36 protein-coding genes (2 of these 36 cut by a window edge) are annotated in these 57,671 nt (G+C 61.5%); 20 read left to right on the forward strand and 16 right to left on the reverse strand.

The window, feature by feature from the left end; genetic code table 11:
* The 3 genes in view from hutU to hutI are tightly spaced (at most 27 nt apart) and all read right to left on the reverse strand, a layout consistent with a single transcriptional unit that may run on beyond the window.
* On the reverse strand, positions 1-117 hold the beginning of the coding sequence (gene hutU / locus AC0JZ4_RS06540; protein ID WP_471885596.1) for a urocanate hydratase. The gene continues 1,569 nt to the left of window position 1, outside the view; 117 of the gene's 1,686 nt are visible here — the first part of the coding sequence; its start codon is at positions 115-117; its stop codon lies beyond the left edge, outside the window.
* Between the two features lie 27 nt (positions 118-144).
* On the reverse strand, positions 145-1,680 hold the full coding sequence (gene hutH, locus AC0JZ4_RS06545; RefSeq protein ID WP_471885597.1) for a histidine ammonia-lyase: 1,536 nt from the start codon (positions 1,678-1,680) through the stop codon (positions 145-147).
* Positions 1,677-2,903: an imidazolonepropionase gene (gene hutI / locus AC0JZ4_RS06550; RefSeq protein ID WP_471885598.1), complete on the reverse strand. Its 1,227-nt coding sequence runs from the start codon at positions 2,901-2,903 to the stop codon at positions 1,677-1,679. The genes hutH and hutI overlap by 4 nt, the downstream gene beginning before the upstream one ends.
* A gap of 103 nt (positions 2,904-3,006) precedes the next feature.
* Between hutI and AC0JZ4_RS06555 the strand changes: the two genes are divergently transcribed.
* Complete coding sequence (locus AC0JZ4_RS06555) at positions 3,007-4,350, forward strand: formimidoylglutamate deiminase (RefSeq protein WP_471885599.1); 1,344 nt, start codon at positions 3,007-3,009, stop codon at positions 4,348-4,350.
* 3 nt (positions 4,351-4,353) lie between these two features.
* On the opposite strand, the gene AC0JZ4_RS06560 is transcribed toward AC0JZ4_RS06555, so the two are convergent.
* The 5 genes from AC0JZ4_RS06560 to ytfQ all read right to left on the reverse strand — a co-directional run bounded on the left by AC0JZ4_RS06560 (position 4,354) and on the right by ytfQ (position 9,746).
* Positions 4,354-5,142 carry a FadR/GntR family transcriptional regulator gene (locus tag AC0JZ4_RS06560; protein ID WP_471885600.1) on the reverse strand — a complete coding sequence of 263 codons (789 nt, stop codon included), beginning with the start codon at positions 5,140-5,142 and terminating at the stop codon, positions 4,354-4,356.
* Between the two features lie 2 nt (positions 5,143-5,144).
* Entirely contained in the window at positions 5,145-6,131 is a 987-nt protein-coding gene (gene yjfF, locus AC0JZ4_RS06565) for a galactofuranose ABC transporter, permease protein YjfF (RefSeq protein WP_471885601.1), read from the reverse strand.
* The gene (locus AC0JZ4_RS06570) at positions 6,128-7,159 is read right to left on the reverse strand and encodes an ABC transporter permease (RefSeq protein WP_471885602.1); all 1,032 of its coding nucleotides are present in this window, start codon (positions 7,157-7,159) and stop codon (positions 6,128-6,130) included. Before AC0JZ4_RS06570 ends, yjfF begins: the two co-directional genes overlap by 4 nt.
* Positions 7,159-8,685 carry a sugar ABC transporter ATP-binding protein gene (locus AC0JZ4_RS06575; RefSeq protein WP_471885603.1) on the reverse strand — a complete coding sequence of 509 codons (1,527 nt, stop codon included), beginning with the start codon at positions 8,683-8,685 and terminating at the stop codon, positions 7,159-7,161. The genes AC0JZ4_RS06570 and AC0JZ4_RS06575 overlap by 1 nt, the downstream gene beginning before the upstream one ends.
* A gap of 92 nt (positions 8,686-8,777) precedes the next feature.
* Positions 8,778-9,746 (reverse strand): galactofuranose ABC transporter, galactofuranose-binding protein YtfQ, encoded by a 969-nt coding sequence (ytfQ, locus tag AC0JZ4_RS06580; protein ID WP_471887816.1) that lies wholly within the window; start codon positions 9,744-9,746, stop codon positions 8,778-8,780.
* 318 nt (positions 9,747-10,064) lie between these two features.
* On the opposite strand from ytfQ, the gene araD1 reads away from it, so the two are divergent.
* The 9 genes from araD1 (at position 10,065) to AC0JZ4_RS06625 (ending at position 23,045) form a co-directional block, all read left to right on the forward strand.
* Positions 10,065-11,057: an AraD1 family protein gene (gene araD1, locus AC0JZ4_RS06585; protein WP_471885604.1), complete on the forward strand. Its 993-nt coding sequence runs from the start codon at positions 10,065-10,067 to the stop codon at positions 11,055-11,057.
* A 7-nt stretch (positions 11,058-11,064) separates the two neighbouring features.
* Positions 11,065-11,991 (forward strand): Gfo/Idh/MocA family protein, encoded by a 927-nt coding sequence (locus tag AC0JZ4_RS06590; protein ID WP_471885605.1) that lies wholly within the window; start codon positions 11,065-11,067, stop codon positions 11,989-11,991.
* Position 11,992: 1 nt separating this feature from the next.
* Positions 11,993-13,816 carry an IlvD/Edd family dehydratase gene (locus AC0JZ4_RS06595; RefSeq protein ID WP_471885606.1) on the forward strand — a complete coding sequence of 608 codons (1,824 nt, stop codon included), beginning with the start codon at positions 11,993-11,995 and terminating at the stop codon, positions 13,814-13,816.
* Between the two features lie 107 nt (positions 13,817-13,923).
* Positions 13,924-14,985: a multiple monosaccharide ABC transporter substrate-binding protein gene (chvE, locus tag AC0JZ4_RS06600; protein WP_471885607.1), complete on the forward strand. Its 1,062-nt coding sequence runs from the start codon at positions 13,924-13,926 to the stop codon at positions 14,983-14,985.
* 60 nt (positions 14,986-15,045) lie between these two features.
* The gene (gene mmsA / locus AC0JZ4_RS06605) at positions 15,046-16,608 is read left to right on the forward strand and encodes a multiple monosaccharide ABC transporter ATP-binding protein (protein WP_471885608.1); all 1,563 of its coding nucleotides are present in this window, start codon (positions 15,046-15,048) and stop codon (positions 16,606-16,608) included.
* Complete coding sequence (gene mmsB, locus AC0JZ4_RS06610; protein WP_471885609.1) at positions 16,608-17,798, forward strand: multiple monosaccharide ABC transporter permease; 1,191 nt, start codon at positions 16,608-16,610, stop codon at positions 17,796-17,798. The genes mmsA and mmsB overlap by 1 nt, the downstream gene beginning before the upstream one ends.
* A 221-nt stretch (positions 17,799-18,019) precedes the next feature.
* The gene (gene mprF / locus AC0JZ4_RS06615; RefSeq protein WP_471885610.1) at positions 18,020-20,596 is read left to right on the forward strand and encodes a bifunctional lysylphosphatidylglycerol flippase/synthetase MprF; all 2,577 of its coding nucleotides are present in this window, start codon (positions 18,020-18,022) and stop codon (positions 20,594-20,596) included.
* Entirely contained in the window at positions 20,593-22,017 is a 1,425-nt protein-coding gene (locus tag AC0JZ4_RS06620) for a virulence factor family protein (RefSeq protein WP_471885611.1), read from the forward strand. The genes mprF and AC0JZ4_RS06620 overlap by 4 nt, the downstream gene beginning before the upstream one ends.
* A gap of 266 nt (positions 22,018-22,283) precedes the next feature.
* A complete protein-coding gene (locus AC0JZ4_RS06625; RefSeq protein WP_471885612.1) occupies positions 22,284-23,045 on the forward strand; it encodes a TerC family protein in 762 nt (253 codons plus the stop codon).
* A 91-nt stretch (positions 23,046-23,136) separates the two neighbouring features.
* On the opposite strand, the gene AC0JZ4_RS06630 is transcribed toward AC0JZ4_RS06625, so the two are convergent.
* Positions 23,137-24,060 carry a methylenetetrahydrofolate reductase gene (locus AC0JZ4_RS06630; protein WP_471885613.1) on the reverse strand — a complete coding sequence of 308 codons (924 nt, stop codon included), beginning with the start codon at positions 24,058-24,060 and terminating at the stop codon, positions 23,137-23,139.
* Positions 24,061-24,274: 214 nt separating this feature from the next.
* Between AC0JZ4_RS06630 and AC0JZ4_RS06635 the strand changes: the two genes are divergently transcribed.
* On the forward strand, positions 24,275-29,740 hold the full coding sequence (locus AC0JZ4_RS06635) for an alpha-2-macroglobulin family protein (protein ID WP_471885614.1): 5,466 nt from the start codon (positions 24,275-24,277) through the stop codon (positions 29,738-29,740).
* A gap of 218 nt (positions 29,741-29,958) precedes the next feature.
* Positions 29,959-32,040 carry a penicillin-binding protein 1C gene (gene pbpC, locus AC0JZ4_RS06640; protein WP_471885615.1) on the forward strand — a complete coding sequence of 694 codons (2,082 nt, stop codon included), beginning with the start codon at positions 29,959-29,961 and terminating at the stop codon, positions 32,038-32,040.
* A gap of 57 nt (positions 32,041-32,097) precedes the next feature.
* Here the strand turns inward: pbpC and AC0JZ4_RS06645 are convergent, their stop codons facing one another.
* The 5 genes from AC0JZ4_RS06645 to AC0JZ4_RS06665 form a co-directional block, all read right to left on the reverse strand.
* Positions 32,098-32,952 carry a dipeptide ABC transporter ATP-binding protein gene (locus AC0JZ4_RS06645; protein WP_471885616.1) on the reverse strand — a complete coding sequence of 285 codons (855 nt, stop codon included), beginning with the start codon at positions 32,950-32,952 and terminating at the stop codon, positions 32,098-32,100.
* A complete protein-coding gene (locus tag AC0JZ4_RS06650) occupies positions 32,949-33,812 on the reverse strand; it encodes an ABC transporter ATP-binding protein (protein ID WP_471885617.1) in 864 nt (287 codons plus the stop codon). Before AC0JZ4_RS06650 ends, AC0JZ4_RS06645 begins: the two co-directional genes overlap by 4 nt.
* A gap of 2 nt (positions 33,813-33,814) precedes the next feature.
* On the reverse strand, positions 33,815-34,732 hold the full coding sequence (locus tag AC0JZ4_RS06655) for an ABC transporter permease subunit (protein ID WP_471885618.1): 918 nt from the start codon (positions 34,730-34,732) through the stop codon (positions 33,815-33,817).
* Positions 34,733-34,759: 27 nt separating this feature from the next.
* On the reverse strand, positions 34,760-35,764 hold the full coding sequence (locus AC0JZ4_RS06660; RefSeq protein WP_471885619.1) for an ABC transporter permease subunit: 1,005 nt from the start codon (positions 35,762-35,764) through the stop codon (positions 34,760-34,762).
* Positions 35,765-35,925: 161 nt separating this feature from the next.
* A complete protein-coding gene (locus tag AC0JZ4_RS06665; protein ID WP_471885620.1) occupies positions 35,926-37,524 on the reverse strand; it encodes an ABC transporter substrate-binding protein in 1,599 nt (532 codons plus the stop codon).
* 484 nt (positions 37,525-38,008) lie between these two features.
* Between AC0JZ4_RS06665 and AC0JZ4_RS06670 the strand changes: the two genes are divergently transcribed.
* The 6 genes from AC0JZ4_RS06670 (at position 38,009) to AC0JZ4_RS06695 (ending at position 44,687) form a co-directional block, all read left to right on the forward strand.
* The gene (locus AC0JZ4_RS06670; RefSeq protein WP_471885621.1) at positions 38,009-39,442 is read left to right on the forward strand and encodes a M20 family metallopeptidase; all 1,434 of its coding nucleotides are present in this window, start codon (positions 38,009-38,011) and stop codon (positions 39,440-39,442) included.
* Positions 39,443-39,576: 134 nt separating this feature from the next.
* On the forward strand, positions 39,577-40,932 hold the full coding sequence (locus AC0JZ4_RS06675; protein WP_471885622.1) for an aspartate aminotransferase family protein: 1,356 nt from the start codon (positions 39,577-39,579) through the stop codon (positions 40,930-40,932).
* Positions 40,933-40,984: 52 nt separating this feature from the next.
* Entirely contained in the window at positions 40,985-42,445 is a 1,461-nt protein-coding gene (locus AC0JZ4_RS06680; protein ID WP_471887817.1) for a phospholipase D-like domain-containing protein, read from the forward strand.
* A gap of 27 nt (positions 42,446-42,472) precedes the next feature.
* Positions 42,473-43,285, forward strand: a complete 813-nt coding sequence (locus AC0JZ4_RS06685; protein WP_471885623.1) for an endonuclease/exonuclease/phosphatase family protein — start codon at positions 42,473-42,475, stop codon at positions 43,283-43,285.
* Between the two features lie 111 nt (positions 43,286-43,396).
* On the forward strand, positions 43,397-44,371 hold the full coding sequence (locus tag AC0JZ4_RS06690) for a threonine ammonia-lyase (RefSeq protein WP_471887818.1): 975 nt from the start codon (positions 43,397-43,399) through the stop codon (positions 44,369-44,371).
* Between the two features lie 178 nt (positions 44,372-44,549).
* The gene (locus tag AC0JZ4_RS06695; protein WP_471885624.1) at positions 44,550-44,687 is read left to right on the forward strand and encodes a hypothetical protein; all 138 of its coding nucleotides are present in this window, start codon (positions 44,550-44,552) and stop codon (positions 44,685-44,687) included.
* Between the two features lie 123 nt (positions 44,688-44,810).
* Here AC0JZ4_RS06695 and AC0JZ4_RS06700 read toward each other — a convergent pair whose 3' ends face one another.
* Positions 44,811-45,989: a M20 aminoacylase family protein gene (locus AC0JZ4_RS06700; protein WP_471885625.1), complete on the reverse strand. Its 1,179-nt coding sequence runs from the start codon at positions 45,987-45,989 to the stop codon at positions 44,811-44,813.
* A gap of 360 nt (positions 45,990-46,349) precedes the next feature.
* On the opposite strand from AC0JZ4_RS06700, the gene AC0JZ4_RS06705 reads away from it, so the two are divergent.
* Complete coding sequence (locus AC0JZ4_RS06705) at positions 46,350-54,812, forward strand: glycoside hydrolase family 94 protein (protein WP_471885626.1); 8,463 nt, start codon at positions 46,350-46,352, stop codon at positions 54,810-54,812.
* Positions 54,813-55,496: 684 nt separating this feature from the next.
* Here the strand turns inward: AC0JZ4_RS06705 and AC0JZ4_RS06710 are convergent.
* A complete protein-coding gene (locus AC0JZ4_RS06710) occupies positions 55,497-57,272 on the reverse strand; it encodes a glucan ABC transporter ATP-binding protein/ permease (protein ID WP_471885627.1) in 1,776 nt (591 codons plus the stop codon).
* Positions 57,273-57,555: 283 nt separating this feature from the next.
* On the opposite strand from AC0JZ4_RS06710, the gene AC0JZ4_RS06715 reads away from it, so the two are divergent.
* Positions 57,556-57,671: the 5' end (the start) of a helix-turn-helix transcriptional regulator gene (locus AC0JZ4_RS06715; RefSeq protein ID WP_471885628.1), read on the forward strand. It continues 625 nt past the right edge of the window; 116 of the gene's 741 nt are visible here — the first part of the coding sequence; its start codon is at positions 57,556-57,558; the stop codon falls past the right edge of the window.

Raw genomic sequence — 57,671 nt, forward strand, 5'->3', positions numbered from 1 at the left:
GGGATCGAGATTGTTCATCAGCATGCGCAGCGGCGCTTCGGTCATCCAGCTCTTGGCATTCAGCTCATTGCCCCGCGGGGAGCGGACGTCGCGAATATTGTGGCGCGGATTGGTCATGGCCTGTGTTCCCGTTGTTCTTTGCAATCAGATTTCCAGAACCGGCAGGATGCCGGGCGAAATGGCGGCGGCGAGCGCGCCGGTGGCGACGAGGTGGGCTGCTGCGGCGAGATCCGGCGCCATGTAGCGGTCGTCCTCGAGTGGGGGTACGGATGCACGCAGCACGGCGGCCGCCTTTTCCAGTTCGGGGCTGGTCTTCAGCGGACCTCGCAGCTCGACGCCCTGGACCGCGGCGAGCGCCTCGATGCCGAGAATGCCGAACAGGTTTTCCGTCATGACCAGCAGGCGGCGCGCGCCGTGGCAAGCCATGGAAACGTGATCTTCCTGATTGGCCGATGTCGGGGTCGAGTCCACCGAGGCAGGGTGCGACATCTGCTTGTTTTCGCTCATCAGCGCAGCAGAGGTGACTTCGGCGATCATCAGGCCGGAATTCAGACCGGGTCTCCTGGAAAGGAATGCGGGGAGGCCGTAGGAGAGTGCCGGATCGACCAGAAGTGCCACGCGGCGCTGGGCGATTGCACCGATCTCGCAGATGGCAAGCGCCGTCTGGTCGGCTGCGAAGGCGACCGGCTCGGCGTGGAAATTGCCACCCGAGACGACTTCGTCGTCTGACAGAACCAGCGGGTTGTCGGTCACCGCGTTGGCTTCGATTTCCAGCGTGCGCGCGACTTGACGGAGCAGGTCCAGGCAAGCGCCGTCGACCTGCGGCTGGCAGCGGATGCAATAGGGGTCCTGCACGCGCTCGTCGCCTTCGATGTGGCTGGCGCGGATTTCAGACCCTTCCAGCAGGGTACGAAGCGCCGAACCCGCGTCGATCTGGCCCTTGTGGCCGCGCAGCGTGTGGATGTCCGGGTGAAATGGCGCGGACGAGCCCATGGCGGCATCGGTTGACAATGCGCCGGTCACCAGAGCGGTCTGGGCGGCGCGGTGGGCGCGGAACAGGCCGGCAAGTGCAAGTGCGGTGGATGCCTGGGTGCCATTGATCAGCGCCAGACCTTCCTTTGCGGCCAATACGATGGGGGTCAGTCCGACCTTCCTCAAGGCGTCGCTCGATGTCATCCGTTCGCCGGCTAGGAATGCCTCTCCTTCGCCCATCATGGTGGCAGCCATATGGGCGAGCGGGGCGAGATCGCCCGATGCGCCGACAGAGCCCTTTTCCGGGATTGCAGGGATGACACCCTTTTCCAGCATGGCCTCGATCAGCCGGATCAGTTCCAGTCGAACGCCGGAGGCGCCGCGGCCGAGCGAGATCAGTTTGAGCGCCATGATCAGGCGCACGACGTTCTCCGGCAGGGGCGCGCCAAGGCCGCAGCAATGCGACAGGATGAGGTTGCGCTGCAATGTGGCAAGGTCGGCGCTGTCGATCTTGATCGAGGCGAGCTTTCCGAAGCCGGTATTGATGCCGTAGACCGGCGCATTGCCGGCAGCAATTTCGGCGATGCGACGGGTGCCTTTCTCGATGCCGGCATCAAAGGAGCGGTCGAGCACCGCCGCGCCATTATGCCAGTAGATCGCGGCCAGATCTCGAAGGGGAACGCTGCCGGGATGAAGGGTGATCGTCATGCGGTTACCTGCTGCCCTTTGAAGATGCGGGAATGAAGAGGATTGAAACCTATCCGGTAGACAAGTTCGGCGGGTCGTTGGATATTCCAGAGGGCGAAGTCTGCCGATTTGCCGACTTCCAGTGTGCCGGTTTCGCCAAGGAGACCGAGTGCGCGGGCCGCCTCGCGGGTGGCGCCGGCAATGCACTCGTCGACTGTGAGGCGGAAAAGCGTTGCAGACATGTTCATCGTCAGCAGCAGGGATGTGAGGGGCGATGTGCCGGGATTGCAGTCGGTGGCGATCGCCATCCGCACGCCGGCGTCGCGCATCGCCTGGATCGGCGGCTTCTGCGTTTCGTTGATGGCGTAGAAGGCTCCCGGCAGTATGACGGCGACCGTTCCGGCCTCGGCCATCGCCGCCGCCCCTTCCGCATCGAGATATTCCAGGTGGTCCGCCGACAGCGCACCGTAGGATGCCGCCATTTTCGCGCCGCCGAGATTGGACAATTGTTCGGCATGCAGCTTCACCGGAAGACCGAGTGCCGTCGCATGGTCGAAGACGCGGCGCATCTCGTCGGTCGAAAATGCAATGCCCTCGCAAAACCCGTCGACAGCGTCGATCAGGCCTTCCGCATATGCCTTGTCCATGCCGGGCAAGACGACATCGGTTATGTAATCGCCGTTGCGTCCCTTGTATTCCACCGGCGTCGCATGGGCGGCAAGATAGGATGTGACGATCCGTACCGGACGGAGCTTTTCCAATGCCCGGGCGGCGCGCAGCATGTTCAGTTCGCCGTCTATGTTCAGGCCGTAGCCGGACTTGATCTCGAGCGTCGAAATTCCCTCGGCCAGCAGCGTATCGAGCCTTGGCAGGGCGGCTTGCGCCAGCCCCTCGACGGAAAGCGCATTGGTGGACTTGACCGAGGAGACGATGCCACCGCCGGCACGGGCAACTTCTTCATAGGTCGCACCTTCCAGCCGCATCTCGAATTCCATCGCCCGGTCACCGCCGAAGACGATGTGCGTATGGCAATCGATCAGCCCCGGCGTGATGACCCGGCCCTCGCAGTCGATGATTTCAGCATTGCCCGAAAGCGCAAGCGGCATGTCCTGCCAGCGGCCGACAAAAGCGATGCGCCCGTCATGCACGGCCATCGCCGCATCCTCGATCAGGCCGAGGCCGGCCCGTTTTTCGTCAAGCGTCGCTATCCTGGCATTGCGCCAGATCCGCACTGAATCAGCCATCGCGCTCCCTCTTTTGCGTCTTGTTAATGGCTTCGTTGCTCGTTATGTATATACTTAATAAATGCCGAGGCAAGTCGTCTTCGGGGACAAAAAGGGGAATGCCGTGCATGTGATCTTTGCCGAATACGCCCTTGTGGCCAGTGAAATCATCGCGAATGTGCGCATTGGCATCGAGCATGGCCGGATTGTCTCCGTCGAGACCGGGGTGTCCGCCGAATCCGGTGACGAGTGCCACGCCTTTGTGCTGCCCGGCATGCCAAACCTGCACAGCCACGCTTTCCAGCGTGCCATGGCGGGCCTGGCGGAAATCCGTGGGCCGGGCTCGGACAGTTTCTGGAGCTGGCGGACGGTGATGTATCAGTTCGCGTTGTCTATGAACCCGGAGCAGATGGAGGCGATCGCCGCGCAGGCCTTCATGGAGATGGTCGAGCAAGGCTTTTCCCGTGTCGGCGAGTTTCATTACCTGCATCACGATCGCGATGGTTCGCTTTACGCCAATCCGGCGGAACATCTGGAGCGCATTGCCGGCGCTGCACAGTATACGGGGATCGGGCTTACCATGCTGCCGGTCTTCTACGCCCATTCCGGCTTTGGCGGTCTTGCCCCGGCGGAAGGTCAACGACGCTTCATCCATGATCTCGACCAGTTCGCTCGCCTGATGGAGCGCGGTTTGGAAATTACCGGCGAATTGCCGGGCTCAAGCATCGGCATTGCACCGCACAGCCTGCGGGCGGTGACGCCGGATGAGCTGTCGGCGCTGGTCGGAATGACGAGCGGACCGATCCACATCCATGTCGCCGAACAGGTGAAGGAGGTGGAGGACTGCCTGGCATGGAGCGGCGCGCGTCCGGTCGAATGGCTGCTCGATCATGCTCCGGTCGATGAACGCTGGTGCCTTATTCATGCGACGCATATGACGCCGGGCGAAATCGCGGGCATGGCGCGCGCCCGCGCCTTCGCGGGCCTCTGCCCGGTTACCGAAGCCAATCTGGGCGACGGTATTTTTCCGGCGACCGACTTTATCGCGCAGGGCGGCGGCTTCGGCGTCGGGACGGACTCGAATGTCTCGATTTCGTTGCGCGAAGAGTTGCAGATCCTCGAATATTCGCAGCGCCTGCAACAGCGCTCCCGCAACGTGATTGCGCATGCCGGCCAGTCGACCGGGTTGTCACTGTTCAACCACGCACTGGAAGGCGGTGCTGCGGCGCTGCAATCCCCTGCCGGAATCGCGGTCGGGCTATCGGCGGATCTGGTCTCGCTCGATCTGTCCGACATGCCGTGGAGTGCCAGGCACGTGCTGGACCAGTGGATCTTCGGCTCGGGTATCGGGGTGGATTGCGCCTGGGTGCGGGGACGCAAGCTGGTTTCCGCAGGGCGGCATGCGCGACGCACGGAAATCTCCGCACGTTACCGCAAGGTCGTTTCGGAGCTGATGGCGGGGATCTGAGGCTCAGCCGTTCTCGGCACTGACGGCTTGGCGGGCGGCGGCAGCCGCCGCCGCATCCGCGCCGGTGCGAAGCGAACCGCGGATGCGGCTCTTGCCCACCTCGATCACATGCCGCATGGCCGACATCGCCTTGGCCGGATCACGCGAGGCGATGGCATGGACGATACGCAGGTGGTTCGTGGCGACCTCGTCAATGGTTTCCGGCGAGGCGGCCGGCGAGGAAAGCTGGAACGAGATGGCGAGTGCCGCCTCGATCAACGCGCTCGCAGACCGCATGAACGGATTGCCGGACATGCGGGCGATGGCCAAGTGGAATTCCAGATCGACCTGAGCGACCGTTTCCGGCGTGTGGTTGAGATTGTCGAACCTTGCGGCGATGGCATAAAGCGCGACGATATCGTCGCTGGTGGCGCGGGCCGCCGCTGCCGCCGCTGCTGCCGGCTCAAGCGCCAGGCGGATTTCGGCCAGATGCTCGATGAAGTCGTAGTCCAGCCCCGCCTCGAAGCGCCAGCCGAGCACATCCGAATCAAAGAAGTTCCAGCTATCGCGCGGCAGAACACGGGTGCCGACCTTTGCCTTCGCCTCGATCAGGCGTTTGGCCGACAGCGTCTTCATCGCCTCGCGCAGGACGGTTCGTGACACGCGGAAACGGGCGGAAAGCTCGGCGTCACCGGGCAGAAGCGAACCTTCCGGGATCTTGCCGGCGACGATGCTGCGTCCGAGTTCGGATACCACATGGGCGTGGTTTCCTCCCCTCTTCCTGCCGCTGATCGTTGTTTCCAGAAGACCCAAAATCACACCTCTTTCAATTGTCGAACTGCCAGTCGGCGGTCTGAATACCAGATGATGGTGCGCTGCAACACGATGAAAACGAAGAGCAGGATGCCGATGACGATTTTCGTCCACCATGAGGAAAGCGTGCCGTCGAAGACGATATAGGTCTGGATCAACCCCTGCAGAAGAATGCCGACGAATGTGCCCGCGACGAGGCCGACGCCGCCGGTCAGCAATGTTCCTCCGATCACCACGGCGGCAATCGCGTCAAGTTCCACACCGACCGTCGCCAGCGAATAGCCGGAGGACGTGTAGAGCGTATAGACGATGCCGGCGAGGCCGGAGAGAAAGCCGGAAAGTGCATAGATGCGGATCGTCGTCGCTCCGACCGGAACCCCCATCAGCTCCGCCGACTGGATGTTGCCGCCGATCGCATAGACATTGGCGCCGAATTTCGTGCGAGATGCGAGGAATATGCCGGCGATGAAGACGGCGAGCATGATCATGGCCAGCAATGTCAGCCGCCCACCGCCGGGAAAGCGGATGTAGAAACCCATCATCGCATCGATGAACTCATGGGTGATCGGCACGGATTGGGTCGTAACGAGATAGGCGGCGCCGCGCGCCAGAAACATGCCGGCCAGCGTGACGACGAAAGGCGGGATCTGCAGGTAGCGGATCATTGCCCCCATCAGGCAGCCGAACAGGGTGGAAATGACGAGCGCGGCGATGAACGCGGTTACTGGGTGGACCTGGAACGTGCCGACCATGACGGCGACGAAGACGCTGGTAAAGGCGATCACCGAGCCGACCGAGAGGTCGATGCCGCCGGACAGGATGACGAATGTCATGCCGACTGCGGCGATACCGAGGAAGGCATTGTCGGTCAGCAGATTGCCGATGACGCGTGTCGACAGCATGTTCGGAAATTGCATGACGCAAAGCGCATAGGCGATGATGAATATGGCAAGCGTGGTGACGAAGGGAAGATTGCGGGAATGGATCATCTGGTCGCCTCCTTCGTGCCGTGATTGAGCTTTTCCGCACGGCGCGTGGCTTTCAGGAAGCCGAAAAGGGTCAACACCGCCGGCGATTGCAGTGTGAGCACCACGATGATGATGCCGGCCTTGATGATGAGGTTGAATTCCGGCGGGAAGCCGGAGACGAGAATGCCGGTGTTGATCGACTGGATGATCAGGGCGCCGATCAGCGATGCGGTGATCGAGAAGCGGCCGCCATTGAGCGACGTGCCGCCGACGACGACCGCCAGGATGGCGTCCAGTTCCAGCCACAGGCCGGCATTGTTGGCATCAGCTCCGCGGATATCGGCGGTGACGATCATGCCGGCAATTGCAGCGCACAGTCCGGAAATAGCATAGGCGGAGAATAGCAGGAAGCGGGCGCGCACGCCGGCAAGGCTTGCGGCACGACGATTGATGCCGGTCGCCTCGATCAGGAAGCCGAGCGCGGTGCGGCGCATCAGAAGACCGATCGCAAGCGCCGTGCCGACCCAGATAAAGATCGGGATCGGGATGCCGGCGAATGCACCGGAGCCGAGGGCTGCGAACGTGTCGTCATTGAAAGTGAGGATGACGCCCTCGGTGATCAATTGGGCAATGCCTCGGCCGGCCACCATGAGGATAAGGGTGGCGATGATCGGCTGAATGTCCAGCACGGCAACAAGCACGCCGTTCCAAAGGCCGCAGGCAATGCCGATGACAAGCGAGGCGGCAATCACCACCGGCAGCGGGTAGCCTTCGGTGATCAGCGTGGCGGCAACCGCACCGCAGATGGCGATCACAGCGCCGATCGACAGGTCGATGCCGCGGGTGGCGATCACCAGCGTCATGCCAACGGTCAGAAGCGCCACCGGCGCGGCGCGCACAAGAATGTCGATCAGACTGCCGTAAATGCGGCCATTCTGCACCGAGATCGTCAGGAAGCCCGGAGCGATCAGGCTGATCGTTCCGAGGATGATCGCCAAGGCGATCAGCTGCGGGGCAAGGCGGCGCAGGCGGCGAGTGATCATGTCCATCAGGCGGCCTCCGTCCTGCCGGTACCGGCAATCGCCTCGATGATCGCGTCCGTCGTCAGCTGCCCGCCCGAAAGTTCGGCCACATGCCGACGGTCGGAAAGCACGATGACTCGGTGGGCAACCGCCGTGAGTTCTTCCAATTCCGACGAGATGACGACAAGCGACATGCCTTGCAAACAGAGATTTTCAATCATTTTCAGGATTTCCGCATGGGCGCCGATATCGATGCCGCGCGTCGGTTCGTCGAGGATCAGCAACCGGGGCTCGGTTGCAAGCCAGCGGGCGAGGATTGCCTTCTGCTGATTTCCGCCGGAGAGAAACTTGATCGGCCGTTCGCGATCCGCCGGGCGGATATCGAGCGACCTGATAAAACGATCGGCGAGTTCGCGCTTGTGGGCCGACGAGACCGGCCGCATCCAGCCGCGCCGTGCTTGTAATGCGAGGGCGATATTGTCCGCCACCGAAAGATCGCCGACGATGCCGTCGGTCTTGCGCTCTTCCGGGCAGAACCCGAAACCATTGGCGATCGCCGCTTCGGGCGAGTTGAGGCCGACCTCAGTTCCATCGATCGTCGCCTTGCCGCTATCGGCGCGATCGATGCCGAAAAGCAGGAAGGCGGTCTCGCTGCGGCCGGAGCCAAGAAGACCGGCAATGCCGACGACCTCGCCGGGCCTGATATCGAGATCGAAAGGCGCAACGCTGCCCTTCTTTCCGTAATTCTCGAAGCGGATGGACGGCGGTCCGCGCTCGTCGATCGTCTCCGGCTCGGCCTGATGATCGCGGGTGATGTGCTGCAGCTCGCGGCCGAGCATCATCGAGATCAGCTCGAGACGCGGCAGGTCCGACAGCGCGCGGCTGCCGACAAGGCGCCCGTTGCGCAGAACGGTGACACGATCGGCGATCTCGTAAACCTGATCGAGAAAATGGGTGATGATGACGATGCCGAGGCCCTCCTCGCGCAGCTGCCGCAGCACGGAAAACAGGCCCTTCACCTCGTTCGCATCGAGGCTTGCGGTCGGCTCGTCGAGCACGAGTACCTTGCCGGACAGGTCGACGGCACGGGCAATCGCGATGATCTGGCGGATGGCGACCGAATAGGACGACAGAAGCGCATCGACATCTATGTCGAGGCCGTAGCGGGCAAGCAGTGTCCTGGAGCGCTCGCGCATGGCGCGGCGATCGATCATGCCGAAGCGGCGCGGCTGGCGGCCGAGAAACATGTTTTCCGCCACCGTCAGATTTTCCAGAAGATTGACCTCCTGGTAGACGGTGCCGATGCCGAGCGCCTGGGCGTCAGCCACGGTGTCGGGGTGGATCTCGCTGTCCTCAAGCGTGATCGTGCCGCGGTCGCGGCGATAGACGCCTGTCAGGATCTTGATCAGGGTCGATTTTCCGGCGCCGTTTTCGCCGAGGAGCGCATGGATTTCACCGGCCTGAAGGGTGAAGTCGACGTCGTCGAGCGCCGGGATGCCGAAGAACGATTTGCCGATGCCTCGGGCTTCGAGGAGAGCGTGTGGTGCTGACATGTCTGCGTCCCGCATGCTGAAGGGAGCCGAAGCGGCATGGCGCCGCTCCGGTCATGTTTCATGCCCGGCCCGATGTGCCGGACGGCGGGATATCAGTAGCCGAGGCCCTTCTTGGCTTCGTAGACCTTCATCGGATCGTCAGCCGCGGTGTAGAGCCTGGACTCTGTCTGGATCCACTTCGGCGGTTCCTTCTTGTCCTTGAGATAGGCGTCGAGCGCATCGAAGGCCGGGCCTGCCATGTTCGGCGTCAGCTCGACAGTGGCATTCGCCTCGCCCTTCGACATCGCCTGGAAGATATCCGGGACCGCGTCGATCGACACGACCTTGATATCGGTCCCCGGCTTCAGGCCGGCTTCCTTGATCGCCTGGATCGCGCCGACGGCCATGTCGTCATTGTGGGCGTAAACGGCACAGATATCCTTGCCGCCGCCTTCCGCCTTGATGAAGCTTTCCATGACTTCCTTGCCCTTGGTGCGGGTGAAGTCGCCGGTCTGCGAGCGGACGATCTTGATGTTGGTGGCGGATGCGATGCCTTCCTCGAAGCCCTTCTTGCGGTTGATCGCCGGCGAGGAGCCTGTGGTTCCCTGAAGCTCGACGACCTTGCAATCCTTGGAACCGATGTCCTTCGCCAGCCATTCGCCGGCAACCTTGCCTTCGAAGACCTGGTCGGAGGTGACGGCCGTCAGGTAGAGATCCTTCGGAGACTCGATTTCGCGGTCAAGCAGAATGACCGGAATGTTTTCCTCCTTGGCTTCCTTCAGCACGGCATCCCAGCCGGTGGCAACCACCGGTGCGATCAGGATCGCATCGACGCCCTGGGCGATGAAGCCGCGGATCGCCTTGATCTGGTTCTCCTGCTTCTGCTGGGCATCGGCGAACTTCAGCGTGATGCCACGCTTTTCGGCCTCCTGTTTCGTCACCGTCGTCTCAGCGGCACGCCATCCGGATTCAGATCCGATCTGCGAGAAGCCGACTGTCAGTGATTGTGCGGAAACGCCGGATGCGAACATGGCGAAAATAGCGGCAGCACTTGCCGCGACGAGAGCTTTTTTCATCTTAATCCTCCCACAGATGATGAAGCAAACTGGCAGGGCAAGGATTGGCATATAATAATACTTTTGCAACCCTCAATTTATGCGAGTGTTGAAAAATCCGTCAACTTGCCGAAAAATATAACGTAATACGATCCGTATCCTCATTTTTGGCCGAAAAATTCGTCAATGCTGATTTACGTTTACGGAAAAAGACATTCTTGACAGTCGAGGCAATTATCCAATAGTCGTATTTTTGAAGAACGTCAGCTTTGCGTTCCGACCGGAGGACGGCATGGCCTGTGGAGGCGCCATGTCACATCATAAAAAAATTGGATGACGAGATCTATGCTGAGAATTCTGCAGATTGCCGATGATGCGGGTGCGGTGAAGGTTGTGGCATGGGAGGGCGAGGGCGCCGGCCACAGCGTCAATGGTGTTTCATCCACCTATGATCTTGCGATGCAGGCGATTGCAGCCGGCCGCAGCCTTGCCGAGCAGATTGCCGCGCTCGGTCATGGCGCAGATGTGGATGTCGAGAAGGCGGCGCGCGAGGGCCGTATCGGTCTGCCGATTTCCCATCCCGATCCGGCGCATTTCGTCGTTGCCGGCACTGGCCTTACCCATCTCGGTTCCGCCGATGGTCGCGACAAGATGCACAAGGCGGCGCAGGCTGAAGACAAGCCGACCGATTCCATGCGCATGTTCCTGCTCGGCGTCGAAGGCGGCAAGCCTGCCGCCGGTCAGGTCGGCGCGCAGCCGGAATGGTTCTTCAAGGGTAACGGTTCGCAGCTCAAGGCGACCGGTGAAGAACTGGTGTCTCCCTCCTTCGCGCTCGATGGTGGCGAAGAGCCTGAACTGGCCGGCATCTACCTGATCGGTCCCGACGGCACGCCTTTCCGCGTCGGCTTCTGTCTCGCCAACGAGTTTTCCGACCATGTGACGGAGAAGGGCAATTATCTGTGGCTTGCCCATTCCAAGCTGCGCGAGGCCGCGCTCGGCCCCGAACTTCTCGTCGGCGATCTACCCGATCATGTCGAGGGCACCTCGCGCGTCCGCCGCGGCCATGAGGTGATCTTCGAAAAGCCTTTCCTGTCGGGCGAAGCCAACATGTCACATTCGATCGCCAATCTCGAATACCACAATTTCAAATATGATCTCTTCCGCGAACCCGGCGATCTGCATGTGCATTTCTTCGGCACGGCGACCCTATCCGTCTCGCACGGTATCAAGACGGAAGCCGGCGACGTGTTCGAGATCGATGCCGCGCCGTTCAAGCTGCCGCTGGTGAATACGCTCGCAATCGCTGTCGAGCGCCCCGTGACCATCAAGACGCTCTGAGGTGGTCATGCCGAATATTCGTCTCGCTATCGTCGGTTTGGGCAAGATCGCAAGGGATCAGCATCTCGGTGCGATCGAGGCCAATGACGGCATCGAACTGGTCGCCGTCGCCAGCCGTCACGCACGGCTCGATGGCGTCCACTGTTTTCACGACATCGCTGATCTGCTGGCCTCGGATGTCGAGATCGACGCCGTGTCGCTTTGCACGCCGCCGCAGGGGCGCTTCGAACAGGCCAAGGCAGCACTCGATGCGGGCAAGCATGTGATGCTGGAAAAGCCGCCGGGCGCTACGCTTTCCGAAGTGTTCGCACTGGAGCAGCTGGCAAAGACCAAAGGCCTGACACTGTTTTCCACCTGGCACTCGCGGGCCGCCGCCGCCGTCGAGCCGGCACGGGCGCTGCTTGCCAAGCGCAGGATCAGAAGTGTTGCCGTCGAGTGGAAGGAAGATGTCCGTCACTGGCATCCGGGCCAGGCCTGGATCTGGGAGCCGGGCGGTCTCGGCGTGTTCGATCCGGGCATCAACGCGCTTTCCATCGTTACGCGCATCATGCCGGAAAAGTTTCACCTGACACGCTCGGACCTGACGTTCCCGGCCAATCGCGCCGCACCGATCGCCGCCAGCCTGGCATTCGAGACCGCATCCGGCTTGTCGGTTGCTGCCGAATTCGACTGGCGCCAGACCGGGCCGCAGACATGGGACATTCGCGTCGAAACCGAAGAGGGTCCGATCGTCTTGACCCATGGTGGCAGCAGGCTCATCGTCGATGGCGAGGCGCAGATCGTCGAGGAAGATCGCGAGTATCGCAATCTTTACCGGGATTTCGTCTCGCTCGTGAACGAAGGCGCCAGCGACACCGATTTTTCGCCGTTGGTGCATGTGGCCGATGCCTTCCTGCTCGGCCGTCGCATCGAAACTGAAGCATTCGAGGACTGATATGGCAGACAAAGGCAAGACCCCGTCCACTGACGTTGCGACCAGCAGCCGACTTCGCTCGCGCGCCTGGTTCGACAACCCGGACAATATCGATATGACCGCGCTCTATCTGGAGCGTTACATGAACTTCGGTCTGAGCCAGGCCGAACTTCAGTCCGGTCGCCCGATCATCGGCATCGCGCAGACGGGGTCGGATCTTTCGCCCTGCAACCGCCATCACCTTGAGCTTGCGACGCGCCTGCGCGAGGGCATTCGCGAGGCGGGCGGCATCGCCATCGAATTCCCGGTCCACCCGATCCAGGAAACAGGAAAGCGTCCGACTGCCGGCCTCGATCGCAACCTCGCCTATCTCGGTCTCGTCGAAGTGCTCTACGGCTATCCGCTCGACGCCGTCGTCCTGACCATCGGCTGCGACAAGACCACGCCGGCCTGTCTTATGGCCGCGGCAACCGTCAACATTCCGTCGATCGCCCTGTCGGTCGGCCCGATGCTGAACGGCTGGTTCCGCGGCGAGCGCACCGGGTCGGGCACGATCGTCTGGAAGGCGCGCGAACTTCTCGCCAAGGGCGAGATCGATTATGCCGGCTTCGTCAAGCTGGTCGCCTCCTCGGCGCCGTCCACCGGTTACTGCAACACGATGGGCACGGCGACGACGATGAACTCGCTTGCCGAAGCGCTCGGCATGCAGCTTCCGGGCTCGGCGGCCATTCCGGCGCCCTATCGCGATCGTCAGGAAGTCGCTTATCTGACCGGCCTGCGCATCGTCGAAATGGTCAAGGAAGACCTCAAGCCGTCGGACATTCTGACGAAAGACGCGTTCATCAACGCGATCCGCGTCAACTCGGCCATCGGCGGCTCGACCAATGCGCCGATCCATCTGAACGCGCTTGCCCGCCATATCGGCGTCGAACTGACCGTCGACGACTGGCAGACCTATGGCGAAGAGGTTCCGCTTCTCGTCAACCTGCAGCCGGCCGGCGAGTATCTGGGCGAAGACTATTATCATGCCGGCGGTGTTCCGGCGGTCGTCAACCAGCTGATGCGCCAGGGCCTGATCAAGGAAGACGCGATCACCGTCAATGGCAAGACGATGGGTGACAATTGCCGCGGCGCGATCATCGAGGATGAAAACGTCATCAAGCCTTACGAGAAGCCGCTCAAGGAGCGCGCCGGCTTCCGCGTGCTGCGCGGCAACCTGTTCTCGTCGGCGATCATGAAGACCAGCGTCATCTCGCCGGAATTCCGCGAGCGCTACCTGTCCAACCCGAAGGACCCGATGGCCTTCGAGGGCAAGGCGGTCGTGTTCGACGGTCCGGAGGATTATCACCACCGCATCGACGATCCGTCGCTCGGCATCGACGAGCACACGGTCCTGTTCATGCGCGGCGCCGGGCCGATCGGCTATCCGGGGGCTGCCGAAGTCGTCAACATGCGTGCACCGGACTATCTCCTGAAACGCGGGATCAGCTCGCTCGCCTGTATCGGTGATGGTCGCCAGTCCGGCACGTCGGGCAGCCCGTCCATCCTCAATGCGTCTCCTGAAGCTGCTGCCGGGGGTGGTCTCGCATTGTTGAAGACCGGAGACCGGGTACGCATTGACCTTGGCCGCGGGGAAGCGAATATTCTGATTTCCGAGGAGGAGTTGAATAGCCGTCGCCGTGAGCTGGAGGCAAGTGGCGGCTATCAGTATCCCAAGCATCAGACGCCGTGGCAGGAAATCCAGCGCGGTATCGTCGGCCAGATGGAGACCGGTGCGGTTCTGGAACCGGCGGTCAAGTACCAGCGCATCGCACAGACCGAAGGTCTGCCGCGCGACAATCACTGATCCGGAAAGGGCGCAGGGTGCGCCCACCGGGTCGTGAGGGGAGGCGAGGAGCCTCCCCGGGATAACACGGCGCTCAATTGTGGGCGCCTTGAACGGAGGAGTACATTATGAATCTATTTAGAACCGCGACTATCGCTACAATCATGGCGGGCATGGCGTTCGCTGCTCCCGCCTTTTCGCAGGACAAGGGACTTGTCGGCGTCGCCATGCCGACCAAGTCTTCCGCCCGCTGGATCGCCGACGGCGACAACATGATCAAGGTTCTGCAGGAGCGCGGCTACCAGACCGATCTGCAGTATGCCGAAGACGACATTCCGAACCAGCTCTCGCAGATCGAGAACATGATCACCAAGGGTGCCAAGGTTCTCGTCGTCGCTTCGATCGACGGCACGACGCTGTCGGACGTGCTGCAGCAGGCTGCAGACCAGGACATCAAGGTCATCGCCTATGACCGCCTGATCCGCGATACGCCGAACGTCAGCTACTATGCGACTTTCGACAACTTCCAGGTCGGCGTGCTGCAGGCAACAACGCTGGTCAAGGCTCTGAAGGCCGATACCGAAGCGGGTCCGTTCAACATCGAACTCTTCGGCGGTTCGCCGGACGATAACAACGCCTACTTCTTCTATGACGGCGCCATGAGCGTTCTCCAGCCGCTGATCGACAAGGGCACGCTCGTCGTCGGCTCCGGCCAGACCGGCATGGACAAGGTCGCCACCCTTCGCTGGGACCCGGCAACCGCCCAGGCCCGCATGGACGCGATCCTCTCCTCGACCTATTCCGACAAGAAGCTGAACGCCGTTCTGTCGCCTTATGACGGCCTGTCGATCGGCATCATCTCGTCGGTCAAGGGCGTCGGCTACGGCTCGGGCGACATGCCGATGCCGTTCGTGTCGGGTCAGGATGCGGAAGTGCCCTCGGTCAAGTCGATCATTGCCGGTGAGCAGTATTCGACCATCTTCAAGGACACGCGCGACCTCGCCAAGGTCACTGTCGACATGGTCGATGCCGTCATGAGCGGCAAGGAGCCCGAGGTCAACGACACCAAGACCTACAATAACGGCGTCAAGGTCGTTCCGTCCTACCTCCTTAAGCCGGTTGCCATCGACAAGACCAACTGGAAGACGCTTGTCGACGCCGGTTATTACACCGAAGACCAGCTGAAGTAATCGTCCGGAAGGCCGCGCGGCAACCTGCCGCGCGGCCCATTTCTTTATTGGGAGTCGGTCATGATTGATCCCGTATTATCCGCTGCGCAAAAACCGCCCATTCTCGAAATGCGGGGTATTTCGAAGAGTTTCGGCGCCGTGAAGGCGCTTACCGATGTCAGCTTTACCGTCAACGAAGGCGAAATCCACGCGCTTGTCGGCGAGAACGGTGCCGGCAAGTCGACGCTGATGAAGGTCCTGTCGGGGGTTTACCCGCATGGTTCCTACGACGGCTCGATCCTCTACGACGGAGAGGAGCGGCATTTCCGCGATATCAACGATTCCGAAAAGCTCGGCATCATCATCATTCACCAGGAGCTGGCGCTCATTCCGCTGATGTCGATCGCGGAAAACATCTTTCTCGCCAATGCGCCTTCCAAGTTCGGCGTGATCGACCGCGACCAGCGCTATGTCCGCACCCGCGAGCTGCTTGCCAAGGTGGGGTTGACCGAGGCGCCGGAAACGCTGATCACCAATCTGGGTGTCGGCAAGCAGCAGCTGGTGGAAATCGCCAAGGCGCTGTCGAAGGACGTGCGCCTGCTGATCCTCGACGAGCCGACCGCGTCGCTCAACGAGACCGACAGTGCCGCACTTCTGGAGCTTCTGAAGGAATTCCGCCGCCGCGGAATTACCTCGATCATGATCAGCCACAAGCTGAACGAGATCACCGAAGTCGCCGACCGCATCACTGTCCTGCGAGATGGCCGCACCGTCGGCACGCTCGATTGCCACGAGGGTGCAGTCGACGAGGACGAGATCGTTCGCCGCATGGTCGACCGCGATCTGGAAAGCCGCTATCCGAAACGTACGCCGAAGATCGGCGACGTGATCTTCGAAGTCGACAACTGGTCGGTCTATCACCCGCAGCATTCCTCGCGTCAGGTCGTCAAGAATGTGTCGATGAAGGTGAGGGCGGGTGAGGTCGTCGGCATATCGGGCCTAATGGGCGCGGGGCGCACCGAATTCGCCATGAGTGTGTTCGGCAGGACCTATGGCCGCGACATTACCGGTACCGTGAAGGTTCATGGCAAGGAGGCCGATACCTCCGATGTCCACCGGGCGATCAAGGCGGGCCTTGCCTATGTCACAGAAGACCGCAAGCATCTCGGCCTCATTCTGGCGGAAGACATCCGCAAGAATGTCTCGCTCGCGCATCTCGGCGGCGTTTCGACGACCGGCGTGATCGATGACATCAAGGAAATGAAGGTTGCGCAGGAGTTCCGCACGCGCATGCGGATCCGCAGCCACAACGTCTTTCAGGAAACGGGAAAGCTTTCCGGCGGTAACCAGCAGAAGGTGGTTCTGTCGAAATGGCTGTTTACCGGCCCCGATATCCTGATCCTCGACGAGCCGACGCGCGGTATCGATGTCGGCGCGAAATACGAAATCTATTCCATCATCAACGAACTTGCGGATGCCGGCAAAGCCGTCGTCGTGATCTCGTCGGAAATGCCGGAACTGATCGGCACCTGCGACAGGATCATGGTGATGCATGAAGGTGAATTCGTCGGCGAAGTGGCCGGCGAAGAGGCAACGCAGGAAAATATCATGCGCGCCATCATGCGCCGCAAAGCGAGGGACTAATGAGCACCCCCCAGACAACAGCCGCAGCACCCCAGCGAGGAACAGGCTTCTGGAAGGAAAACCTGCGCGAATACGGCATGCTGATCTCGCTCGTCGTGATCGTCATATTCTTCCAGATCGCCACCGGCGGCATTCTGCTCCGCCCGCTCAACATCACCAACATCATCCTGCAGAACAGCTATATCGTCATCATGGCGCTTGGCATGCTGATGGTGATCGTGACGGGCCATATCGACCTGTCGGTCGGTTCCGTCGCGGGCTTCGTCGGTGCGGTGGCGGCCATGCTGATGGTCACCTATGGGTTAGATTTCGCCACCGCGAGCGTGCTTTGCCTCATCCTGGGTGGCCTGATCGGTGCGACACAGGGCTTCTGGGTCGCCTATTTCAAGATACCGTCCTTCATCGTCACGCTCGCCGGCATGCTGGTCTTCCGCGGGCTGATGATCGCGGTGCTAAGCGGTCGCTCTATCGGTCCCTTCGACCCGACCTTCCAGCGGCTGTCTTCCGGCTTCATCCCGGAGCTGATCTCGTCGGAGGGCGGTCTCTACCTGACGTCCTTCGTCATCGGCCTGGTCCTTGCCGGATTTCTCGTCTGGCAAAATTTCAAAAGCCGCTCGCGCCGCATCGCGCATGACGTGGAGAGCGAGCCCTTCGGCTTCTTCGTTGCCAAGAACGTCCTCGTCTTCGCGGCCATCGGCTTCGTCGCCTACCTGATCTCCTCGCATCGCGGCCTGCCGAACGTGCTGATCATCATGGCCGTCCTGATCGCCGCTTATGGTTTCTTCACAAACCGCACGATCATCGGCCGGCAGATCTACGCCGTCGGCGGCAACGCGCGCGCGGCCGAGCTTTCCGGCATCAAGACCAACCGGCTGGTGTTCTGGACCTTCGTCAACATGGGCGTGCTGGCGGCTCTCGCCGGTCTCGTCGTCGCGGCCCGCCTCAACAGCGCCACACCAAAGGCCGGCACCGGCTTCGAACTCGACGTCATCGCCGCCTGCTTCATCGGTGGTGCGTCGGCCTATGGCGGTGTCGGCAAGGTGACCGGCGCGGTCATCGGCGCCTTCCTGATGGGCGTGATGAACAACGGCATGTCGATCCTCGGCATCGGCATCGATTACCAGCAGGTGATCAAGGGCCTCGTGCTGCTCGGCGCCGTTTGCGTCGATGTCTACAACCACCGTCGTTGATCGAGGCTCAGCAGCGGATAAGGGGAGGGGCGCGCGGGCGCCCTTTCTCGTTTCACAGACGGTGTCTGCGCCCTTGCCAGGCGCGAGAAACGGCGAGAACTGCCATTGAAGATGCGTGATGAATGAAGCACGATTGCAGCTGCGGCTTCGACACACTTAAGCCGTGATCCGGTTGCTCTACGCTATTCACCTTAACGCTTGTCTTCGGGGCAAAGCATATCATGACGTCTGCAAGTCATTCAGGCCGTATCCGCGACTTCTTCCAGGCCCATCGGGGCGTCATCGTCTCCCTCGTCGTTCTGCTCGTTTTCGGCTTTACCGCCTTCGCGATCTACAGCCTGACGACAGAGGTGCGCTACGGCGAGGTCGTTGCAGCTCTTGCCGCCACCAGCTGGTGGTCGATCGCACTCGCCATCCTCTTCACTGCGCTCAGCTTTGCGGCGCTGACCGGATATGATCTCAACGCGCTCTCCTATATCGGCCGAAAGCTGCCGCCAGTGCCGGTGGCGATGACGGCGTTCAGCGCCTATGCGGTCGGTAATACGGCCGGCTTTGGTGCGCTGAGCGGTGGTGCCATCCGCTTCCGCGGCTACTCCCGGCTTGGGCTGTCACCGGAAGATATCGGCCGCGTGATTGCCTTCGTCACCTTTGCCTTCGGCTTCGGTCTGCTGGCCGTGTCGGCGATCGCCTGCCTGGTCACCGCGCCCAGGATCGGCGAGATCGTCGGGCTGGGCGAGGTCACTATCCGCATTATCGCGCTCATCGTCATTGCGGCGCTTGTTGCACTGGTCTTCATCGGTCGCGACGGGCGAAAGCTGAGCATCGGCAAGGTCGAGATCAGGCTTCCCGATACGCGGACATGCTCGCAGCAGTTCCTGATTACCGCGCTCGATATCTCGGCGTCTGCCTCGGTGCTCTACGTATTGTTGCCTCAGACCGAGATCGGCTGGCCGTCTTTCCTCGCCATTTATGCGGCGGCTGTCACGGCCGGCGTCATCAGCCATGTGCCGGCCGGCCTTGGCGTGTTCGAAACGGTTATCGTGGCGGCACTCGGCTCGTCGCTGAGCATCGACCAGATCCTCGGCAGCCTCGTCCTCTACCGGCTGATCTATCACGTCCTGCCGCTGATCGTCGCGACGCTTTTTGTCATCGGGCTTGAGGTGCAGGAACTGTCGCGACACCCGGTCGCGTCGACCTTGCGCAAGCTGGAATTCCGTCTGGCACCGTTGCTGATTGCCGCCTTCGCCCTGATTGCGGGCGCCATGCTGGTTCTGTCCAGCGTTACGCCGACACCCGACACCAATCTCGATCTGCTCGGCAACTTCATGCCGTTGCCACTGGTCGAAGGCGCGCATTTTCTCTCCAGCGTCATAGGCATCATGCTGTTCGTTTCCGCCCGCGGGCTTGCGCAGAGGCTGGACGGCGCCTGGTGGACTGCCGTCGTTTGTACGGCGCTCGGCTTGCTGTTTTCGCTGGTCAAGGCACTTGCCTTGTTCGAGGCGGTGTTTCTCGCCGTGCTTCTGGTCGGATTGCTGCTCAGTGGACGCCAGTTCAGCCGGCCTGCCTCGATGCTGCGCCAGGCGCTGACGCCGCCGTGGATCGTGGCCATGGTCATTCTGGTTGCGGCGGCGACGACCATTCTGTTCTTCGTCTATCGCGAGGTCGATTACAGCCGCGAACTCTGGTGGCAGTTCGAGCTGTCGGCGGAGGCCCCGCGCGGACTGCGCGCCATACTCGGCATCGCCATCGTGGCCGCCGTCGTATCGATCTTCAGCCTGCTGCGCCCCGCCGTACAGCGCTCGCGGCCGGCCACCGAGGATGACTTGGTGCAGGCAACCGAGATCGCCATGACGCAGAACTTCGCCGATGCCAATCTGGTGCGCATGGGCGACAAGCGGCTGATGTTTTCCGAGAGCGGCAGGGCCTTCATCATGTATGGCATCCAGGGCCGCTCGTGGATCGCTCTGTTCGATCCGGTCGGCCCGGCCGATGAGGTGGCCGAACTGGTCTGGCGGTTCGTCGAGGAAGCGCGCACCGGCGGCGGGCGGGCGGTCTTCTACCAGATCTCTCCGCCGCTTCTTGCCCAATGCACCGATGCCGGTATGCGGGCCTTCAGGCTTGGTGAACTTGCGGTCGTCGATCTTGCAGGCTTCGAGCTGAAGGGTAGCCGGCTTGCCGGGCTCAGGCAGGCGATCAACAAGGGTGTTCGCGACGGGTTGGAATTTTCAATGCTGCAGCCGGCCGATGTGGCGGCGCATCTTGATGCGTTGCGACATGTTTCCGATAGCTGGCTCGACGAGCACAATACGCGGGAAAAGACGTTTTCGCTTGGTGCGTTTCGCGATGACTACATTCTCGCTCAACCGGTTGCCGTGCTGCGCAAGGAAGGCCGGATCGTCGCTTTCGCGACGCTTGCCGTTACCGATACGAAACAGGAAGGCACGGTCGACCTGATGCGCTTTGCGCCGGACGCGCCGAAGGGATCGATGGATTTCCTTTTCGTGCGGATCATGGAATATCTGCGTGACGAAGGCTTTTCGCAGTTCAACCTCGGCATGGCACCACTGTCCGGCATGGCCCAGCGCGAGGCGGCACCGGCCTGGGATCGTATCGGCAGCGTGATCTTCGAACACGGCGAGCGCTTCTATAATTTCAAGGGCCTCAAGGCCTTCAAGTCAAAGTTCCACCCGCGGTGGGAGCCGCGCTATCTTGCGGTCTCGGGCATCGGTCCGGCGGTCGCCATGATGGACGCGACGCTTCTGATCGGCGGCGGATTGAGGGGAGTGGTCGGCAAATGAAACTGCATCTTGCCCTTGGATGGACACTGGTGCTGGCGGCGGCAGTCAATCCCTGCCTGGTGTCCGGCGCAAACGCGCAGCAGACCTCACCGCAGGAGCCGGCCTATCGTACCGGCATGATCGTATCGCCGCATATCTATCTTCCGCCCAACCTGCAACAGGGGCAGGATCTTTCGGCGATGATCTTTCTCGTCTCCGACAAGCAGGGCTGGAATGCTGCTGATGAAGCAGAAGCGAAGGCGTTGACGGAAGGCGGTGCGGCGGTCGTCGGCATCGACTATCCGTCCTATATCCAGTCGCTCGGCCAGGATGCCGGCGACTGCATCTACATGGTCTCCGATATCGAGGATCTGTCCCAGCAGGTGCAGCGCCGTATCGGCAACAGCGATTACCGTCACCCGATCCTTGCCGGTGCCGGCGATGGCGGTGCGCTGGCTTTGGCGATGATCGCGCAAAGCCCGAAGGCGACGATCGGCGGGGCGATCGCTGTTGATCCCATCGAAGGCGTGCCGCTCAAGAAACAGCTCTGCACACCGGCCGAAAAACGGGTGACGGATACCGGCATCGTCTATGGGCTGACCGATGGACCGTTGCCGGCGCCCGTCACCATCGCGTTCACGCCCGATGCAGACCAGCCGGGCAAGGTGCATGCTCTGTCGCTCAAGCAGGCCCATGCCGACATCACGGTCAAGGAGACTTCGGACGATGCCGCAGACTATCTGTCGACCTGGCTGCAGAACCAGCTTGTCGCGGCAAAGCCGGAGGGCGCGCTCGACCTGCCGCTGACGGTGCTTGCGGCCAATCCGCAGTCGGGGCCACAGTCGGGACCGTTTTCCGATACGATGGCGATCGTCTATTCCGGCGATGGCGGCTGGCGTGATCTCGACAGTGAACTCGGGCAGTATCTGCAGTCGCAGGGGGTGCCGACCGTCGGCGTCGACTCGCTGCGCTATTTCTGGGCCAAGCGGACGCCGCAGGAAACGGCCAAGGATCTGCAGAGCATCATCGATACCTATTCAGCCCAGTGGAATGTCTCGAATGTCGTGCTCGTCGGTTATTCCTTCGGCGCGGATATCCTGCCTGCCGCCTATAACCAGTTGCCGAAGGCGACGAAGCGGCGCGTCAAGCAGCTGTCGCTTCTGGCGCTGTCACGGCAGGTGGATTACGAGATCTCGGTCACCGGCTGGCTCGGCGTCGAAGGCGAAGGAGCCGGAGGCAAGACGCTCGACGATATCGCCAAAATCCGCAGCAGCCTCGTCCAGTGCATCTACGGCACACAGGAGGATGATGATCCGTGCCCGGACCTGAAGGCCTCGGGTGTGGAAACGGTGCCGATCGATGGCGGGCATCATTTCGACGAGGATTATCAGGCACTCGGCAAGCGGGTTCTGGACAGTCTGCAGAAACGCCTGACGCGCTGAGATTCATTCTTGGTGCCATGCCGCCCACGCTTTCGTGAACAGGCCACTTGAGTTTCCGTGAATGCGGGTTTAAATCTCGGCGACCAGGACCGGGCCCCTCTGACAGTTCACTCGTGAAGCTGTGATGTCGGACTGGATTGCCAACTTCGGTGCCTGGTGTCGTGATGGTGTTGGTCAGACGGTGATGCGTTCCGGTCCCTTGCCCGGAGCCTTGCGGCTGGCGGTCATCAGGACATGAGGCATCCCATCTTAAGATAGGGTGTCGTATGATGGATTTCCTGACGCCGGATGCGCTTAGCGCGCTCCTGCAAGTTATTATGATCGACCTGGTTCTGGCAGGCGATAATGCGATTGTCATCGGCCTTGCCGCTGCCGGTCTTCCCAAGGAACTGCGCGCAAAGGCCATTCTGGTCGGTATCATTGCAGCAACCGTTCTTCGTATCTTCTTCGCGGCCATTACCCAGCAGCTGCTGGCCATGGGCGGCACGGTTCTCGTCGCCGGCGGTATCCTGCTTCTCTATGTGTCGTGGAAGATGTGGCGTGAATTGCGCACACCGCACCAGCACGAGGAAGCTGCAGAAGAGGCGCTGGAATCTGCCGACATCAACAAGGATGGCACGGTTGCCGGCGGCGCGCCGAAAAAGACCTTCGCCCAGGCCGCCTGGCAGATCGTCGTCGCCGACGTCTCCATGTCGCTTGACAACGTGCTTGCCGTGGCCGGTGCCGCGGGCGACCACGAATGGGTCCTGATCGTCGGTCTCGGCCTCTCGATCGCGCTCATGGGTCTCGCTGCGACCTTCATCGCTCGCCTGCTCAACCGCCATCGCTGGATCGCCTATGTCGGTCTCGTCATCATCCTCTACGTGGCGCTGGAAATGATCTTCAACGGCACGACGGCCCTGTGGCCGAATGCCTTCGACGGCATTCCCTTCCTTGGCAGCGAAGGCGCAGCAGTCACGGCTCCGGCCGATGCGCCGGCAGCCAGCCCGGCCCCGGCAGCACCCGCTGCGCCGGCACCCGCCAACTAAGCGGTTTTCCGCACTTGAAAACATTGCGGCGCGATCTTCGGATCGCGCCGTTTTCATTTGAATCTTCCAAGATTGCGCGTAGCGCCGCCGGTCAGGCGCTCTTGAGCTGTTGCGCGCTGTGGCGCTCGTTCACCCATTCGGCGCTCGGGCGAATGCCGCCGAGCGGGAAGACATGGATCTGTTCGATCAGGCTCTGAGGGTTTTCAGCCTTGTAGGCTGCGATGTCGGCGAGGAACTCGTCCGGTACATAAGGTGTCAGCAGCTTGCTGAGGTCGAGTGCACGTTTCTGCAACACGCCGAGCGAGGGGCCGACGCCGCAGGAGATCGCGAATTTGATCAGCGTCTGAAGCTTGGTTGGGCCGGTCACGCCAAGATGGATCGGCAGTTTTACGCCGGCGGCGGCAATCCGTTCCGCCCAGAGGATCACCGGCTTGGCGTCGAAGGCGAACTGCGTGACGATCGCCATGTCCGCCTCGCTGCGTTCCGACCATGCCTGCTTGAACTTCAACGCCTCGTCGACCAGAAGCGTCGTGCCGTCCGGGTCGATATCCCTGTTACCTTCCGGGTGCCCGGCGACATGCAGGCGCTTGAAGCCGAAGCGGTCGAAGAGGCCGGTTTCGAGCAGATGCAGAGAGCTTGCGAGATCGCCTGCCGGCGATGCGACCCCGCCTGCCAGAAGCAGGGCCTGGCTGACGCCTGCCTCGTTGGCATAACGGCTCAGCCAATCCTCCAGCATCGCTTTGCCATGGATGCTGCGCGCCGGGATATGCGGCATGACGGCATAGCCTTCATCCGTCAGCCGACGCGCTGTCGCGACCATGTCCTCGATCGGGGTGCCGTCGATATGGGCGATATAGACGCGCGTGCCGATGGGGAGAAAGGCGCGAAAATCCTCGATCTTGGCCGCGGTGCGCGGCATGACCTCGATCGAATAGCCGCCGAGGAGCGGGCCGAAGCCCTGAGGCGCCGGCTTGTCGGTCGCACGCTTGCTTTTGAACACGTTCAGAATTGCCATATCGACTGCCTTCTACATCACAAGACTGTCTTTCCGCCACAGCTTCAAGAGGCGCGTATCGGCATTCTTGGCACAGCTTTTCGGAGAGCAGTTTTCTCGCTGCGCCACTTTTGGTTTGAATTGCTCCGTTTGCGACGGCGATCAGGATCGTTGACAAGCGTGAATTGACATTGGACAACAACCTATCCGATGGCTGCCACGGGGGGACTTGTTGATGTCTAGGCGCGCGTTCTTCGGCTTTTCAGCTTTGCTGGTTTCGTCTCTTGTTGTCGCAACACCGCTTCTGGCGCAGGAGCGAAGGATCGAAACGACGATCGATGGCGATTATCTCGGTTTTGATTTGAGGACCGTCAAGAACGTCGGTCAGGACCAGTGCGAGACGGCTTGCATAGGCGACAACCAGTGCCGCGCCTTCACCTACAACGTCAAGGCCAGATGGTGTTTCCTCAAGTCCGACCATGGCCCGCTGAACGCCTTTTCCGGTGCGGTTGCCGGCAAGATCGTCGAGGTGGCAGCGCAGCTGGATATCGGTGCACCGCCGCGTCTTTCGTTCCTGTCGGATGACATGCTGACCCAGGCGCGGGAGCAGAAGGATGGGCTGGCGCTGGGCGACAACCAGCAGGGATACGGCATCGAGACCCTCAAGACGATTGCCCAGAACGAGCTTCTCTCCGGGCGGGTGGATACAGCGATCTACAATTACAAAGGCGCGCTGTCGCTGACGCCGGATGACGGCGATCTATGGATCGCACTTGCCCGCGCCGCCGCCGTCGGTGTCAATAACAGCAGCGCTGACAGTGAAGGCACGCTTGCTGCCATCAACGGCTATCTTCTTTCTCGCAGCACAGAGGTCCGCGCCGATGCACTTGCTGTGCTCGGCGCGGCACTTGCCAAGCAGCAGAATTATCGCCCGGCACTCACAGCCTACAAGCAGAGCCTGGCGCTCGTCAGCGCCCGCACCGTGCAGGCGACCTATAACGACCTGCGTGAACGCCAGGGGTTTCGTGTCTCCGGCAACACGGTCGATGCCGACAGCGCCAATCCGCGCGCATGCGTGCAGTTTTCCGAACCACTGGTGAAGGCCGGTATCGACTACGCGCCCTTCGTGACGCTCGACGGTCAGGCGCCGAAGGCGATGGAAGCGAAGGACAACCAGATCTGCGTCGAAGGTCTGGTGCATGGCCAGCGCTACAAGCTGTCGCTGCGTCGTGGCCTGCCATCTTCGGTCGACGAGCCGCTGCCGGTTCAGGTCGATCTGGAGGTCTATGTGAAGGACCGCTCGCCGATGGTGCGGTTCACCGGCGACAGCTTCGTGCTGCCATCGACCGCGCGCCGCGGCATTCCGATCGTTTCGGTCAACACCGAACGGGCCAACCTGAAGCTTTACCGGATCGGTGACCGCAATATCGCGCCGCTTCTTACCAATTCCCAGTTCCTCACCCAGATGAGCGGCTATAGCGCCGACCGGATCGAGCAGGAGAACGGCGAAGTCGTCTGGCAGGGTACGATCGATCTCGGTCAGGAGCTCAACCGGGATGTGACCACAAGCTTCCCGGTCGACGAGGCGCTGCCGGAACGCAAGCCTGGCGTCTATGTACTGACGGCATCTGCCGCCAATGCCGTCAGTCAGGAATGGGACAACAAGGCGACGCAATGGTTCGTCGTGTCCGATATAGGGCTTACCACCTATGCCGGCACGGACGGGCTCAACGTGTTTGCGCGTTCGCTCGGTTCGGCAAAGCCCATCGCGGGTGTGGATCTGCAATTGCTGGCGAAGAACAACGAGATCCTCGGCACGGCGAAGACCGATGCTGATGGCCGGGCGACCTTTACCGCCGGTCTGATGCGCGGCACCGCCGCCATGGTGCCGGCCGTGCTGACGGCGCAAGGCGGGGCCGAAAGCGGCGGTGCGGACTATGTCTTTCTCGACATGACCCGCGCCGGTTTCGATCTTTCCGATCGCGGCGTCACAGGTCGCCCGGCACCGGGTGCTATCGACCTTCTTTCCTGGACCGAGCGCGGCATCTACCGCCCCGGCGAAGTGGTTCATGCCAGTGCGCTTGCCCGCAATGTCGATGCGACCGCCATCGAAAACCTGCCGCTCACCTTCGTTTTCCTGCGCCCTGACGGTGTAGAAGACCGGCGCATGGTGAGGACCGGCAATATCGGCGGCTATACGCTCGACCTCGTCCTGCAGGACACATCCATGCGCGGCACCTGGACGATGCAGGTGTTTACCGATCCCAAGGGTTCGTCGATCGGCGAGAAGACGTTTCTGGTCGATGATTTCGTGCCGGATCGCATCGAATTCGACATGGCCAGTGAAGCAAAGGAGATCGTCGTCGGCGATGCGGCTTCGGTGACCATCGACGGTCGTTATCTCTACGGTGCGCCTGCTGCCGGCCTCGGTCTTGAAGGCGAGATTGCGTTGAAGCCGACGCGGGAAAACGCAGCTTTCCCCGGCTACCAATTCGGCCTTGCCGACGAGGAGGAAACCGAAACCGTGCGCATTCCGCTTGATGCCCTGGGCGAGACGGATGAAGAGGGCAAGGCGGTCTTCGACGCGGATGTTGCCGAACTGCCGTCGACCACCAAGCTCATCAATGCGGATATCGTCGTACGCATGCAGGAGACGGGTGGACGGGCGATCGAACGCAACCTGTCGCTGCCGGTAAAATCCGATGGCTCGCGGATCGGCATAAAACCTGAATTCTCAGGCGACCTGCCCGAAGGTGCGGTGGGCAATTTCAACGTCATCCTCATCGACGATGCCGGTAGCAGGCAAGCGATAGCTGGTCTTGCATGGAAGCTCATCAAGGTCGATCAGGATTACCAGTGGTATCGCGACGGAAATTCCTGGCGTTACGAACCGATCACCCGCACACGACAGGTTTCGAACGGTACCGTCGACGTGACAGCGGACGGTGGGCGGATCGCCGTTCCGGTCGAATGGGGGCGCTACCGGCTGGAGGTCGAAACGGCGGATATCGGCGGCCCGGCCTCCAGCGTCGAGTTCGATGCCGGCTGGTTCGTCACTGCCACATCGACCGAAACGCCGGATGCACTGGAAATCGCGCTCGACAAGCCGAGTTATGTGGTTGGCGATACGGCAAGATTGAAGGTCGCCTCGCGCCATGCCGGCGAGCTGATGGTGATGGCGGGATCCGAGGAGCTTATTACCGTCCAGACCGCCAGCATTTCCGAGAATGGCGGTGAGGTGGAAATCCCCGTTACCGCCGATTGGGGAGCCGGCGCCTACGTCACTGCGACGCTATACCGTCCGGGCGAGGCGCGCGAAAGCCGCATGCCGATGCGGGCAATCGGCATAACCTGGCTGAAAGTCGATCCGGCAGCGCGGGACCTCTCGATCGCCATCGACGCCCCGGAAAAGACCGTGCCGCGCCAGCCGCTGGATATCTCGCTGCAGGTGGCGGGTGCGGGTGTGAATGAGGATGCCTACGTCACGGTTGCAGCCGTCGATGTCGGCATATTGAACCTCACCCGTTACGAGCCGCCCGCGCCCGACGACTGGTACTTCGGCCAGCGCCGCCTGGGGCTCGAAATTCGCGATATTTACGGCCGACTGATCGACGGTTCGCTCGGCGCGACCGGGCGGTTGCGGACCGGCGGTGACGGCGGCAGCATGGCGCTGCAGGCCAGTCCGCCGAAGGAAAAGCTCGTTGCCTTCTTCTCCGGTCCGGTGAAGCTGGACGCCGAGGGCCGAGCAAACGTCTCCTTCGATATTCCGCAGTTCAACGGCACGGCGCGGGTCATGGCCGTGGCCTGGTCGAAATCCGGTGTCGGGCACGGCGTCAAGGATGTCGTTATCCGCGATCCGATCGTCATCACTGCCAGCCTGCCGCGTTTTCTGGCACCCGGAGACGACAGCAATCTGCGGCTCGATATCGCCAACACCGATGGGCCTGCCGGTGTTTACGATCTTACCGTCGAAACCAGCGATGCGGTGGCCGTCGGCCAAAGCGCCATCAAGCCGGTGGAACTGGCGGCCGGGGCCAAGACAAGCGTGACGCTGCCGCTCGTCGGCATCGAACCGGGGGATGGGGCGGTATCGGTACGGCTTGCCAATGCGACCGGGCTGTCGGTCGATCAGGTGCTCAACATCCCGGTGCGCCCGGCGGCGATGCCGGTGACGGAGCGCCGGCTGGTGGAGCTTCGGCCGGGTGCAAGCGTCATCATCGACAGCGACCTGCTTGCCGACAGCGTGCTTCAGGGCGCTTCCGTCAGCGTCAATGTCAGCCGCTCCAACGCCTTCGACATTCCGGCGCTGCTGATGAGCCTCGACCGCTACCCTTACGGCTGCGCCGAGCAGACGACGAGCCGGGCGCTGCCAATGCTCTATCTCAGCGAAATGGCCGTGCAGAATGGGCTAGCCGACGATGCCGAGGTGAAGAAGCGCGTACAGGAGGCGATCTATCGCGTGCTCTCCTTCCAGGCGTCCGCCGGCAGTTTCGGCCTGTGGGGACCGGATGGCGCGGGCAGCGATCTCTGGCTGGATGCCTATGTGAGCGACTTCCTGTCGCGTGCACGCGAACAGGGGTATGACGTGCCGGAGAAGCCTCTGGTTCAGGCGCTGGAGAACCTGCAGAACACGCTTTCCTACACGACGAACGTGCGCGATCAGGGCAACCAGATCGCCTATGCGCTCTATGTGCTTGCGCGTAACCGCAAGGCTGCCATCAGTGATCTGCGCTATTATGCCGATACGATGCTTGGCGATTTTCCGACGCCGCTCGCCAGGGCGCATATCGCGGCGGCACTTTCGCTCTATGGCGACGGGCAGCGCTCGCAGGCGATTTTCGGCAATGCGTTGCAGATGACCGAGGCTGCACAGATCCATAAGGTGAGCCTCGCCCGATCCGACTATGGCTCGTCGCTGCGCGACGGCGCCGCCGTTCTGGCGCTTGCCGCCGAAAGCCGCCCGGTGCCGCCGATCGTTCCGGCGCTTGCCGATGTGGTCGCCAAGGAATGGGGACAGAAGAAATACACCAGCACGCAGGAACAGACCTGGATGCTGCTTGCCGCCCGTGCCTTGCAGAATGGCGACGAAGGCCTGCGTTTGAGCGTCAACGGTGCCGGCCATACCGGCGTGCTGATGTCGCAGATGGCGGGTGATGTTCTGCTCGATCATCCGCTGACGGTGCGCAACGACAGCAGCGATGCGCTGTCCGCAGCGATCACGACGGTGGCCGCACCGGCAACACCGCTGTCCGCCGGGGGCGACGGGTTCGAGATATCCCGGTCCTACTACACGATGGAGGGCGAGGAAGCGAATGTCAGCGCAGCGCGTCAGAACGAGCGCTATGTCGTCGTGCTGACCGTGACGGAGACCAATGACTGGCCGTCGCGCATCGTCGTGACCGATCTGCTGCCGGCCGGTTTCGAGATCGACAATCCAAGCATCGTCAACAGCGCCAACCTGTCCAATTTCGACTGGATCGACGAGGTGCAGGCCGCCCATACGGAGTTCCGCAATGACCGTTTCATGGCAGCCTTCGATCGTTCGCAAGGCGACAACCGGCAGATCACGCTGGCCTATGTAGTGCGCGCCGTCACGCCCGGCGTCTACGATCATCCGGCGGCACAGGTGGACGACATGTATCGCCCGCAATTTTCGGCACGGACGGCTTTGGGCAAGATGGAGGTTTTGGCGGCGGAGTGACGGGTATTGCTTGTCACCCTCTGCATCCGCGGTGGGCCTCACCATCACCCAGTAAACGGGGCGACGGGACGTGGTTTGCGCAGGGTTGGAGAGGGGGGCAGGTCGCGGCATCGGTCCTTCTCCCCGTTCATGGGGAGAAGATGGCGGCTGCCGGATGAGGGGCGGGCGCTGCAAGGATTTCGATGCATGATTGAAAAACGGACAACAGAAGAACCCGCATGAAGCGCAGGTGGACATTCTCGATCGGTCTCGGGACCTGCCTCGTCCTGGCGGGTGCGGCATGGCTCGGCCTCGAATGGGCCGATCGCGCCTATCCGCCGCCGCTTGAAAATGCCACCATCGTTTCGCGCGAAGTGCTGGATGCCGATGGCGAATTGCTGCGTGCTTTCGCTACCCCTGAGGGGCGCTGGCGGCTGAAAACCAATATCGAAGATGTGGATCCGCGCTTTATCGAGATGCTGATCGCCTATGAAGACCGCCGGTTCTACCAGCATGGCGGTATCGATCCCGTCGCGATCGGCCGTGCGGCGCTGCAGCTTGTCGTGAATGGTCGGGTCGTATCCGGCGCGTCGACATTGTCCATGCAGGTAGCGCGGCTGATCGAGCCGCGTGAGACGCGGTCGTTTTCGGCCAAGCTGCTGCAGCTCGCTCGTGCGCTGCAGCTCGAGCGGCGCCTCGGCAAGGACGACATTCTGCGGCTGTATCTCACCCACGCGCCTTATGGCGGTAATCTGGAAGGTGTTCGGGCCGCAAGCCTCGCATGGTTCGGCAAGGAGCCGAGGCGGCTGACGGTAGCGGAAGCTGCTCTTCTCGTCGCCCTGCCGCAGTCGCCGGAAAGCCGCCGCCCCGACCGCCGTCCCAAGGCTGCGCTTGCCGCACGCGAGCGCGTGCTTGCCCGCCCTGCCGTGGCGCAGGTGACCGGCGAAGGCGAGGCGGAACGCGCCGCTCACGACGCGATGCCGCAGGTGCGGCTGCAACTGCCGGTCCATGCCGCCCATCTGGCCGAGGCGGCGATCCGCAGAGAGCCTGGAAGGCAAGACTATCGCAGCACGCTGAAGCGCCCGATCCAGCAGAGGCTGGAAGAGGTCGCCCGCGAAGCCTCGGCCAAGCTCGCGCCAAAGGTTTCGGTGGCGATGGTGATGGCGGATGCCGTGACAGGCGAGATCGTCGGCGAGGTGGGATCCGCGGATTATTTCGATGCGGGACGCTCGGGCTTCATCGACATGACGCGCCGATTGCGCTCTCCCGGTTCGACGTTGAAGCCGTTTATCTATGGTCTTGCCTTCGAACAGGGGCTCGTCTCACAGGAGACGATGATCGAGGATCGCCCTGCGGACTTCTTCGGTTACCGGCCAAAGAACTTCGACATGAACTATCAGGGCGACGTGACGGTAAGACAGGCGCTGCAACTGTCGCTCAACGTGCCGGCGGTCAGGCTGCTCGATGCTGTCGGACCGTCGCGGCTGATGATCCGTTTCCGCCGCGCCGGTGTGCACCCGGTCCTGCCGCTAAGCGAAGCGCCGGGGCTGGCAATCGGGCTTGGCGGGGTCGGCATCACGCTCAAGGATCTGGTGCAGGCCTATGCGGCACTCGCCAATGGTGGCCAGCCGATCCGTATCGGCAACGGTATCGACGAACAGCCCGCCATGCTCGACAACGAGCCGATGCTCGAGCGGCAGGCGATCTGGAATGTCACGGACATCCTGTCCGATGTGCTTCCACCGACCGGCAGCCGAAGGCTCGGCATCGCCTACAAGACCGGTACCAGCTACGGTTATCGCGATGCCTGGTCGGTGGGCTATGACGGGCGCCATGTGCTCGGTGTCTGGGTCGGGCGGCCGGATAATGGCGCGGTGCCGGATATCGCCGGCTACCAGACGGCTGCGCCGATCCTGTTCGAGGCCTTTGCCCGTTCGGGCGTGCCCTTCACGCCGCATCCCTCCGCTCCGGCAGGTACCATGCGGCTGGCGCAATCCGATCTGCCGATTGGGCAGCGCCGGTTTGCGGTGACGGCGGGTGGGTTGATCCGCTCGTCCGCGCAGGACGCCGCGCCGCAGATCGTCTACCCGCCGGAAGGTGCGAAGGTCGATCTCGGAGCCCTGTCGGGAGATATTTCGCCGCTCGTGCTTAAACTCCACGGTGGGCGCCCGCCATTCCGATGGCTCGCCAACGGCAAGCCGCTCGTCGATCTTTCCCGTCGGCGCACCAATCAGTGGCTGCCTGAGGGGGCAGGGTTCTCGACACTGACTGTGATCGACGCGGCCGGTAGGGCTGCGACGGTGAGGGTGTTTGTCGAATAAAAAAGACCGGAAAGATTTCTCCTCCCGGTCTTAAAACTCAAATTCGTGTGGCGAGCCTTAAGCTGCCGAAGCGGCCTTTTTCGCCGCAACACGCGCCCGGATCGATTCTACATCTGCCTTAGGCGTCGCCTTGAACAGGGTCTGTGTATATTCGTGCTTCGGCGCCGAGAACACCTCGTCACGCGTGCCGTATTCCACCGCTTCGCCAAAATACATCACCATTACCTCGTCGGCGATGTAGCGCACGACGGACAGGTCGTGGCTGATGAAGACATAGGTCAGGTCGAATTCGTCCTGAAGGTCGGCGAGCAGGTTCAGAACCTGGGCCTGGACCGAGAGGTCGAGTGCCGAGACCGGCTCGTCGAGTACGAGCAGCTTCGGGTTCATCATCAGTGCGCGCGCGATCGCGATACGCTGACGCTGGCCGCCGGAGAACATGTGCGGGTAGCGGTTGTAGTGTTCCGGGCCGAGGCCGACCTTGATCAGCATTTCGGTGGCGCGGTTGCGGCGCTCGGCGGCCGACAGGTCGGTGTTGATCGCCAGCGGCTCACCCAGGACGTCGCCAATCTTCTGGCGGGGATTGAGCGAGCCATACGGGTTCTGAAAGATGATCTGAACCTTCTGGCGCATTTCAGGGGTCAGATGGCCCGGACGCGTATCCATCTTCTTGCCGTCGATGATCAGCTCACCCGAGGTCGGCTCGTCGATGAAGGTGATCATGCGCGCCAGCGTGGACTTGCCGCAGCCGCTCTCGCCGACGATTGCCAGCGTCTTGCCGCGCTCCAGCTTGAAGGAAACGCCCTTTACCGCATGAAGGGTCTTCTTCGGCTTCATGAATCCGGCCGGCAGTTCGTAATCGCGCTTGATGTCGCGCACTTCGAGCATGGTGTCGGTGGTCTTGATGTCGCTCATGCCGATGCTCCTGCAGAAGGTGCCGGTTCCGGGTTGCCGTCGAAGAAGGCGGACACCGTGGTCAGGCGGTCGCCGGTGGCGTTTTCAGGCAGGGCTGCCAGAAGCGCCTTCGTGTAGTTGCTCTTCGGGTTCTCGAAGAGGGACAGCACATCGGCCTCCTCCATCTTGCGGCCCTTGTACTGCACGACGACGCGGTCGGCAGTCTCGGCGACCACGCCCATGTCATGGGTGATCATGATCAGGCCCATGCCGGTGCGCGCCTGCAGGTCCATGATGAGATCAAGGATCTGCTTCTGGATCGTCACGTCGAGCGCGGTTGTCGGCTCGTCGGCGATCAGGAGTTTCGGATTGCAGGCGATGGCGATGGCGATCATCACGCGCTGGCACTGGCCGCCCGACATCTGGTGCGGGTAGGCGTTCATCCGCTCTTCCGGGTTCGGCAATCCGACCTGCTTGAACAGTTCGATGGCGCGGGCGCGGCGATCCTTTTTGTTGAGGCCGAGATGGATGCGCAGCACTTCCTCGATCTGGAAGCCCACCGTGAAGCACGGGTTGAGGCTGGCGATCGGCTCCTGGAAGATCATCGCGATATCCTTGCCGATCAGCTTGCGTCGTTCGGCCGGCGAGAACTTCTGGATATCCTTGCCTTCGAACAGCATGCGGTCGGCCGTGATCTTCGCCGTCCAGGGCAGAAGGCCCATGACGGCGAGCATGGATACGGACTTGCCCGAACCCGATTCGCCGACGATTGCGAGAACCTCGGCCTTGTCGACAGAGATCGAGACGCCGTCGACGGCCTTGAACCAGCCGGTTGCGGTTTCGAATTCGACGGTGAGATTGTCGATTTGCAGGAGCGACATGATCAGGACCTCTTCAGCTTCGGGTCAAGCGCATCGCGCAGGCCGTCACCCATCAGATTGATGGCGAGAACGGTGATGAGGATTGCAAGGCCGGGGAAGGTGACGACCCACCAGGCGCGCAGGATGAATTCGCGGGATTCCGCCAGCATCGTGCCCCATTCGGGCGCCGGCGGCTGTGCGCCCATGCCGAGGAAGCCAAGGGCGGCCGCATCGAGGATCGCGTTCGAGAACGACAAGGTCGCCTGGACGATCAGCGGTGCGGTGCAGTTCGGCAGAATGGTGCGGAACATCAGGCGCAGCGGGCTTGCGCCGGCAATGCGGGCGGCGGTCACGTAGTCGCGGGTCTTCTCGGCCATCACGGCGGCGCGTGTCAGGCGTACGAAATGCGGCTGCAGCGTCAGCGCGATGGCGATCATGCCGTTGGTGAGGCTTGGGCCGAGGATGGCGACCAGAACCAGCGCCAGAAGCAGCGACGGGAACGCCAGGATGATGTCCATCAGGCGCATGATCACGGTATCGACCCAGCCGCGGTAGTAACCGGCGATAAGGCCGACCAGGATGCCGCCGATGAGCGACAGCGAGGTGACGAAGACGCCGATGAAGAGCGAATACTGGGCGCCGTAGATGAGGCGCGAAAGGATGTCGCGGCCGACCGGATCGGTGCCGAGAATGTAGTTCCAGCTGCCGCCTTCGGTCCATGCCGGCGGCATCAGGACAGCATCACGATACTGTTCGAAGGGCGAATGCGGCGCCAGCACCGATGCGAAGACCGCAACGATGACAAGGGCGACGAAAACATAGAGGCCGATGACGGCGCCACGGTTTTCGGAGAAGTAGAACCAGAACTCCTTGAGCATCTGGCGGCGCATCTGGCCGGTGGTCACCGGTTCGGCGGACTTGTTGGCGATTGTATCTGCCATGGGATTTTTCTCCTTCTTGCCGGCCGATCAGTGACGGATACGCGGGTTGATCAGGCCGTAGAGCAGATCAACGATGAGGTTCACGGTCATGATGATCGCAGCGATCAGCAGAAGGCCGCCCTGGATGACCGGGTAGTCGCGGCGGAAGACGCTGTCGACCATCCATTTGCCGATGCCCGGCCAGGAAAAGATCGTCTCGGTCAGGATCGCGCCTGCCAGCATGACGCCGATCTGCAGGCCGATCGTGGTGATGACCGGGATCATGGCGTTTCGCAGCGCATGTACGCCGACGACGCGGAAAGGCGAAAGACCCTTGGCGCGTGCGGTACGGACATAGTCCTCGGAAAGAACTTCCAGCATGGCCGAGCGCGTCTGGCGGGCGATGACGGCGAGCGGGATGGTGGCCAGCACGATCGACGGCAGCGCCAAGTGGCTGACGGCCGATGCGAAGGCGCCCTTCTGGCCCGAAATCACGCTGTCGATCAGCATGAAGCCGGTGACCTGCGGGAAATAGAACATCAGCGAGATGCGGCCCGAAACCGGGAACCACTGGAGGGTGCCGGAGAACAGGATGATGAGAAGCAGGCCCCACCAGAAGATCGGCATCGAATAGCCGACGAGTGCGATGCCCATCAGGCCTTGGTCGAAGATCGAGCCGCGCTTCATGGCGGCGATGACGCCGGCTGGAATGCCGAGCACGATGGCGATGAACATGGCACAGAGCGACAGTTCGACCGTCGCCGGGAAAAGCGCGAAGAACTGGTCGATGATCGGCCTCTTGGAGACGATCGACGAACCGAAATCACCGGTCAGAACGCCGCCGAGGTAATCGAAATACTGGATGACCATCGGTCGATCCATGCCGAGCTGGGCGGAAATCTGCGCGTGCCTTTCCGGCGACATGACGCGCTCACCCGAAAGGAGCGCGACCGGATCACCCGGAAGAAGCCGGATGAAGGAGAAGGCGATGATCGAGACCCCGAGGAAGGTCGGGATCAGCACGGCGAGCCGCCGCAAGAGAAAGCCAAACATTCTGAAACCTTTAAGGGTTTGTTGCGGGCCGGTTTCAAGCTTTTTGTCAAGCCTAAGAAAGCGGCAATTGCGGCGCTAACGCCACATTTTTGGGCGTCTCTTAAGAAAATGCCGCGGGAAACGCAATGTATCCCGCGGCAAAAAGTTGTGGTGCTGCCGGATTACTCGGCGATATCGACCGCTTCGAAGGTGAAGTCGCCGAGCGGGCTCTGGGTAAAGCCGGTCACGCCCTTAGCCATCGGAACGATAGCCAGCGAGTGGTCGATGGTTGCCCAGGGAGCTTCCTTCTTGAAGACAAGCTGAGCCTGTTCGTAGAGCTTGGTGCGCTCTTCCTGGTCGGAAGTGACCTTGGCCTTCTTCACCAGCCCGTCGAACTCTTCGTTGCACCACTGTGCGCGGTTGTTGCCGCCGACTGCGTTGCAGCCGAGCAGGGTGTCGAGGAAGTTATCCGGGTCGCCGTTGTCACCGGTCCAGCCGAGGATGACGGCACCATCGCGGTCTTTTGCCTTCGAACGGTCGAGGTATTCGGCCCATTCGTAGGAAACGATCTCGACCTTGACGCCGATCTTGGCAAAGTCGTCCTGCATGATTTCAGCAGAGCGGCGTGCGTTCAGCATGTAGGGACGCGAAACCGGCATTGCCCAGATCTTCATCGACAGGTCGGTTACGCCTGCGTCGTTGAGCATCTTCTTGGCTGCGTCGAGGTTGTACTCGTCGTCCTGAGTTGCCTCGTTATAGGACCACATCGTCGGCGGGATCGGGTTCTTGGCGGGTGTCGCCATGCCCTGGAAGACGGCGTCGACGATCGCCTTCTTGTTGATCGCCATGTTGAGCGCCTTGCGCACTTCCGGCTTGTCGAACGGTGCCTGGGTCGTGTTGTAGGCGAGGTAGGCGACGTTGAGGCCTTCCTGCTCGAGAACCGTGAGGTTCGGATCGGCCTTCATCGATTCAACATCTGCGGCGTTCGGGAACGGCATCAGGTGGCATTCGCCGGCCTTCAGCTTCTGGTAACGAACGGCTGCATCGCTGGTGATGGCGAAGACAAGATCGTCGATCTTAGGTGCGGTGCCCCAGTAGTCGGCGTTCTTCTTGTAGCGGATGACCGCATCCTGCTGATAGGCGACGAACGAGAACGGGCCAGTGCCGACCGGCTGCTGGTTCAGCTGTTCCTTGGTGCCGGCGGCTTCCAGGCTGTCAGCGTATTCCTTCGAGACGATCGACGCGAACGGCATCGCCAGGTTGGCGAGGAACGGCGCTTCCGGCTTGTTGAGCGTGAACCTAACGGTCATGTCGTCGACCTTTTCGATCGACTTGATCAGCTCCGGGAAGCCCATGCCGGCTGCATATTCCCAGGCGGCGCCAGCAATGTACTGGTTCCACGGGTGGTCGGCCTTCAGCTGGCGCTCGATCGAGAAGAGAACGTCGTCGGCGTTGAGCGTACGGGTCGGGGTGAAGAAGTCGGTCGTCTGGAACTTGACGTTCTGACGCAGCTTGAATGTGTAGACGGTGCCGTCTTCAGAAACGGTGTAGCTTTCGGCCAGACCAGCTTCCGGCTCCGTCGTGCCCGGCTTGAATTCGAGCAGGCGGTTGTAGATCGGATGGGCCGATGCATCGAAGGTCGTGCCGGCAGTATACATGCCCGGATCGAAACCTTCCGGCGAACCTTCAGAGCAATATACGAAGGTCTTGGCGCTGGCTGCACCAGCAAAGAAAGTCGCGGACAGAAGTGCTGCCGCCGCAAGCGTGAGTGTGCGTTTCATGTAGTCTCCCTTACCTGCACCGGCATCCCCGGCGCGGTTGATTTTCCCGAACTCTGGTGCGTTTCGCCGCACCTTGTGGACAAGCTTTTTCTTCACCTCCTGACCGGCACGTAAACGTCACGCCGGTCGCGTATTTTCCCCTCTCGAACAGAATGGCCCCTTAAGCACGAGTGCCAAACAGGTCAAGGGAATGAATTTTCACTCGCCAATCCTGTTTTAGAACTTCATGCTGTACTGATGCTATTCTCTCCATATTTATTCCCGGCTTGCCCCTCGCGCTAGGCGTGTGTTGCTGCCGTGGCGCGCGAGAATAGCGATTATCGGTGCGTTGTCGAGACGGTAGGCCCTGCTCTTCGATCACAACTGTACCGATTTTGCTGATTTGGTACTCAACGCCTTAATTTCCCGCATTAAGCGTTGCGCCCATTGGTGAAAGGAGTAGGTATCGAGCGCTCCCCCAACAATTTTCAAAGGCTGGTATTTCATGACCGAAGGCAATTCCAATCATCCTCTCGTTTGGGATCTGGTGGACCGCAAGACCGAGGTTTTCAAGGAACTCGCCGACCGGGTCTGGGAAACGCCGGAGACATGTTACATGGAGACGGAGTCCGCTGCCTCGCACAGGGAAATGCTTGAGGCGCAAGGTTTTTCGATCACCGACAATGTTGCAGGCATCCCGACCGCACTGATTGGTGAGGCGGGGGAAGGTGGTCCGGTTATCGCATTCCTCGGCGAGTTCGACGCGCTGGCCGGCTTGAGCCAGAAGGCCGGTGCAACCGCACATGAGCCTCTTATCGCCGGTGCCAATGGTCATGGTTGCGGCCACAATCTGCTCGGGTCCGCCTCGATGCTCGCGGCAACAGCCGTAAAGGACTGGCTGGAAGAGACCGGCACGCCCGGCCGGGTGCGCTATTATGGCTGCCCGGCAGAGGAGGGCGGTGCCGCCAAGGCTTTCATGGTGCGCGACGGTGCCTTCTCCGATGTCGATATTGCGATCAGCTGGCATCCGAGCAATTTCGCCGGCGTACAACGCGAAACCTCGCTTGCCAATTGCCGCATCGATTTCACCTTCACCGGCCGAGCGGCCCATGCGGCGGCGGTGCCTGAACTGGGGCGCAGCGCGCTCGATGCTGTCGAGCTGATGAGCGTCGGTGTCAATTATATGCGCGAACACATGCCGTCCGATTGCCGCATTCACTACGCCATTCTGGATGCTGGCGGCATCTCGCCCAACGTCGTTCAGGCTTACTCCAAGGTTCGCTACGTCGTTCGTGCACCGGAGCTTGCCGGCCTGTTCTCGCTGATCGAGCGCGTGAAGAAGGTTGCCGAAGGTGCTGCGTTGATGACCGAAACGACGGTCGAAAGCACCGTTCTTGCCGGCGTCTCGAACCTCGTGGTCAATACGCCGCTGATGGACGCGATGCAGGATATCTGGGACAGCATGGGTGCGCCGGCCTTCGATGCCGAGGATTCTGCCTTTGCCGAAAAGATCCGCGCCACGCTGACACCGCAGGATATTGCCGCAAGCTGGGCGCAGGAGCGGCTGGAAGAACGGGATATTCCGCTCGCGGACTTCATTCTGCCCGCCCATAACGAGCTGCGCCAGATGGGCGGTTCCACCGATGTCGGCGATGTCAGCTGGGTCGTGCCGACGGTGCAGGCCTATGGTGCAACGCTGGCGATAGGCACGCAGCTGCATACATGGCAGGTCGTCGCCCAAGGCAAGAGCGCGCTTGCGCACAAGGGTATGGTGTCGGTCGCCAAGGCCATGGCGGCAACCGGTCTTGCCGCGCTGCAAAGCGAGCAGCTGCGTGAGGCGGCCTGGGTCGATCTCAAGCGCCGCCACAAGGGGCAGGCTTACAAGAGCCCTATTCCCGCATCGGCCGAGCCGCCGATCGCTGCGATGGCAACGCGCTGAAGGCCGAATATCCCTGGCGGCGCGCGTCAATTATATTGAACGACGGGCGTCGCTTCTGCCGCTTTTGGGCTGTGCAAACTCGGTGATTTCTCCTATGGAATCCCTATTCGCGTTTCTGCGAGAGGAGATTTGCAGTGACCATTCAGCCCAATTCCATCGAAGCCCGCGACAAGGCCTATCACCTGCATTCCTATACGAATGCCCGTGCGCTCGAGCGTGACGGGGCGCTGGTGATCGAGCGTGGCGAAGGCATCTATGTCTACGACAATGCCGGCAAGCAGTATATCGAGGGCATGGCGGGGCTGTGGAGTGTCGGTGTCGGCTTCGGCGAAAGCCGGCTCGTCGATGCGGCTGCAAAGCAGATGGCCAAGCTGCCCTACTATCACACCTTCACCGCCCGTACGACAGGCCCCTCCGTAGAGCTTGCCGAAAAGCTGATCGAGATGGCGCCGGTGCCGATGTCGAAGGCTTATTTCACCAATTCCGGCTCCGAGGCCAATGACACGGCGATGAAGATCGTCTGGTACCGGTCCAATGCCCTCGGAAAGCCGGACAAGAAGAAGATCATCTCGCGCACCAAGGGTTATCACGGCGTCACCGTTGCGGCCGCGAGCCTCACCGGCCTGCCCAACAACCACCGCTCCTTCGACCTGCCGCTGCCACGCGTTCTGCACACGACCTGCCCGCACTACCGGGTGTTCAAGGTCGAAGGCGAAACGGAAGCGCAGTTTGCCGAACGCTGCGCGAAGGATCTCGAGGACCTGATCCTGAAGGAGGGGCCGGATACGGTTGCCGCCTTTATCGGCGAGCCGCTGATGGGCGCGGGCGGCGTGATCGTGCCGCCGGCCGGTTACTGGGAGGCGATCCAGAAGGTTCTGAAGAAATACGACGTGCTGTTCATCGCCGACGAGGTGATCTGCGGTTTCGGCCGGACCGGAAACATGTTCGGTACCACGACCTTCGATCTCAAGCCCGACATGATCACGCTGTCGAAGCAGATCTCGTCCTCCTATCAGCCGATCTCGGCGCTCCTGATCAATGACAGCGTCTATCAGCCGCTGGCGGACGAATCGGCCAGGATCGGAACCTTCGGGCATGGCGTCACCGCCGCCGGACATCCGGTTGCTTCGGCCGTTGCGCTGGAAAACATCAAGATCATCGGGGAGCGGGACCTGGTCGGAAATGTCCGATCGCTCAGCCCGAAATTTCTGGCCCGGCTTGCGGCGATCGGCGATAATCCGCTGGTCATCGAAACGCGTGGTGTCGGCCTGATCGGCGCCTTCGAGCTTGCCCCGCGCGAGGGTTACGACGCCGGCCAGCTGGGGCCGAAACTCTTCCCGATCCTGATGGAAGAGGGCGTGATCAGCCGCGCCATCGGCGATTCCATGGCATTCTGCCCGCCGATGATCATCACCGACGCGCAGGTCGACGACATGTTCGACAAGGTCGAGCGCGGGCTGGAGAAATTCGCCATACAGCTGACGGCCTAAAGTGCTGATTTCGCCAATTGTCTAGCCTCATGGCGTCCCTATATTGGACGCCATGATAGCTCTCTTCGACGCCTATTGGCCGCACGTCCTGTTTACGATCTCGGTTGTGGCCGGTGCGTCCGCGGCCATTCATGCGACCATGACGAAGGAAGAGGTGCGCTCGGCGGTCGGCTGGGTCGGCGTCATCATCCTGTCGCCCATCGTCGGGGCAGCCCTCTACATGATCGCCGGTGTCAACCGTATCCGCCGCAATGTCATCGGCGACCGGCGCTGGCTGCTGCGCGGTGCCGACCGGATCGATTTCGCCGCCTATGATGCGACCGAGGCGCAGGTGATTTCCGACTACGGTTATCGCTTTCGGGCGATGAAGATCCTCGGCGACCGCGTCACCCGCCACCACCTGACCACCGGCAACGGGATCGAGGCCTTCGACAACGGCGATGCCGCTTATGGTGCGATGCTGAAGGCGATCGCGGAAGCCAGCCGATCCATCCTGCTGGAGACCTATATTTTCGACCGCGACCGCGTCGGCCGTCGCTTTGTCGAGGCGCTGAGCGAGGCGGTGAAACGCGGCGTCGAGGTGCGGGTGCTGATAGATGCCGTCGGTGCGCGTTATTCCGTGCCGAGCGTGCTCGGCATGCTGCGTGACGGCGGGGTGAAGGCAGATGTGTTCAACGGCAATGTCATCACCGGCCTGCGCCTGCCCTATGCGAACCTGCGCACCCACCGCAAGATCCTGGTGATCGACGGTTCGCTCGCCTTCACCGGCGGCATGAATATCCGTGAAGGGTTTGCTGCCGAGTTTTCCGCCGGCGATGCTTCCGCCGACACGCATTTCCGCGTCACCGGTCCCGTGGTTGCCGATCTCCTGGCAATTGCTGCCGCCGACTGGGAGTTTTCGGCGGGCGAAAAACTTGAGGGTGAGGCGTGGCAGATCTCCATGGCCGACGTTGAGGCCGGTACACCGATGATCATGCGCGCCGTCTCCGCGGGGCCCGACCGCAGCGTCGAGACGAACCAGAAAATGCTGATGGGCGCGTTTTCCATCGCCCGCTCCTCGATCCGAATCGTTTCTCCCTATTTCCTGCCCGACCGTGAACTGATCACGGCGCTGATCACCGCCGCGCGTCGCGGCGTCGCGGTCGATATCGTCGTACCGAGTGCCAACAATCTGAAGCTTGTCGATCTCGCCATGACGGCGCAGTTCGACCAGATGCTGAAGAACTATTGCCGTATCTGGCGGGCAACCGGGCCGTTCAATCATTCCAAGTTGATGGCGATCGATGGCTGCTGGTCCTATGTCGGCTCGTCCAATATCGATCCGCGTTCGTTGAGGCTGAATTTCGAGGTGGATCTCGAAGTGCTTGATCGTTCGTTTGCGCAGGCGCTGGAACGAAGGATCGATCATTCCATTTCCTCTGCTGAGGAAGTGACGCTGCACGGGCTTCGATCACGGCCTTTTGCGAAGCGGTTGCTTGAACGGGTTCTCTGGCTGGGATCACCTTATCTTTGAGAGACGCGTACCGATGTGAGTTGAGACATGCATGAGAAACGCACGACACTCCCCACCAGCATCCTTGCGTCCATTCGTGCACGCAAGAACCGGGGTGCCGGGCTCCATGCGCCGCACGACCGGGCATCCGGCCTGCTTGTCGCGTCCTACAACGTGCATAAATGCGTCGGCGTCGACGGTCGGTTCGATCCGGGACGTATCGCCCAAGTAATCCGCGAAATCGGCGCGGATATCATCGCGCTGCAGGAGGCCGATACGCGGTTCGGCGAGCGCCGCGGCCTGCTCGATCTCAACTGGATGGAGCGGGAAACGGGACTATGTCCTGTGCCGGTCTCCGGCGTTGCCCGAGCGCATGGCTGGCACGGAAATGTCGTCTTTTTCCGCGAAGGCGCGGTGCGCGACGTGCATCAGGTCAAGCTGCCGGGGCTTGAGCCACGCGGTGCGCTGATGACCGAACTTGATCTTGAAAACGGTCAGACGTTCCGCGTCATTGCCGCCCATCTCGGTCTGCTCAACCGCTCGCGCCAGCAGCAGGCGCGGATGATCCTCGACATGCTGCGTGCGCGCGAAGAGCATCCGACCGTGCTGATGGGCGATCTCAATGAGTGGCGGCTTGGCGACCGGTCGTCGCTCAACACGCTCGCGACCGTTTTCGGATTGCCATCGGCGGTGCCGAGCTTTCCCTCGCGGCTTCCGGTTCTGGCGCTCGACCGGATCATGGCGAACCGGCCGGGTCTGATCGATCAGGTGCATACCCACGACACGCCGCTCTCGCGTCTGGCGTCCGACCATCTGCCGATCAAGGCCGTGGTGAAGATCGGAGTGCGCGCCAGTGGATAGTCCGTTTGACGGGCGAATTGACAGGGTGACAATCTTCTTTTCGCCAGGTGCTTTACCGGGGCTGTGAGCATGAATAGCTTTGCGCCATTCACAGTCCGCATCGAGGAAACCATGACCGATATCGCCATGATCGAAGCCGCGCGCGCTCGTCTCGCGGGGCGCGCACGTTACACGCCGCTTCTCTCTTCCCCGTTTCTCGATGAGATTGCCGGGAGGCGCGTGTTGGTCAAACCGGAATGCCTGCAGCATACAGGGTCGTTCAAGTTCCGTGGTGCATGGTCCGCAATCTCGGCACTCGAACCGGATGTTCGTGCACGCGGCGTGATCGCCTTTTCCTCCGGCAACCATGCTCAGGGCGTTGCCCTTGCGGCGAAAATGCACGGCATCCCTTCCGTCATCATCATGCCTGCCGATGCGCCGGCGCTGAAGATTGCCAATACCCGGGCCTATGGCGCCGAAGTGGTGCTTTATGACCGAGTGAAGGAAAGTCGCGACGAGATCGGCGCGAAGCTGTCGACAGAACGCAATCTGACTTTGATCAAGCCGTTCGACGAGCCGCTGGTCATCGCGGGGCAGGGGACGGCCGGACTCGAGATCGCCGAGCAGGCGAGCGAGCTTGGTATCGATAAGGCGGATGTGCTTGTACCGGTCAGTGGCGGCGGCTTGCTGGCCGGCATTGCGCTGGCGCTGGAAGCCAAGGCGCCCGGCCTGATCGCACATCCTTGCGAACCTGAAAATTTCGACGATATGTCGCGTTCGCTCGTCTCCGGTCAAATCGAGCGCAATGCGGCTCTGTCGGGTTCGCTTTGCGATGCGATCCTCTCGCCGCAACCCGGCGATATCACCTTCCCGATCATCAAGCGTCTTTCAGGCGCCGGTATCGTTGTGACCGAAGCGGAAGCCCTGCGGGCAATGGCGCTTGCCTTCAGCCGGTTGAAGATCGTTGTCGAGCCGGGCGGGGCTGTGGCGCTTGCCGCCGCGCTTTTCCATGGCGAGAGCCTTGGCGAAACCGTCATCGCGATCTGCTCCGGCGGTAATGTCGATGGCGAGATTTTCCGCATGGCACTCGAGCGCAATCCCGATTGAGGCGGCAAGACGCGGGCGGGTATAATAAATCGTTAACGCTTGCGTCGGTGCCATAAACGAAAAGGATTTTCCACTCCGGTCGTTTCGCTTGGAACTTTATCTCTACCAAGTTGATAGGGATAAAGTAGCATCAGTCATCACCCGAAAATGGTGGCAACGAGAAAACCGGAGGAAGATCATGCGACATTCGAATGTTCAGACGCGATCGTTTTCCCATCGCCATCCGGCGCTTTCGAGCTGGCAATCCGCCGCTCATATGGCCATCGCAGTGGCCGCTTTCGCCTTCATCGGAGCGGTGACGCTCGGACTGCTCTAAGTCGGTTCATTCTCTGGGCGATCGGTCTGGATTTACCCCGATTTCCTTCGCCTCATGAAAAAATACCCGGAACGCGCCTGTCCATAGGGCAGCTATGTCATGCGATGTTAGCGGGCGAGGTTGTCACGTCGCCGGCAAATAGGCCTCAGCCAGCTCGACCCAGAGATTGACGCCGATCGGCAGGGCGTCGTCGTTGAAGTCGAATTTCGGGTGGTGAAGCGGCGGGTCGTTATCTGTCCTCGCTGTGCCGAGGAAGAAATAGCTTCCGGGGCGTTCCGCCAGCATATAGGCAAAATCCTCGGCGCCCATCATCGGCCGTTCGATTTCGGCGACGTTCGCTTCCCCGACAACTTTCCGTGCCAGGTCGCGGACGAAATCCGTTTCCGCCGTGTGATTGATCGTCGCCTCGTAGCCGCGCTCGTAATCGACCGTTACCGACATGCCATAGCTTGCCGCCTGACCTTCGGCGATACCGCGGATGCGGTCTTCCAGCATATCGCGTACCTTCAGGTCGAAGGAGCGAATGGTGATCGCCATCGTCGCCCGCTCGGGGATGACGTTGCTGGCGATGCCGGCGTTGAAGGCGCCGACGGTGACGACAGCCTGATCGAGCGGGTGAAGATTGCGCGAGACGACTGTCTGCAGCGCCATGATGATGCTGGCACCTGCAACAATCGGATCCTTGGCAGCATGTGGGTCGGCACCGTGGCCGCCATGGCCGTTCACGGTAATCCGCGCTTCGTCGACCGCCGCCATGATCGGGCCGTCCTTGACATAGACCTTGCCGAAAGGCAGGCCGGGATCGTTGTGCATGCCGAAGACTGCATCGCAGGGGAAGCGGTCGAACAGGCCTTCATCGATCATGATCTTGGCGCCGCCGAAATTTTCTTCCGCCGGCTGGAAGATCAGGTGGATCGTGCCGTCGAAATTCTTTCTCTCCGCGAGTGTTTTTGCAGCACCCAGCAGCATGGCGGTGTGGCCGTCATGGCCGCAGGCATGCATCACGCCGGTGTTCCTGCTGGCATAATCTGCGCCGGTTTCCTCGGTGATCGGCAGCGCATCGATATCGGCGCGGATGCCGATAGAGCGGTCGCTCGTGCCGTTGCGCAGCGTTGCGACGATGCCGGTCTTCGCCAGTCCGCGGGTGACTTCATAACCGTATTCGGCAAGCCTTTCCGCGACGTAATCCGAGGTTTTGAACTCCGAAAGGCCGATTTCCGGGTTCTCGTGCAGATGCCGGCGGATGGCGACGATGTCGGGCATGGCGTTGGGGCTCATGTCGTTTTCAAATCGCAGCGTCATCCTCATGCCTTTCGCTTGCTCGGCCTGGAAGAAGGTCGATGTAGAGCGGCGGTATAGCAGTCCATCAATCCGGCGCCAATAAAGTGTCAGCGCCACGCAAGATTTTCTCCTGATATCAAACGATTGAATCCGTTCAGCCTTTATTCAGGCTGACCGCTATAGAGGCTTAGGGTGTGTCAATCCGGGCAGCTTTTGGCGATAGTTGATGTGTTTCGTTTGCATTCTTGAAGCCGGCCTCTATCTCCTAGCGCGCGGATTGCGCCAAGACCGGATGCCATTTCCCCGATGGCAGAGCGGTTTTGCGGCGTAGGCCGAGAAATTGGCCGATCAACCCCGATTTTCCTAATCAGAAGCGTGTCCATGTCCCTTGATACTTCGAAGTCCGGTTCCTCTCGCGAAACAGACGTCAAGCAGGTCGATCATAACGACTCGATCCGCGGGACCTATCTGACGATAGACGACCTCAGGGAGTGCGGGCTTCAGCTCGGACGTGGAGCCGGCGGCGAGCTGCCCGGCCTGATGTCCTTCGAGTTTTTCCAGCAGCATTCGGATAACGAGAAGGAAATCCTGCGCGTCTATCGCGCGGCCGCTCTCGATGTCGATGCCGGCGCCTCGATCACGCCGGCGGCTGAATGGCTGCTCGACAACTATTACATCGTCGAGGAAGCGATCCAGGAAGTCCGCCGCGACTTTCCGAAGAAGTTCTTCAAGCAGCTGCCGACCCGCGTCGTTCAGGGACAGAAGATGCCGCGCGTTCTTGCGCTCGCATGGCTTTATGTCGCCCATACCCACAGCAGCGTGAACCGCGAATCGCTCGCCGCCATGGTCGAGGGCTTTCAGGAAAACGAGCCGCTCGAAATCGGTGAACTCTGGGCGCTGCCGTCCTTCATCCGCTTCGTACTGATCGAAAATCTCCGCCGCATCGCGACCCGTGTCGATCGTTCGCGCAACATGCGCAAGCGCGCCAATGACGTTGCCGACGAGATCATTCGCCTGAGCGACGAGACGGAGAGCGCCAAGGTTCTGGCCGGCGTCGAGGATCTGGCGCGCGACAACACGTTCGCGGCGCAGTTCCTCTACCGTTTGCGCAACGCATCGCAGTCCACCACCTTTGCCACCGCGTGGCTGGAAAAGCGTCTGGCCGAAGCCGGCACCGATGTAGAGACCGTCACCCAGTCGGAACAGAGCCGCCTCTCATCCGGCAACGTGACGATGGGCAATATCATCAAGAGCCTGCGTCTGATCATCGATACGGAGTGGAGCGTCTGGTTCGAGGACGTGTCGCAGATCGACAAGCTGTTCCGCGAGCATACCGATTACGAAGCGCTCGATTTCGGCTCGCGCAATGCCTATCGAAACCGTATCGAAAAGCTAGCACGACTTTCCAAGCGCAGCGAGGCGGAAGTCACCCAGGCTGCGATCAAGCTGTCGCAGGATGCTGCCGAAAAAGACCCCGATGTGCGCGAGACCAATGTCGGCGCCTTCATCGTCGGCCGCCATCGCCGTGAACTTGAAACCGCGGTGGGTTACAATCCGCCGATCCTGCAGCGGGCGGTGCGCGCCTATCGCAAGCTGAACTGGCTGGCGATCGCGGCGCCGGTCATCCTGCTCACGGTTCTGGCCCTGGCAATTACCGGCCATTTCCTCGTGCAGGCAGCGATCCCGCTTCTGGTCGTCTTCTTCCTGCTCGTCATGTTCGCGCTTCCCGCTTCGGAAGGTGCGACGGGCCTGTTCAACACGGTCGTCACCTATTTCGTCAAACCGGCGCGTCTCGTTGGTTACGAGTTCAAGGAAGGCATTCCGGAGGAAGCCAGGACCCTGGTTGTCGTCCCCTGCCTCATCACCGACCGCGATACGGTCGACGAGCTGGTTCGCAACCTCGAAGTCCACTATCTCGCCAACCCGCAGGGCGAGATCTATTTTTCGCTGCTTTCCGACTGGCGCGACAGCAAGCTCGAGCAGACCGAGGCCGATCTCGAGATCCTCGACTATGCCAAGCGCGAAATCGTGGCGCTCAATGCGCGCTACAAGGACGAGGTCGAGAGCGACCGTTTCTTCCTTCTCCACCGCCGCCGCCTGTTCAATCCGAACGAAGGCGTATGGATGGGCTGGGAGCGCAAGCGCGGCAAGCTGCACGAGCTGAACCTGCTTTTGCGCGGCGACCGAGACACCACCTACCTGCAGGGCGCCAACACGGTGCCGGCCGACGTCCAGTATGTCATGACGCTCGATGCCGATACGCGCCTCATCCGTGACGCGGCGACCAAGCTCGTCGGCAAGATGCACCACCCGATCAACCGTCCGGTCCTCGATCCGGAAACCAATCAGGTGATCAAGGGCTATGGCCTGATGCAGCCACGTGTCACGCCGTCGCTGACGACGGGCACGGAAGCCTCGGTCTTCCAGCGTGTCTTCTCGGTCGGCCGTGGCCTCGATCCTTACGTCTTCGCCGTTTCCGACGTCTATCAGGATCTGACGGCCGAAGGTTCGTTCACCGGCAAGGGCCTTTATCATGTCGATGCCTTCGAGGCGTCGCTGAAGGGCCGGATCGAAGAAAACGCGGTTCTCTCCCACGACCTTCTCGAAGGCTCGTTCGCGCGCTGCGCGCTCGTGACCGATGTCGAGCTGGTCGAGGATTTCCCGACCCGTTACGAAGTTGAAGTCTCGCGCCAGCATCGCTGGGCACGCGGCGACTGGCAGCTCATTCCCTACATCTTCGACGCCAAGCGGGGCGTCACCGCGCTCGGTCGCTGGAAGATGCTCGACAACCTGCGCCGGTCGCTCACCCCGATCGCCTGGTTCTTCGCCTCGGTGCTCGGCTGGTATTTCATGGACCCGCTCGGCGCGTTGATCTGGCAGATCCTGCTGATCTTCTCGCTGTTCGTCGCGCCGACGATTTCGCTTCTGACCAATCTTCTGCCTCGCTCCAGCGACAACGTCGCCAAGGCGCATTTCTACTCGGTCTGGTCGGACGTGCGGTCCACCAACGCGCAGGTCGCGCTTCGCATCGTCTTCATCGCCGATTCCGCTTGCATCATGACAGACGCGATCTCGCGATCGCTCTATCGCCTGTTTGTCAGCCGTAAACTGATGCTCGAATGGAAGACCGCCGCCTCTATCCAGTCGGGCGCGCAGGGCAGCCCGGCGGATTATTACCGCTCGATGTGGCATGCGCCGGCGATCGCCGTGCTCAGCATCCTTCTCGCCGCCATTCCTGGCGACAACGCTTTCCTCGTCGGTATTCCGTTCGCGGTACTGTGGATCTTCTCGCCGCTCGTCGCCTGGTATGTCAGCCAGTCGGCAGAGACCGAAGACAAGCTGTTCGTGCCGGAGAACGTGTCGACCGAGCTGCGCAAGATCGCGCGTCGCACCTGGCGCTATTTCGAAATGTTCGTCACGCCGGAACAGAACTACCTGCCGCCGGACAACTATCAGGAAAAGCCCAACCCTTCTGTCGCCAAGCGCACTTCGCCGACCAATATCGGCGTCTACCTTCTGTCGACAATATCGGCCCGTCATTTCGGCTGGATCAGCTTTGCCGAAACGATCGAGCGGCTGGAGCAGACGCTGGCGACTGTCGAGCGCGCCGACAAGTTCCGCGGCCATATGTACAACTGGTACCACACGGACAGCCTGAAGCCGCTTATGCCGCGCTATGTCTCGTCGGTCGATAGCGGCAATTTCGCTGGTCACCTGATTGCCATCTCGTCGGCCTGCCGCATCTGGGCGGAAGCGCCGTCCGCGCATCTGCAGGGCAATCTCGACGGTATCGGCGACGTCGCCGGCATTCTCGGCGAAACGCTGAAGTCTCTGCCGGATGACCGAAAGACGGTTCGCCCGCTGCGCCGCCGCCTGGAAGAGCGTATCATCGGCTTTGCCAATGCGCTGGCCGCAGTAAAGCGCGAGCACGAGTTCGCCTCGATCCGCATCATCAACCTCTCGGTTCTCGCCCGCGACATTCAGAAGCTCGCCGGCAATCTCGACCACGAGGTTCGCTCCAGCCAGAGCGAGGAAGTCACCAAATGGGCGGCGTCGCTGGTTGCCGTATGCGAAGCGCATATCGGTGACAGCACTTTCGACAACGCCAATGTCGAGGAACTGCGCGATCGTCTTGCCTCGCTGAGCGTTCGCGCCCGCAAGATCGCCTTTGCGATGGACTTCAAGTTCCTGTTCCGCAAGGACCGTCGTCTTCTGTCGATCGGCTACCGGGTGGAAAGCAACGAAGTCGACGAGGCCTGCTACGACCTTCTCGCCTCGGAAGCGCGTCTCACCAGCCTGTTCGGCATTGCCAAGGGCGATCTGCCGAACGAACACTGGTACAAGCTCGGTCGCCATGTCGTGCCGATCGGCGCGCGCGGTGCGCTCGTCTCCTGGTCGGGTTCGATGTTCGAATACCTGATGCCGCCGCTCGTCATGCAGGAGCGCCAGGGCGGTATCCTCAACCAGACCAACAATCTGATCGTCAAGGAACAGATGAACCACGGCCGCCGTCTGGGCACGCCATGGGGCATTTCTGAAGCTGCGTTCAACGCGCTCGACCATCAGATGCACTACCAGTACACCAACTTCGGCGTGCCGACGCTGGGCCTGAAGCGTGGTCTCGGCCAGAACGCCGTCATCGCGCCCTATGCGTCGATCCTGGCCAGCCAATACGATCCGATCGCAGCCGTCGAGAACCTTGCCGAATTGCGTGAACTCGGTGCGCTCGGCATCTACGGCTTCCACGATGCGGTCGACTTCACGCCGACCCGCGTGCCGGAAGGCAAGCGCTGCGCCGTCGTCTACAACTACTATGCCCACCACCATGGCATGTCGATCGCGGCCGTCGCCAACGTCGTCATGAATGGCTGGCTGCGTGAGCTTTTCCATGCCGATCCGGTGATCGAGGCGGCCGAACTGCTGCTGCAGGAAAAGGCGCCGCGCGACATCCCGGTGATGAGCGCCAAGCACGAGGAAAAGCCAGGCACCGGTGGCGGCGAGCTGCTGCGCCCGGAAATCCGCACCATCAACAACCCGGCCACCAAGGACCGTGAGCTGGTTCTCCTGTCCAACGGCCATTACTCGCTGATGATGACGGCGACCGGCTCCGGCTATTCCCGCTGGAACGGCCTGTCGGTGTCGCGCTGGAAGGCCGATCCGACCGAGGATCGCTGGGGCCAGTTCATCTTCCTGCGCGACACGACGACCAACGACTGGTGGTCGACCACGACCGAGCCGCGTCGTGCCGAGGGAGAGCAGTCGAAGACGGTGTTCGGCGACGACAAGGCCGAATTCCATAAAACAGTTGGTGAGCTGACCAGCACGGTCGAGGTTATCGTCGGCACGGAACACGATGCCGAAGGCCGCCGTGTGACCCTGCTCAACATGGGTACCGAGGACCGCTTCATCGAAGTGACCTCCTACATGGAACCGGTGATTGCCGGAGACGACGGCGATGCGGGCCACCCGGTCTTCTCGCGCATGTTCGTCAAGACCGAAATCGGCAAGCGTGGCGACGTGATCCGCGCCTGGCGCAACAAGCGCGAGCATAACGAACCGGATATGCTGGTTGCCCATCTGGCGGCCGACCATGCCGGTTCGGCACGCCCGACCGAATACGAAACCGACCGTCGCAAGTTCCTCGGCCGTGGCCGTACGCTGTCGGAGGCTGCGGCCTTCGATCCGGGTGCTTCGCTGTCGAACACCGACGGTTTCACGCTCGACCCGATCCTTTCGCTGCGCCGCACGGTTCGTGTCCCGGCCGGCAAGAAGGTCAGCGTCGTGTTCTGGACGATTGCCGCGCCGAAGCGCGAGGATCTCGACAAGGCGATCGAACATTATCGTCACGCCGAAAGCTTCCAGACCGAGCTGACGCAGGCCTGGACGCGCACCCAGATGCAGATGCGCCATCTCGGCGTTACCTCGCAGGATGCGGCTGCGTTCCAGCATCTGGCCCGCTATCTCGTCTATCCCGACATGCAGCTGCGCGCCGACCAGCAGACGCTGCAGGCCGGCATGCAGGCGCAGTCCGGCCTCTGGCCGTCGTCTGTCTCCGGCGACCTGCCGATCTTCACGCTCAGGATCAATGACGAGGCTGACCTGCCTGTCGCCAAGGAAGCGATCCTGGCACAGCAATATCTGCGTTCGCGCGGCGTTCTGACCGATCTCGTCATCTTCAACGAGCGGGCAGCTGACGGTGCTCAGGACATGCAGCAGTCGATCGAGCAGATGGCGACCCGCATGGGCCAGGAAGGCGGACGCCAGCACGTCTTCACGCTGCGAAGCGACCTTCTCGAAGGCTCGGGCGCGGACGGCCTGATCGCCGCTTCGCGCGTCGTTCTGCATGCCCGCAACGGCCAGTTCGGGGATCAGCTCAACCGTACCAGCTCGATCTTCGCGCCGGCAACGGAGCAGCAGATCGAGGCGGATCGCCGTCCGCTTCTCAATGGCGAGATCTTCGCCGCGCCGGAAGTCCTGTCGAAGGAGCCGACCGATCTCGAATTCTGGAACGGTATCGGTGGCTTCTCCGGTGAAGGCAACGAGTATGTAGTTCGCCTCAATGGCGGTCAGTCGACGCCGCAGCCGTGGATCAACGTCATCTCCAACGATACGTTCGGCTTCCACGTTTCGGCCGAAGGTGCCGGCTTCTCCTGGGCGGAAAACTCCCGCGACTACCAGCTCACGCCGTGGACCAACGACCTCGTCATCAACCGTCCAGGTGAAGGTTTCTACGTATCCGACACGGAAACGAACAAGGTCTACACGCCGTTTGCCGCGCTCTCGCGTCGTCGCGAAGTGCTGTTCGAAGCCCGCCACGGCCTCGGCTACTCGGTCTTCTCGTCTGAAGAGGACGGCTTGAAGCTGGAAGTGACGCAGACCGTCGACCGGACGCGTCATGCCAAGTTCTCGCATATGAAGCTGAAGAACTCCGGTTCCGAAACGAAGAAGCTGAAGCTTTACGGCTATGTCGAATGGCTGCTCGGCGCCAATCCGAACAGAACCGTGCCCTTCATTCTGCCTTCGCGTGACGAGGCGACCGGTACGCTGTTTGCGACGAATGCGTTCAGCATCAATTTCAGCCGCTTCGCCTTCCTCGGCATGAGCGAGATGCCGACCGGTTTCACAGCAAGCCGCCGCGAATTCGTCGGCCGTTTCGGCTCGGTGCAGATGCCGGCCGCGGTCGTGGCTGCATCCGCCCTCAGCGGTTCGCTCGATCTCGACGGCGATCCGTGTGCGGCGCTTGCCTATGACGTGGAGCTTGCTCCGGGTCAGGAGACAGAAGTCACCTTCTTCCTCGGCGATGCCGCGACGAAGGAAGAGGCTGTCGCGCTCTCCGCCGAGCTCAAGACCGTCAAGTTCGACGGTGCGCTGGCAGAGAACCGCGGCTTCTGGAACGAGTTCACCGGGCGTCTCAAAATCTCGACGCCGGACAAGTCGCTTAACAACATGGTCAACCACTGGCTGCCCTATCAGGCGCTCGGTTGCCGCATCATGGCCCGCACCGCCTTCTACCAGGCATCGGGTGCATTCGGCTTCCGTGACCAGTTGCAGGATACGCTGGCCTTCCTGGTGCACGAGCCGTCGCTTGCCCGCCGGCAGATCATCAACGCGGCCTCGCGCCAGTTCAAGGAAGGCGACGTGATGCACTGGTGGCTGCCGCATAACGGCTCCGGCGTGCGCACGACGATCTCCGACGACGTCGTCTGGCTGGCCTATGCCATCAACCAGTATGTGTCGGTGACAGGTGATCAGACCCTTCTTGAAGAAGAGCTGCCGTTCCTTTCCGGCCCAATCCTCGAAAAGACCAAGCACGACGCCTTCATCCAGCCCGAGGTGACGAACGAAATCGCCAACCTCTACGAACATGCGGCGCGGGCGCTCGATCTGGCGATCGACCGCACCGGCGACATGGGCCTGCCGCTGATGCTCGGCGGTGACTGGAACGACGGCATGAACCGTGTCGGCGTTGCCGGTCGCGGCATGAGCGTCTGGCTCGGCTGGTTCCTGGCCGCTGCATTGCGCGACTTCATTCCTTACGCCGAAGCGCGTAAGGACAAGAAGCGCATCGACCGCTGGAAGAAGCATATCGACACGCTGAAGGAAGCACTGGAAACCGACGGCTGGGACGGCAGCTACTACCGCCGCGGCTATTTCGACGATGGCACGCCGCTCGGCTCTGCCAAGAGCGACGAATGCCGCATCGACAGCCTCGGCCAGTCGTGGAGCGTGCTTTCCGGCGAAGGCCGGATGGACCGCCGCGACCAGGCGATGGATGCCGTGATGAAGCAGCTGGTCGACGAAGAGGCGGGTATCATCCGCCTGTTCACCCCGCCGTTCGAAAACACCCGTCAGGATCCCGGCTACATCAAGGCCTACCCGCCTGGTGTTCGTGAAAACGGTGGCCAGTATACGCATGCGGCCATCTGGGTCGTGCTGGCGCTGGCGCAGATGAAGCGCGGTGACGATGCCTGGAAGTGCTTCCAGATATTGAACCCGATCAACCATGCCCTGACTCGCGAGGCGGCCGACACCTACCGGGTCGAGCCCTATGTCGTGGCCGCCGACGTCTACGGTGCGGGCGACTATCAGAGCCGTGGTGGCTGGACCTGGTATACGGGTTCTGCCGGCTGGCTCTACCGCGCGGCGATCGAGGGCATTCTCGGCATCAAGCGCAACGGCGACCGACTGACCGTCGATCCGTCGCTGCCGACGGGCTGGGATGGGTTCGAGGCCGAGTTGACGATCGACGGCAAGGCCCATGCGATCAAGGTTGCCGGCGACGTTGTCACGGTTGACGGCAAGAAGGCCGACAAGGATGGCGGGTTCAAGCTGACGCAAAAGTAAGCGGCCGGCTCCATCACTGCGAGAAACAATCACCCCGAAAAACAGCACGGTTTTCGGGGTGATGCCTTTCAGACCATAGCTTCTCCCTTTCTCGTTGCGCAGCATGAGCCTCCGCGACGGGAAATCCCGTCACGGCCGGCCTTGGGAAAGAGGCGGGCAGTGCAATCGTCTTCGATGTCTTAGTCAGGGCTCTCTGCCCGCCTCGATCGATCGGCGTTACCGGTGCTGAAAGATGGGGTTGAAGCCTTCCTTTCCAGTTTCCGGTGAAGGGCCTTGCCCAGACGGCATCGGCTTCCGCTTTTCAACCGCCATCGGGCACCGGATGTTGGTCCGTGAGGCTCCGGTTCGCGACCCGGCTCCGTGTCCAATGACCAGAACAGGACAATCCAGCTCCGGACCACGTGAATGAAAATGCCAAAATATTCTTGATTCTGATTGATATCGGTGATGAATCTCCACTCAGGAAAATATCTTCATTCACGTGGTCTGAAGCGGTCTTATTCTCAACCCTTGGGCCAGGAATAGCCGATCGTCATCCTCTGAATGATGGCGAGGCTGCGCGGTGTCCCGTCGCTGAAACAGGCGATGCCCCCCAAAAAACCTGCATACTTCTTCGGTCCACAGAATGATGCCCGGCGCTCGTGGAGGCCGGGCATCATTCTGTGGTTGGCTTGACTTAGTGGATCAGGCCGGGCTCGGCGAAACCTCCGGCTTCTTACCTTCTTCCTTCTCGTCGTCGTCCAGCAGGCCGCTGGTCTTGAGCAGCGAGGCAAATCGGCCGCCGAGTTTAGACAGTTCGTCATAGCTGCCGACTTCGGCAATGCGACCGTTGTCGAGGAAGATAACCTGATTGGCGTCGCGCACCGTCGACAGGCGGTGCGCGATGATGAAGGTGGTGCGGTCCTGGCGCAGCCGGTCGATGGCCGCCTTCACCCGTGCCTCGGTTTCCACATCGAGCGCGCTGGTTGCTTCGTCGAGAACGAGGATCGGTGCGTTTTTCAGGATGGCGCGGGCAATGGCGATGCGTTGGCGCTCGCCGCCCGAGAGCTTGTTGCCGCGCTCGCCGACCGTCGTCTCGTAGCCGTTGAGGCGGCTTTCGATGAAATCCGTCGCGGCCGCTGCCTGTGCCGCCTTGATGATATCGTCTTCCGTCGCGCCTTCGCGGCCAAGGCTGATATTATCGCTGATCGAGCGGTTGAGCAGGCCGGCATCCTGGAACACGGCGGCGATCTGCTGGCGCAGCGACTTGCGCGTCACCGTCGAGATGTCGTTTCCGTCGATGAGGATCTTGCCCTTTTGCGGATCATAGACCCGCTGCAGAAGGTTGATCAGCGTCGTCTTGCCCGCACCGGTCGGGCCGACGATGGCAATCGTTTCACCAGCCCTTGCGGTAAAGCAAATGTCGTGGACGCCCTGTTTCGTGTTGGCAAAGCCGAATGACACGTCGCGGAATTCCACTTCACCCTTGATGTCGCGGAGTTCACTGGCATTGGCCGGCTCGGCGCGATCCTCGACCGAATCCTCCAGTACGAAGAAATCCTCGAGCTTGGCGCGCGCCTCGAAAATCTGAGTGGCGAACTGGCGCAGGAGGTCGAGGCGACCGATCAGCAGATTGGCAAAACCGATGAAGGCGACGACGTCGCCGACGCGGATTTCGCCGCGCTGCACGAGCATCGTACCGATCACGAGGATGACGCCCATCGAGACGGTGGAGGCCGTGCGGTTGAGGCCGCCGGCCAGCGCCCACCAGTCGAGCACCGGATATTGGGCCTTCAACAGGTCCTTGGTATAGGCCTTCAGCGCCTGGGTCTCTGCCTCGATGCGGTTGTAGCTATGCAGGACCGAGACGTTGCTGATCGAATCGCTGACATGGCTGAAAACCTGATGGTAGTGGCTTTCAACAGAAGCCTGACCTTCCTTGGTGCGCTTCATCACCGCAACGCCGATGATCCAGTAGAAGACGCTGAGGCAGAGAAGCACGATGCTGAGCCGCCAGTCCATGGAAATGGCGGTCGGGATCAGCAGCAACAGTGCAACGCCGGTCGCGAGATGGGTTCGCATGAATTCCAGCCAAAGGCCGAACAGGCTTTCGGCGGCGCGCAGCAGCGTGTGCAGCGCATTCGAAGTGCCGCGCTGATGGTGCCAGGACAGCGGCATCGAGATGATGCGGCCGAAGGCTTCGGTCAGCAGCGAGGCGCGGCGGCCGTGGGCCAGCCTGTCCGCCTCGCGAGACACGAGAACATAGGCAACCGTGTTGAAGACGCCGAAGCCGGCCCAAAGCATCAAGACGTTGGTGACCGCGCCGCCCGAAGAGATGGCATCGATGATCCAACCGAAGAGAATCGGTTCGGCAATGGTTATCACCGCCAAAACGATGTTGGCGACAACGACCGCCCCGACCCGCCACTTGTTCTTGGCAAGGTATTTCAGCGCCCGCGCGTAGACCTGGAATAGCGTCAACTCACAAAACCTCTTCAGTCATCGACTACCCTTATTTGGGTAAGTGAGCTTTATGGACAATACACGGCAATTCCAAGCCTTTATCAAAGGTCGAATTGTCTGCATTGTGCGCTTGGTGTAATTACGTCGATGATGCACGCATTCATGGTGTTTCTCGTGGCTTTTCTATAAAATATGGCAGGGTCTTTTCAGCCGGTGTCAATTTTGACCAAGCGGTATAAATATCTTCGGTAATTTGATTTCCAGTCACGTTGACGGTGGCCGTTTCGGCCCGGGGGCAGTGTTGAATATTACCTTGATCGTCCAGTTCCTGGTCCTGCTGGGCGAAGCAAAAACACCAGAGCAGGTTCAGGCCCAGTTTGAGAGTCTGGCCTCTGCTTACGGCTTCGAATTCTATAG

The organism is [Rhizobium] kunmingense, from assembly GCF_977018605.1.

Bases quoted from the DNA above. Each gene is read 5' to 3' on its own strand.
- chvE (WP_471885607.1), top strand. From the start codon at position 13,924: ATGAATCTATTTAGAACCGCGACTATCGCTACAATCATGGCGGGCATG.
- AC0JZ4_RS06695 (WP_471885624.1), top strand. From the start codon at position 44,550: ATGCGACATTCGAATGTTCAGACGCGATCGTTTTCCCATCGCCATCCG.
- AC0JZ4_RS06575 (WP_471885603.1), bottom strand. From the start codon at position 8,685: ATGTCAGCACCACACGCTCTCCTCGAAGCCCGAGGCATCGGCAAATCG.
- AC0JZ4_RS06645 (WP_471885616.1), bottom strand. From the start codon at position 32,952: ATGAGCGACATCAAGACCACCGACACCATGCTCGAAGTGCGCGACATC.
- AC0JZ4_RS06690 (WP_471887818.1), top strand. From the start codon at position 43,397: ATGACCGATATCGCCATGATCGAAGCCGCGCGCGCTCGTCTCGCGGGG.
- hutH (WP_471885597.1), bottom strand. From the start codon at position 1,680: ATGACGATCACCCTTCATCCCGGCAGCGTTCCCCTTCGAGATCTGGCC.
- AC0JZ4_RS06635 (WP_471885614.1), top strand. From the start codon at position 24,275: ATGTCTAGGCGCGCGTTCTTCGGCTTTTCAGCTTTGCTGGTTTCGTCT.
- mmsB (WP_471885609.1), top strand. From the start codon at position 16,608: ATGAGCACCCCCCAGACAACAGCCGCAGCACCCCAGCGAGGAACAGGC.
- AC0JZ4_RS06590 (WP_471885605.1), top strand. From the start codon at position 11,065: ATGCCGAATATTCGTCTCGCTATCGTCGGTTTGGGCAAGATCGCAAGG.
- AC0JZ4_RS06620 (WP_471885611.1), top strand. From the start codon at position 20,593: ATGAAACTGCATCTTGCCCTTGGATGGACACTGGTGCTGGCGGCGGCA.
- pbpC (WP_471885615.1), top strand. From the start codon at position 29,959: ATGAAGCGCAGGTGGACATTCTCGATCGGTCTCGGGACCTGCCTCGTC.
- hutI (WP_471885598.1), bottom strand. From the start codon at position 2,903: ATGGCTGATTCAGTGCGGATCTGGCGCAATGCCAGGATAGCGACGCTT.
- AC0JZ4_RS06650 (WP_471885617.1), bottom strand. From the start codon at position 33,812: ATGTCGCTCCTGCAAATCGACAATCTCACCGTCGAATTCGAAACCGCA.
- AC0JZ4_RS06670 (WP_471885621.1), top strand. From the start codon at position 38,009: ATGACCGAAGGCAATTCCAATCATCCTCTCGTTTGGGATCTGGTGGAC.
- AC0JZ4_RS06655 (WP_471885618.1), bottom strand. From the start codon at position 34,732: ATGGCAGATACAATCGCCAACAAGTCCGCCGAACCGGTGACCACCGGC.
- AC0JZ4_RS06665 (WP_471885620.1), bottom strand. From the start codon at position 37,524: ATGAAACGCACACTCACGCTTGCGGCGGCAGCACTTCTGTCCGCGACT.
- AC0JZ4_RS06700 (WP_471885625.1), bottom strand. From the start codon at position 45,989: ATGACGCTGCGATTTGAAAACGACATGAGCCCCAACGCCATGCCCGAC.
- AC0JZ4_RS06680 (WP_471887817.1), top strand. From the start codon at position 40,985: ATGATAGCTCTCTTCGACGCCTATTGGCCGCACGTCCTGTTTACGATC.
- yjfF (WP_471885601.1), bottom strand. From the start codon at position 6,131: ATGATCCATTCCCGCAATCTTCCCTTCGTCACCACGCTTGCCATATTC.
- AC0JZ4_RS06570 (WP_471885602.1), bottom strand. From the start codon at position 7,159: ATGGACATGATCACTCGCCGCCTGCGCCGCCTTGCCCCGCAGCTGATC.
- AC0JZ4_RS06630 (WP_471885613.1), bottom strand. From the start codon at position 24,060: ATGGCAATTCTGAACGTGTTCAAAAGCAAGCGTGCGACCGACAAGCCG.
- AC0JZ4_RS06685 (WP_471885623.1), top strand. From the start codon at position 42,473: ATGCATGAGAAACGCACGACACTCCCCACCAGCATCCTTGCGTCCATT.
- AC0JZ4_RS06595 (WP_471885606.1), top strand. From the start codon at position 11,993: ATGGCAGACAAAGGCAAGACCCCGTCCACTGACGTTGCGACCAGCAGC.
- mprF (WP_471885610.1), top strand. From the start codon at position 18,020: ATGACGTCTGCAAGTCATTCAGGCCGTATCCGCGACTTCTTCCAGGCC.
- AC0JZ4_RS06660 (WP_471885619.1), bottom strand. From the start codon at position 35,764: ATGTTTGGCTTTCTCTTGCGGCGGCTCGCCGTGCTGATCCCGACCTTC.
- mmsA (WP_471885608.1), top strand. From the start codon at position 15,046: ATGATTGATCCCGTATTATCCGCTGCGCAAAAACCGCCCATTCTCGAA.
- araD1 (WP_471885604.1), top strand. From the start codon at position 10,065: ATGCTGAGAATTCTGCAGATTGCCGATGATGCGGGTGCGGTGAAGGTT.
- AC0JZ4_RS06705 (WP_471885626.1), top strand. From the start codon at position 46,350: ATGTCCCTTGATACTTCGAAGTCCGGTTCCTCTCGCGAAACAGACGTC.
- AC0JZ4_RS06625 (WP_471885612.1), top strand. From the start codon at position 22,284: ATGATGGATTTCCTGACGCCGGATGCGCTTAGCGCGCTCCTGCAAGTT.